60 protein-coding genes and 2 pseudogenes are annotated in these 52662 nt (G+C 36.1%); 24 read left to right on the forward strand and 38 right to left on the reverse strand.

The annotated features are described in order from the left end of the window. The first annotated feature begins 140 nt into the window (after positions 1 to 140). Genes BM084_RS07720 through BM084_RS07730 form a run of 3 tightly spaced genes read left to right on the forward strand, consistent with a single transcriptional unit; the run spans position 141 to position 7404 of the window. Complete coding sequence (locus BM084_RS07720; protein WP_093304123.1) at positions 141 to 3143, forward strand: SusC/RagA family TonB-linked outer membrane protein; 3003 nt, start codon at positions 141 to 143, stop codon at positions 3141 to 3143. An 8-nt stretch (positions 3144 to 3151) separates the two neighbouring features. Next, a complete protein-coding gene (locus tag BM084_RS07725) occupies positions 3152 to 4540 on the forward strand; it encodes a RagB/SusD family nutrient uptake outer membrane protein (RefSeq protein ID WP_093304126.1) in 1389 nt (462 codons plus the stop codon). A gap of 23 nt (positions 4541 to 4563) precedes the next feature. After that, on the forward strand, positions 4564 to 7404 hold the full coding sequence (locus BM084_RS07730) for a M16 family metallopeptidase (protein WP_093304129.1): 2841 nt from the start codon (positions 4564 to 4566) through the stop codon (positions 7402 to 7404). Between the two features lie 64 nt (positions 7405 to 7468). Here the strand turns inward: BM084_RS07730 and BM084_RS07735 are convergent, their stop codons facing one another. The 9 genes from BM084_RS07735 to BM084_RS07775 form a co-directional block, all read right to left on the reverse strand. Continuing rightward, positions 7469 to 7786, reverse strand: coding sequence for a DUF6520 family protein (locus tag BM084_RS07735; RefSeq protein ID WP_093304132.1), 318 nt, complete (start codon positions 7784 to 7786; stop codon positions 7469 to 7471). A gap of 243 nt (positions 7787 to 8029) precedes the next feature. Next, the gene (locus BM084_RS07740) at positions 8030 to 8905 is read right to left on the reverse strand and encodes a helix-turn-helix transcriptional regulator (RefSeq protein WP_177195677.1); all 876 of its coding nucleotides are present in this window, start codon (positions 8903 to 8905) and stop codon (positions 8030 to 8032) included. 77 nt (positions 8906 to 8982) lie between these two features. Beyond that, a complete protein-coding gene (locus BM084_RS07745) occupies positions 8983 to 9351 on the reverse strand; it encodes a DUF7793 family protein (protein WP_093304137.1) in 369 nt (122 codons plus the stop codon). A gap of 251 nt (positions 9352 to 9602) precedes the next feature. Then, positions 9603 to 10076, reverse strand: coding sequence for a transcription termination/antitermination protein NusG (gene nusG / locus BM084_RS07750; protein ID WP_093304139.1), 474 nt, complete (start codon positions 10074 to 10076; stop codon positions 9603 to 9605). Positions 10077 to 10330: 254 nt separating this feature from the next. Continuing rightward, positions 10331 to 10696, reverse strand: a complete 366-nt coding sequence (locus BM084_RS07755; RefSeq protein ID WP_093304142.1) for a DUF2200 domain-containing protein — start codon at positions 10694 to 10696, stop codon at positions 10331 to 10333. Positions 10697 to 10822: 126 nt separating this feature from the next. After that, entirely contained in the window at positions 10823 to 11884 is a 1062-nt protein-coding gene (locus tag BM084_RS07760) for a glycoside hydrolase family 43 protein (protein WP_093304144.1), read from the reverse strand. Between the two features lie 102 nt (positions 11885 to 11986). Continuing rightward, the gene (locus BM084_RS07765; RefSeq protein ID WP_093304147.1) at positions 11987 to 12457 is read right to left on the reverse strand and encodes an OsmC family protein; all 471 of its coding nucleotides are present in this window, start codon (positions 12455 to 12457) and stop codon (positions 11987 to 11989) included. Between the two features lie 44 nt (positions 12458 to 12501). Next, positions 12502 to 12945 carry a methyltransferase family protein gene (locus BM084_RS07770; protein ID WP_093304150.1) on the reverse strand — a complete coding sequence of 148 codons (444 nt, stop codon included), beginning with the start codon at positions 12943 to 12945 and terminating at the stop codon, positions 12502 to 12504. Positions 12946 to 13101: 156 nt separating this feature from the next. Continuing rightward, positions 13102 to 13677, reverse strand: coding sequence for a Crp/Fnr family transcriptional regulator (locus tag BM084_RS07775; RefSeq protein WP_093304153.1), 576 nt, complete (start codon positions 13675 to 13677; stop codon positions 13102 to 13104). Between the two features lie 415 nt (positions 13678 to 14092). Between BM084_RS07775 and BM084_RS07780 the strand changes: the two genes are divergently transcribed. The 3 genes from BM084_RS07780 (at position 14093) to BM084_RS07790 (ending at position 15924) form a co-directional block, all read left to right on the forward strand. Further along, the gene (locus tag BM084_RS07780; protein ID WP_143083630.1) at positions 14093 to 14584 is read left to right on the forward strand and encodes a hypothetical protein; all 492 of its coding nucleotides are present in this window, start codon (positions 14093 to 14095) and stop codon (positions 14582 to 14584) included. Positions 14585 to 14588: 4 nt separating this feature from the next. Further along, positions 14589 to 15386, forward strand: a complete 798-nt coding sequence (locus BM084_RS07785) for a tetratricopeptide repeat protein (RefSeq protein WP_093304159.1) — start codon at positions 14589 to 14591, stop codon at positions 15384 to 15386. A 64-nt stretch (positions 15387 to 15450) separates the two neighbouring features. After that, positions 15451 to 15924: a hypothetical protein gene (locus tag BM084_RS07790; RefSeq protein ID WP_075324737.1), complete on the forward strand. Its 474-nt coding sequence runs from the start codon at positions 15451 to 15453 to the stop codon at positions 15922 to 15924. 200 nt (positions 15925 to 16124) lie between these two features. Here the strand turns inward: BM084_RS07790 and BM084_RS07795 are convergent, their stop codons facing one another. The 3 genes from BM084_RS07795 to BM084_RS07805 all read right to left on the reverse strand — a co-directional run bounded on the left by BM084_RS07795 (position 16125) and on the right by BM084_RS07805 (position 19349). Then, positions 16125 to 17597: a glycosyltransferase family 2 protein gene (locus tag BM084_RS07795; RefSeq protein ID WP_093304161.1), complete on the reverse strand. Its 1473-nt coding sequence runs from the start codon at positions 17595 to 17597 to the stop codon at positions 16125 to 16127. Between the two features lie 448 nt (positions 17598 to 18045). Beyond that, the gene (locus tag BM084_RS07800) at positions 18046 to 18957 is read right to left on the reverse strand and encodes a helix-turn-helix domain-containing protein (protein WP_093304164.1); all 912 of its coding nucleotides are present in this window, start codon (positions 18955 to 18957) and stop codon (positions 18046 to 18048) included. 11 nt (positions 18958 to 18968) lie between these two features. Further along, positions 18969 to 19349: a DUF7793 family protein gene (locus BM084_RS07805; RefSeq protein WP_093304166.1), complete on the reverse strand. Its 381-nt coding sequence runs from the start codon at positions 19347 to 19349 to the stop codon at positions 18969 to 18971. Between the two features lie 287 nt (positions 19350 to 19636). Here BM084_RS07805 and BM084_RS07810 point away from each other — a divergent pair, with 287 nt between their 5' ends. Together BM084_RS07810 and BM084_RS07815 are read left to right on the forward strand one after the other, a co-directional pair. Continuing rightward, on the forward strand, positions 19637 to 20470 hold the full coding sequence (locus BM084_RS07810) for an RteC domain-containing protein (protein ID WP_093304216.1): 834 nt from the start codon (positions 19637 to 19639) through the stop codon (positions 20468 to 20470). Between the two features lie 252 nt (positions 20471 to 20722). Next, positions 20723 to 21001: a helix-turn-helix domain-containing protein gene (locus BM084_RS07815; RefSeq protein ID WP_394333650.1), complete on the forward strand. Its 279-nt coding sequence runs from the start codon at positions 20723 to 20725 to the stop codon at positions 20999 to 21001. Between the two features lie 58 nt (positions 21002 to 21059). On the opposite strand, the gene BM084_RS07820 is transcribed toward BM084_RS07815, so the two are convergent. The 9 genes and pseudogenes from BM084_RS07820 to BM084_RS07860 form a co-directional block, all read right to left on the reverse strand. Further along, entirely contained in the window at positions 21060 to 22034 is a 975-nt protein-coding gene (locus BM084_RS07820; protein ID WP_075324742.1) for an alpha/beta fold hydrolase, read from the reverse strand. Positions 22035 to 22604: 570 nt separating this feature from the next. Further along, positions 22605 to 22937, reverse strand: a complete 333-nt coding sequence (locus BM084_RS07830; protein WP_075324743.1) for a helix-turn-helix domain-containing protein — start codon at positions 22935 to 22937, stop codon at positions 22605 to 22607. 12 nt (positions 22938 to 22949) lie between these two features. Beyond that, positions 22950 to 23281 (reverse strand): annotated as a pseudogene (locus BM084_RS07835) (type II toxin-antitoxin system RelE/ParE family toxin). A gap of 362 nt (positions 23282 to 23643) precedes the next feature. Continuing rightward, positions 23644 to 24072 (reverse strand): DUF1801 domain-containing protein, encoded by a 429-nt coding sequence (locus BM084_RS07840; protein WP_075324744.1) that lies wholly within the window; start codon positions 24070 to 24072, stop codon positions 23644 to 23646. 297 nt (positions 24073 to 24369) lie between these two features. Further along, a complete protein-coding gene (locus BM084_RS07845) occupies positions 24370 to 24597 on the reverse strand; it encodes a hypothetical protein (protein WP_075324745.1) in 228 nt (75 codons plus the stop codon). Positions 24598 to 24819: 222 nt separating this feature from the next. Then, positions 24820 to 24993, reverse strand: coding sequence for a nucleotidyl transferase AbiEii/AbiGii toxin family protein (locus BM084_RS19020; protein WP_143083631.1), 174 nt, complete (start codon positions 24991 to 24993; stop codon positions 24820 to 24822). Beyond that, positions 24990 to 25277 (reverse strand): DUF6922 domain-containing protein, encoded by a 288-nt coding sequence (locus tag BM084_RS07850; RefSeq protein WP_075324746.1) that lies wholly within the window; start codon positions 25275 to 25277, stop codon positions 24990 to 24992. Before BM084_RS07850 ends, BM084_RS19020 begins: the two co-directional genes overlap by 4 nt. Next, positions 25256 to 25471 (reverse strand): XRE family transcriptional regulator, encoded by a 216-nt coding sequence (locus tag BM084_RS07855; protein WP_177195678.1) that lies wholly within the window; start codon positions 25469 to 25471, stop codon positions 25256 to 25258. The genes BM084_RS07850 and BM084_RS07855 overlap by 22 nt, the downstream gene beginning before the upstream one ends. After that, a complete protein-coding gene (locus BM084_RS07860) occupies positions 25468 to 26127 on the reverse strand; it encodes a transposase (protein ID WP_075324747.1) in 660 nt (219 codons plus the stop codon). Before BM084_RS07860 ends, BM084_RS07855 begins: the two co-directional genes overlap by 4 nt. 99 nt (positions 26128 to 26226) lie before the next feature. Here BM084_RS07860 and BM084_RS19410 point away from each other — a divergent pair. Then, positions 26227 to 26412, forward strand: a pseudogene (locus BM084_RS19410) (hypothetical protein); the annotation flags it as partial. 304 nt (positions 26413 to 26716) lie between these two features. Here the strand turns inward: BM084_RS19410 and BM084_RS07870 are convergent. The 7 genes from BM084_RS07870 to BM084_RS07900 form a co-directional block, all read right to left on the reverse strand. Continuing rightward, the gene (locus BM084_RS07870) at positions 26717 to 27427 is read right to left on the reverse strand and encodes a nucleotidyl transferase AbiEii/AbiGii toxin family protein (protein ID WP_083634108.1); all 711 of its coding nucleotides are present in this window, start codon (positions 27425 to 27427) and stop codon (positions 26717 to 26719) included. Further along, on the reverse strand, positions 27424 to 27714 hold the full coding sequence (locus BM084_RS19515) for a nucleotidyl transferase AbiEii/AbiGii toxin family protein (protein WP_083634109.1): 291 nt from the start codon (positions 27712 to 27714) through the stop codon (positions 27424 to 27426). The genes BM084_RS07870 and BM084_RS19515 overlap by 4 nt, the downstream gene beginning before the upstream one ends. After that, the gene (locus BM084_RS07880; protein WP_075324748.1) at positions 27715 to 28326 is read right to left on the reverse strand and encodes a DUF6088 family protein; all 612 of its coding nucleotides are present in this window, start codon (positions 28324 to 28326) and stop codon (positions 27715 to 27717) included. A gap of 95 nt (positions 28327 to 28421) precedes the next feature. Beyond that, the gene (gene tnpB, locus BM084_RS19610) at positions 28422 to 28607 is read right to left on the reverse strand and encodes an IS66 family insertion sequence element accessory protein TnpB (protein WP_093304172.1); all 186 of its coding nucleotides are present in this window, start codon (positions 28605 to 28607) and stop codon (positions 28422 to 28424) included. 4 nt (positions 28608 to 28611) lie between these two features. Beyond that, the gene (tnpA, locus tag BM084_RS07890; RefSeq protein WP_093304175.1) at positions 28612 to 28896 is read right to left on the reverse strand and encodes an IS66 family insertion sequence element accessory protein TnpA; all 285 of its coding nucleotides are present in this window, start codon (positions 28894 to 28896) and stop codon (positions 28612 to 28614) included. An 81-nt stretch (positions 28897 to 28977) separates the two neighbouring features. Continuing rightward, positions 28978 to 29400, reverse strand: a complete 423-nt coding sequence (locus tag BM084_RS07895) for a type II toxin-antitoxin system VapC family toxin (RefSeq protein WP_075324751.1) — start codon at positions 29398 to 29400, stop codon at positions 28978 to 28980. Then, positions 29400 to 29651, reverse strand: coding sequence for a DUF6364 family protein (locus BM084_RS07900; RefSeq protein ID WP_029035055.1), 252 nt, complete (start codon positions 29649 to 29651; stop codon positions 29400 to 29402). The genes BM084_RS07895 and BM084_RS07900 overlap by 1 nt, the downstream gene beginning before the upstream one ends. Positions 29652 to 30848: 1197 nt before the next feature. On the opposite strand from BM084_RS07900, the gene BM084_RS07905 reads away from it, so the two are divergent. From BM084_RS07905 to BM084_RS07940, 8 genes are read left to right on the forward strand one after another with little or no spacing between them, the layout of a single operon-like run. Beyond that, a complete protein-coding gene (locus BM084_RS07905) occupies positions 30849 to 31136 on the forward strand; it encodes a hypothetical protein (RefSeq protein WP_075324752.1) in 288 nt (95 codons plus the stop codon). A 13-nt stretch (positions 31137 to 31149) separates the two neighbouring features. Continuing rightward, positions 31150 to 31434: a hypothetical protein gene (locus BM084_RS07910; RefSeq protein WP_075327835.1), complete on the forward strand. Its 285-nt coding sequence runs from the start codon at positions 31150 to 31152 to the stop codon at positions 31432 to 31434. Continuing rightward, positions 31421 to 33844, forward strand: a complete 2424-nt coding sequence (locus BM084_RS07915) for a TraG family conjugative transposon ATPase (protein WP_093304179.1) — start codon at positions 31421 to 31423, stop codon at positions 33842 to 33844. The genes BM084_RS07910 and BM084_RS07915 overlap by 14 nt, the downstream gene beginning before the upstream one ends. Next, positions 33831 to 34424: a conjugal transfer protein gene (locus BM084_RS07920; protein WP_177195681.1), complete on the forward strand. Its 594-nt coding sequence runs from the start codon at positions 33831 to 33833 to the stop codon at positions 34422 to 34424. The genes BM084_RS07915 and BM084_RS07920 overlap by 14 nt, the downstream gene beginning before the upstream one ends. Positions 34425 to 34426: 2 nt before the next feature. Continuing rightward, the gene (locus BM084_RS07925) at positions 34427 to 35269 is read left to right on the forward strand and encodes a hypothetical protein (RefSeq protein WP_093304182.1); all 843 of its coding nucleotides are present in this window, start codon (positions 34427 to 34429) and stop codon (positions 35267 to 35269) included. Between the two features lie 10 nt (positions 35270 to 35279). Continuing rightward, positions 35280 to 35888 (forward strand): conjugal transfer protein TraK, encoded by a 609-nt coding sequence (locus BM084_RS07930; RefSeq protein WP_093304185.1) that lies wholly within the window; start codon positions 35280 to 35282, stop codon positions 35886 to 35888. Positions 35889 to 35906: 18 nt separating this feature from the next. Beyond that, on the forward strand, positions 35907 to 36866 hold the full coding sequence (traM, locus tag BM084_RS07935; protein WP_093304187.1) for a conjugative transposon protein TraM: 960 nt from the start codon (positions 35907 to 35909) through the stop codon (positions 36864 to 36866). 11 nt (positions 36867 to 36877) lie between these two features. Further along, positions 36878 to 37711, forward strand: a complete 834-nt coding sequence (locus BM084_RS07940) for a DUF4138 domain-containing protein (protein WP_093304190.1) — start codon at positions 36878 to 36880, stop codon at positions 37709 to 37711. 124 nt (positions 37712 to 37835) lie between these two features. On the opposite strand, the gene BM084_RS07945 is transcribed toward BM084_RS07940, so the two are convergent. The 9 genes from BM084_RS07945 to BM084_RS07980 form a co-directional block, all read right to left on the reverse strand. Next, positions 37836 to 39089: a type II toxin-antitoxin system HipA family toxin gene (locus tag BM084_RS07945; protein ID WP_093304193.1), complete on the reverse strand. Its 1254-nt coding sequence runs from the start codon at positions 39087 to 39089 to the stop codon at positions 37836 to 37838. A gap of 5 nt (positions 39090 to 39094) precedes the next feature. After that, positions 39095 to 39394 carry a helix-turn-helix transcriptional regulator gene (locus BM084_RS07950; RefSeq protein WP_232228874.1) on the reverse strand — a complete coding sequence of 100 codons (300 nt, stop codon included), beginning with the start codon at positions 39392 to 39394 and terminating at the stop codon, positions 39095 to 39097. 189 nt (positions 39395 to 39583) lie between these two features. Further along, a complete protein-coding gene (locus tag BM084_RS07955; protein WP_093304195.1) occupies positions 39584 to 41212 on the reverse strand; it encodes a dihydroxyacetone kinase subunit DhaK in 1629 nt (542 codons plus the stop codon). A gap of 173 nt (positions 41213 to 41385) precedes the next feature. Beyond that, the gene (locus BM084_RS07960; protein ID WP_093304198.1) at positions 41386 to 42969 is read right to left on the reverse strand and encodes a type IV secretory system conjugative DNA transfer family protein; all 1584 of its coding nucleotides are present in this window, start codon (positions 42967 to 42969) and stop codon (positions 41386 to 41388) included. Positions 42970 to 42978: 9 nt separating this feature from the next. Continuing rightward, positions 42979 to 44007 carry a MobB family relaxase gene (gene mobB / locus BM084_RS07965; RefSeq protein ID WP_075324761.1) on the reverse strand — a complete coding sequence of 343 codons (1029 nt, stop codon included), beginning with the start codon at positions 44005 to 44007 and terminating at the stop codon, positions 42979 to 42981. A 17-nt stretch (positions 44008 to 44024) separates the two neighbouring features. Next, the gene (locus tag BM084_RS07970) at positions 44025 to 44399 is read right to left on the reverse strand and encodes a BfmA/BtgA family mobilization protein (RefSeq protein ID WP_075324762.1); all 375 of its coding nucleotides are present in this window, start codon (positions 44397 to 44399) and stop codon (positions 44025 to 44027) included. Between the two features lie 710 nt (positions 44400 to 45109). After that, positions 45110 to 45301, reverse strand: coding sequence for a PAS domain-containing protein (locus BM084_RS07975; RefSeq protein WP_075324763.1), 192 nt, complete (start codon positions 45299 to 45301; stop codon positions 45110 to 45112). An 18-nt stretch (positions 45302 to 45319) separates the two neighbouring features. Further along, the gene (locus BM084_RS19520; RefSeq protein ID WP_262506671.1) at positions 45320 to 45448 is read right to left on the reverse strand and encodes a hypothetical protein; all 129 of its coding nucleotides are present in this window, start codon (positions 45446 to 45448) and stop codon (positions 45320 to 45322) included. A gap of 65 nt (positions 45449 to 45513) precedes the next feature. Next, positions 45514 to 45927, reverse strand: coding sequence for a response regulator (locus tag BM084_RS07980; protein ID WP_083634110.1), 414 nt, complete (start codon positions 45925 to 45927; stop codon positions 45514 to 45516). Positions 45928 to 45981: 54 nt separating this feature from the next. Here BM084_RS07980 and BM084_RS07985 point away from each other — a divergent pair, with 54 nt between their 5' ends. Further along, entirely contained in the window at positions 45982 to 46413 is a 432-nt protein-coding gene (locus BM084_RS07985; protein WP_177195682.1) for an outer membrane beta-barrel protein, read from the forward strand. Positions 46414 to 46593: 180 nt separating this feature from the next. Beyond that, positions 46594 to 46908 carry a hypothetical protein gene (locus BM084_RS07990; RefSeq protein ID WP_143083632.1) on the forward strand — a complete coding sequence of 105 codons (315 nt, stop codon included), beginning with the start codon at positions 46594 to 46596 and terminating at the stop codon, positions 46906 to 46908. Between the two features lie 883 nt (positions 46909 to 47791). On the opposite strand, the gene BM084_RS07995 is transcribed toward BM084_RS07990, so the two are convergent. Then, positions 47792 to 48118, reverse strand: coding sequence for a YegP family protein (locus BM084_RS07995; protein WP_093304200.1), 327 nt, complete (start codon positions 48116 to 48118; stop codon positions 47792 to 47794). A gap of 703 nt (positions 48119 to 48821) precedes the next feature. On the opposite strand from BM084_RS07995, the gene BM084_RS08000 reads away from it, so the two are divergent. The 5 genes from BM084_RS08000 to BM084_RS08020 all read left to right on the forward strand — a co-directional run. Beyond that, positions 48822 to 49166 carry a single-stranded DNA-binding protein gene (locus BM084_RS08000; RefSeq protein ID WP_075327761.1) on the forward strand — a complete coding sequence of 115 codons (345 nt, stop codon included), beginning with the start codon at positions 48822 to 48824 and terminating at the stop codon, positions 49164 to 49166. Between the two features lie 73 nt (positions 49167 to 49239). Continuing rightward, complete coding sequence (locus tag BM084_RS08005; RefSeq protein ID WP_093304203.1) at positions 49240 to 49689, forward strand: JAB domain-containing protein; 450 nt, start codon at positions 49240 to 49242, stop codon at positions 49687 to 49689. A gap of 382 nt (positions 49690 to 50071) precedes the next feature. Then, positions 50072 to 50446 (forward strand): BfmA/BtgA family mobilization protein, encoded by a 375-nt coding sequence (locus BM084_RS08010; protein ID WP_093304206.1) that lies wholly within the window; start codon positions 50072 to 50074, stop codon positions 50444 to 50446. Positions 50447 to 50453: 7 nt separating this feature from the next. Continuing rightward, the gene (gene mobB / locus BM084_RS08015) at positions 50454 to 51491 is read left to right on the forward strand and encodes a MobB family relaxase (RefSeq protein ID WP_093304210.1); all 1038 of its coding nucleotides are present in this window, start codon (positions 50454 to 50456) and stop codon (positions 51489 to 51491) included. An 11-nt stretch (positions 51492 to 51502) separates the two neighbouring features. Next, the coding region (locus BM084_RS08020; RefSeq protein WP_143083633.1) for a type IV secretory system conjugative DNA transfer family protein at positions 51503 to 52662 on the forward strand (1160 nt) is incomplete at its 3' end.

Genomic DNA, 52662 nt, shown 5'->3' on the forward strand with positions numbered 1-52662 from the left:
AAAAAGAAATTGTTTATGAAAAGAAAAGTGAATTAGCCTTTAAGGCATTAAGCCAAAAAGCCTTCCCCTAAGATTGGAGTCAGACGGGGAAGGCCTAAGCTTAAATAAAACAATGTTTCATTCAAAACACACGTAAAATTATGAAAAATAATTACTCGCGCCTTAAATGGGTGGCGCTAATTATTCTTGGCGGGATACTTATGTTCCTGTCAATGGTTGCAACTGCCGCAACTACTCCTCCTCCATTCTTGCAACAGCAAGAGGTATCGGGTATAGTAAAAGACCAAAATGGGCTTCCTATTCCAGGAGTTACAATTGCACTAAAAAATACCAACCGTGGTACCGTCACCAACCTAGATGGGGAATATAATATTACAGCTCCTGCAAATGGAGTTTTAGTATTCTCTTTTATAGGCTATACTACCGTCGAAATAGAAATAGATGGTCGGAAAGAAATAAATATCCAACTAGAGGAAGACATTGCCGCTCTTGGTGAAGTTCAAATTAATGCTGGGTATTATAACACTACAGACAGAGAAAGAACGGGTAGTATTTCCCGAGTAACAAGTGAAGATATTGAGCAACAGCCAGTAGTAAGTCCGCTTGAAGCATTACAAGGAAGGATGGCTGGTGTAGAAGTAGAACAACCTAACGGAGTTCGTGGAGCAGCTTCCTCTATCCGAATCCGCGGACGGAACAGTCTAAGACTAGGAGGTGACCAACCTTTGTTTATAATAGACGGGGTGCCAATTAATGCCAATTCCATAAATAGTATAAGTCCATTTACCCAAAATAGCGGTATGGACCCCTTAAGTACTTTAAACTTGTCAAACATAGAAAGTATTGAGGTTTTAAAAGATGCCGATGCCACAGCTATTTATGGTTCAAGAGGGGCTAATGGAGTCGTACTTATTAGTACCAAAAGAAATAAAGGCGGCGATACCCAGATGGAGGCTAAATTATACACCGGCTTTTCAAAGGTTTCCAATCGGATGGATTTAATGAACACTGCAGAATATTTGGAAGTCCGCCGAACAGCATTTGAAAATGACGGAGCAACTACTAATGAGTATAATGGTAGAGACCTACTTCGTTGGGATCAAAATCAGGAAACGGATTGGCAGGAGGAACTTTTGGGAGGAACTTCTCCAATAACTGACCTAAATTTAGCAGTATCGGGCGGCAATGAACAAACATCATTTAGACTTGGAGGTTCATACAGGAAAGAAGGATCGGTTTTCCCTGGAACTTTTGAATATAATAAAGTAACCGCAAATCTTAGTTTACATCACCGATCAAAAGACAATAAATTTGCGTTGGACCTTTCAGCAAATTATGGTGTAGACAATAACGAACTATTCTTCGGTTCCGATTTTGTAAGAATGGCAGTCACACTACCTCCAAATGCCCCTGAATTATACAATGAAGATGGCACCTTAAATTGGGCAGAAAACAGCTGGATAAATCCACTAAACGGCTTATTCAAACCTCAAAATATAGAAACCAATAGTCTGTTAAGCAATCTTAGCTTAAAATACAACTTTGGAAAAGGTCTGGAATTTAAAACTAATTTTGGTTACTCTAATTTGCAAAGCGGAGAGGTTACAAAAAACCTAATTAATGCTTTTAATCCTGTTACCTGGGGTTATATAAGTCTTTTCTCCTATCATACCGATACCCGTAGAAATTCCTGGATAATAGAACCTCAAATCTCTTATAATAAGCAATTCGGTGATTTTAATATAAATGCAATCACCGGACTAACTTTTCAGGAAAACCAAAATAATTTTTTAACTATGGACGGTACTGGTTATGGTGATGATAGTCTAGTCGGAAACCTTAGTGCGGCGGATGAGGTGAGGGCAACTTCGGATCAAGAAATAAATTACCGCTATGCTGCTATATTTGGTCGTTTGGGCCTGGACTGGAAGGATAAATATTATTTAAATATTACTGGGCGAAAAGATGGTTCCTCTAGGTTTGGACCAAATAAACGTATCGCAAATTTCGGAGCCGTAGGTGCAGCCTGGATCTTTTCGGAAGAAGCTTTTATTCAGAGAAATTTACCCATTTTAAGTTTTGGAAAACTTAGGGGTAGTTACGGAACTACTGGAAGTGATCAGATTCCGGATTATGGTTTTATGGATACTTACGAAGCTACGGATGGCCCTGGCGGTTTATATCCCACTAAACTTTATAATCCGAACTTTTCTTGGGAAATCAATAAAAAGTTAGAAGCCGCTTTACAACTCGGTCTTTTAGACGATCGGATAAACTTAGAAATTAACTGGTATAGAAACAGGTCTTCCAATCAGTTAACCGGCTATCCTTTACCAGCCATAACAGGATTTAGTTCAGTACAAGCCAATCTTCCCGCCACCATTGAAAATTCCGGTTGGGAAATAGCCTTAAATACAACAAATATTCAAAATGAAGAATTTTCTTGGAGGACTTCTTTAAATTTCACACTCCCTAAAAATAAATTGGTAGAGTTTGATAATTTGGATCTTACTCCTTATAGACAAACCTATAGGGTTGGAGAGCCTTTAAGTATAGCCTTGGTCTATAGATATGAAGGTATTAATCCTGAAACAGGACGCTATGAGGTACAGGATGTAAATGATGATGGTAGACTGGATTTTAGTGACAGAACAGGTACAGCTTTCGTAGGCAGAAAGTATTATGGAGGAGTTCAGAATACAATTAGAATAAAGAATTTCAACCTCGGTTTTCTTTTTGAATATATAAACCAGAATCGACGTAGTTATCTTTCTGAAATAGCAAATTCTCCGGGTACCTACGGTAATAATTCTACACAAATTTTGGATGCATGGACCCAGCCGGGAGACCAAACAAACATTCAACAGCTATCCACATCTACCTCTTCTTCCGCTGCATTTTCTAATGCAATGCTATCGGATGAAATGATAACAGACGCATCTTTTTTACGTTTAAAAACACTTTCGCTTAGTTACCAATTCTCGGAGTCTTTTGTAGAACGTATAGGATTGAAAGAACTGGACCTTTATATACACGGTCAAAATTTATTTACACTGACAGATTACCTTGGCCTGGATCCTCAAGGAGGCATGGCAGTTCCTCCTATGCGTACCATTACTTCCGGTCTGAGATTAACCCTTTAAAAATAAATATGATGAAATATATTAAAATTCTGGTACTGGCTCTGGCCATCGTCCTACAACTTTCCTGTGAAGGTTTTGTTGAAATTGAAATTCCTGATGATAGGATAATCAATGAAAATGTTTTTAGCAGGGAGAAAACTGCTAATAGTGCAGTAAAAGGTATTTATAATGAACTATACCAAGCAAAATTTTCCAGTGGTTTTCAGACATCAATTACTGTTCTTTCTGCCCTATCGGCTGATAATCTGAAGGCCACGGTAACAACCGAAAATCTACTTGAGTTCGAAGAAAATGAAATTTTTATTAAAAACAGCTATAACCTAGGCATTTGGTCAAGCGCCTATAATATTATATATATGTCCAATGCAGTGATAGCAGGTCTAACTGGAAACAACAATATATCTCCGGAACTAAATGAAAAGCTTACAGGAGAAGCTCGTTTTATTCGAGCCTTCACCTATTACTACCTGGTTAATTTGTATGGAGATGTGCCTTTAATACTTAGAACCGGTTTTGAAGAAAATTCAAAAAAAATTAGAACTAGTACAGATGAAGTTTACCACCAGATAATTGAGGATTTAGAAATTGCCACCCAACAATTAGGGAACACCTACGAGAATGGCGAGCGATTGCGTGCTAACCGTTTTACGGCTATGGCACTGCTGGCAAGGGTATATCTAAATTTAGGAGAATGGGAACTGGCGGAGAGTTATAGTACGGAAATAATTGATGCATCAGAAACTTTTGAACTATTACCACATGAAGAAGTGTTCCTGGCTAACAGCAAAGAGGCTATCTGGCAAATATCTCCCCTGGAAGGAGGATCTTCCAGAAGCAATACCCAAGAAGGTGCATTGTTTATTTTGCTCGATGATCCCGGACGTGTTGCTCTAACCGAGGACCTTATAGAATCATTTGAGAGCAATGACGCCCGACTGGATCAATGGATCGGACTATTAGAAACCGAAAATGAGAGCTATTATTTCCCTTATAAATATAAGGTTAAAAATACCACAGATGGAAATTTAGAATACTCTATGGTAATGCGCCTTGGAGAACAATATTTAATCAGGGCTGAAGCTCGTGCTGAGATGGGTAAATTGGCCGAGAGCATTAGTGATTTGAATGAAATAAGGCAGCGGTCAGATCTAAACCCGCTAGACCTAGATGATCAAAGTATCACTTCAGATAAAGTTATAAACCTCATCCTTGAAGAACGCAGAAAAGAATTATTTACAGAATGGGGTCACCGATGGCTAGACCTAAAACGCAAAGGGGAAGCGGGGCCTGTTTTATCTTCAAAAAAACCACTCTGGGATAATACGGATATTTTTTATCCCATCCCAGAAGATGAGATATTAAAAAACCCTAACCTAACGCAAAATCCAGGTTATTAATAATACCGTAATCCTTAGACAACATGAAAATTAGTATAAAAAAAAGAATATTTCTTTTGCTTATTACCAACCTCATAGTAAATATTTCGTTGGCTAATACGAATATTCCCAATGATAGTGTACCACTTGATGCCAGTATTAGGTATGGAATATTGCCTAATGGGCTGACTTACTATATTAAACCCATTGATAATCCCGGTGCCGGGTTAAATTTAAGACTGGTGGTTAAAGCGGGTATTAAACAAGAAAAAAAGGGGGAGTTAGACTTTGCTCATATTACAGAACATTTGGGCTTTGTCGCTGGAAAGAATATTTCAAGAAAAAAAACCCCTCATCTTTTTGATGAAGCAGGGGTTAGTTTGGCACAACTCAATGGCTTTACTGCCGGAAATTATACAGATTATTTTGTTCAGCTTTCTGACAATAATGAAAAAGGTATTTCCCTAGCTTTAAATTTTTTCAAAGATATTCTATGGAATTTAGAACTGAGCGAAAAGAATATAGGACTGGAAAGAATAACTGTTTTTGATGAAACAAACGGTGGGGTTTTTAACTTGGGAATCCATTCATTTCATTTGGAACAGCAAATTACAGGCTGGGGTGCCGAAATCCCCGAAGATTTCGAAAAACATATAAAAACATTTGATCATGAAAAATTAATTGAGTTCTATAAAAGATGGTATCGTCCCGATTTAATGGCTATTGTCATAGTTGGAAATATAGACAATATTGATAAGGTGGAAAAAGAGATTAATGAAAAATTTGATAAAAAAAAGGAGCCGGGTAATCCTGTCGATCCTACTGTTGATCAAATGAATTACCTTGATAAAACACCTCAATTCTACAAAAAAGAACTGCAAGGTGATAATGACTATTTAATATATAAACCCATACATTTAAATTTTTACTTCCGTCAAAATAACAATATTAAGGATCAAAGTAAAAATGGGTTAAAGGATCAATTGATAAGGAATTTATTTATCGAACTATTGAACAAAAAGTACTTACAAGTACTACAACAGTACAACACTTTTGGCGCAATTCGAGCTGAATTTCTGACCCCCCCTGCCGCTTTGAAACTCGAAATTGTTCCAATGGAAGGATTAAAAAAGGATTATATTGATACTGCACTCAAAACCTTGAAAGGAATAAAGCAATACGGGTTTTCTACCGAAGATTTCAATCTTGGCAAAGCAGAATATCTTAATTCAATTAGGCAATCCGACACCTTAAGCCTGTCTTATTGGAAAAATCAAATCATTAATCATTTTGTCTACGGAGAGGCTTTACCCGAAAACAAGGAACAGCTTCAGGAAAGGATTTTACAAAACCTGGAAAAGGAAGAATTTCATAATGCTATAAAAAATTACATTAAGGATAAACCAGAAGATATAAGTATTGTGGCATATAAAGGTGATCCTGCGTTAGAGAATCCCGAAAAAAAGATAAAAAATTGGATAAATGAAATAAGCAATGAAACGGTGGAAAAACCTGATCGCCCTGAAAAGAAGTTAATTTTAATGGATACTGTGCAAACTAACGCACTGGAGAAAACATCGGTAAAAGTTTTAGAGACTGAAATCACTGGAGCTAAAAGCTATCAATTGAAAAATGGGCTACGCATTATATTAAAAGATTCACAAAACCATTCTTCAGGTAAGGGTGCAGATGAGAAAAAAATAGTATTTCAGGGTTTTTCGCAACATGGGATAAAATGCTTTCCACAGGAAGATTATTTTTCTGCTTTAAACTCAACGGAAATAACGAGGAATTCGGGAGTGGGGAAACTTAATAAATTTGAATTAGAGCGATATTTAGACCGCTACAGTTTTAAAGGTTTTGTATCCCCTTATATTGAATATGATGCAGCAGGAATTAAGGCTAATATTGCTTTAAAAGATATAGAAACTGCTTTGCAATTAGTATACTTGTATTTTACCTCTCCCAATTTTAATACGACGGCCTTTGAAGATTGGAAGACTTATCAAAAAATTTATATAGCATATCAAAATTATCCCGTAGAAAACTTCGAAAGTAACATCCGGGAATTTTTACCTGACAATGATTTTAAGCCAAAAGGCAGGAAATTTATTGAAGGGTTGGCCTATACAGATTTAAATAGGGCCAAGGAAATCTTTAATCAAATCTTCAATGATGCGGAAAATTTCACCTTTTTATTTTCAGGCGATTTTAATGAGGAAGAAGTTTTAAATCTTTGCCGAAAATATCTTGGTAATCTCCCTGTCACATCGGAATATTCAAGGTGTATAAGTAAAAGTGAAGAATCATTAGTTCTACCGGTTGAATCAAAGACTTTTCATTCAGTAGCACCTTTGAATTCCACGATGGTTAAAATGGTTTATGTGAAGGAATCGAATATTTCCTCTATAGACTGGCAGGAAGAAATCAAGTTGATTCTCTTAAACCATATTATGAAAGAATCGTTAATGCGTCGATTACGATTTAAATCCGAAGAAGGAGGCACTTATGAGGTGACGCCTGGTTTAAATATTGTTAACTCCCATAATTATATTGAAATTCCTATTGGTTTTAATTCAGACCCTAAAGATGTTGAACGATTAATTGGAGAAGTTCAAAACTTTATTGAGGAGCTGAGGAGCTCACCTGTAGAAATTTCATTTTTTGAAAAATTAAAAAAAACACAATTAAATAATAAAATAAGCTATGGCCTTGCTTTAGCCAAAATGCTAAGGCATTCGAAGGATAATTATCCTTGGTTGGATAAAGAAGAAAGAAATGCATTTATTAATTCCTTACATCCAAATGATCTACAAGAAACAGCCAATAATTATTTAAGCAATAAACCGATAATTTTTAAAATGCTTCCAAAAGAAAATAAATAATAGCAAATTAGGCATGCGAATGAAAAAGTGTACAGCCAAATTAGGCTGTACACTAATCATTTAATTAATCAGTAGGAGGAAAACCTTCAAGGCTCTTGATACCTCCTACTCCTATTGCAGGATCACCCAGATCTTCCGAATTGTATACCTTATAGGAAGCTCCAGGAGACGGGTCTTCTTCAAATGATACACGGCACTCCGCATCCCCTATTCCACATTCAACCTCAATTGGATACCAGTTGTTTCCAATATTTACATACATGGTTGCATAGCTATCACTTTCTGATAATTCGAGTTTCGGTTCTGAATCTACAGTAGCAAAAGTCAATCCTATGGCAAATATAAATGCCATCATCGGTAATATTAATTTTCTAAATTTCATAATATTTAAATTTAATTGTTAATAAATATGCCGTTGTAAAACAGGTATTCGGCCTCACCTGCATCATCGCGCAATAATATTTTTAGAACTATTCTCTTCTTCTTAATTCAATTAGAATATTGAGTTTAAAAAGAATATAAATCCAGAATAGTTTTTTCTTTTTCTAGAAGTATAAAGGTCTGCAATAATCATATTCCAGATGAACCAGGGAATGTTCTGGGAAGGTATTTTTCGGTTCCTGGCCTAATTATGCCTATTAAAGAAGACCTTCTTTCGGAATTGTAAAGGCGATATTCCATATTTTTTCCGAAAGCGATTGCAATAGTGAGAAGATGTTTTGAAGCCATAATTAGTAGCCACGTCCTTTATTTTAATATCGCTTTTCTCTAGTAAAAAAGTACTGGCCTCAAGGCGCTTTTCCATATCGTATTTTAAGACTGCCATACCGTACCGATCTTTGAAAGCTTTCTGCATAGCACTTATACTGGCTCCTGCTTCCCCAGCAATAAACTCTAATGAAGGAATGAAAGAGGTTTGGTATTTAAGAAGTACATCATGTACGTTTTGGGCCAGTAAAAAATCCCCAATTGTCTTGGAGTTGTTTTTAGCTTTTTTACCGGGAAAAGTTTGTAAAGTATCTTGTTCCGGTGCGGCTATGGGAGGAACCGGTTGCTGAGGATCAAAACCTATAATAATATACCAGGAATCCTCTAACAATGCACTGGTTTGTATTACTTGTATATGTAAGGGAATTAATAATTCAGTCTCTCCCTTAAAATCCAGGATCCCCATATCATAACAGCCTAAGGATTTTTTATCCCATTCATTCCAGTGTTTTAAAAATTTTCTTTTTCCGTCTCTAGTTAGCAGGTCACTAATTGTTTTTGGTATTAATTCCTTTGAGATAATTTCATGATTCACATCGGTATGAGTCAGCAATTCTTTCTTTGAATTTGTTAGAAGAATAATTTGAGGACGTGTAAAAACCTGGGTTTTCTTGATTTCATTAAACATCCAATTCAGACGGAAATTGGTATTGTTAATTAACATGCCAAGGGTGTCTTTCCAGTCCATGGCATCTGAAATCGGAATTCTGTGTGAAAGATTGCCTGAAGCCATTTTAAGCAAAGTCTTTACTAATTGGTTAAACCTCTGATCGTATATCTGATGTGGTGCGAGCATATCAAAAGGAATTATTACTTATACTTTTGGAGAAAATCCAGAGCTTGCTGGTTATTATTGAAAATTTGAGTAGGTTTTCCTGGATGGTGAAATTTTAGAAAGATTTCTGCCAAAATTCTATGATAATACAAAGTGCAGAGCACTGAGATGGCCGGGATCAGAGTGCCACCCTCCCTGCCCAGGTATTCGGCGGCCTCTTCACTTACAACCTTAAGGTTATGAATGTTGCATAAAACTGGATAGGGAGTATTATTCTGAAACTTAAATCTACTGGCGACAAGTAGTTCCGCCTTTTTCAGATCTAGTTCAGCTATAGGTTTAAATGTGAAAAAAAGAATTCCCTCACTAACCCACATCGTGGCATATTCAGATTCTTCCTGCATATTAATTTGTTTCCAGGTGAAATCTATCGGGTAGGGCTCAAGAATTATTGGGCAATATAAATATAATAAGTTTTTTGTTTACTCAGGAAATTGCCTGGTAAGCCTAAAAAGTGTTCTCTAAAGTTTTATTTTGAGTAAAGGAAGGTGAATCAACCACCTTTAGGCTAAATAAGTTTTTGGGGAAATAACAAAATTTCGAAAGAAACCTGTTTAAAAAGAATTATGATGGGTATCGATTTCTAATTTTCTATCTAAATAATCTCTTTGGTTTGAACTTCTAAAGTAAATCCAAGTTCGGGAAGTACAAGGCGCATTTTTCTCTTTCCAATATCGCGAATTATGGCTTCCTGCTGTTTGAAGGCACCGTTTTTAATGGTTATTTTATCTCCTTCATTTAGATGCTCTACTTTTGCGCCATCCACTTTATCTTCTTCAAGCCATTCGCGTATTACTTTAATCTCCTTATCTCTTACAATAGCCGGTTTGCCTAACCAAAATAAATACCGAATCACGCCGGGGACCTCAAAAACTCTGTTGCGATTTTTTTCCTCCATCTTTATAAAAACATAAGATTTAAAGAGAGGCGTTTTGATTTTCTTCTTTCTATCGCTCCATTGTTTTATCTCTGTGATAAAAGGGCAATAGACCTCAACGCCCATTTGCTGCAAACCGTTGGCTACTCTTTTTTCCATCCTGGGTTTGGTATATAAAACGTACCACGACATAGCTAAGATTTTTTTATCATCTCTTCGTAGTAGGGTAATTTGAAGAAATTTTAGATTGAATTGTTAGTTAGTAGCATCAAAATTACAAAGATTTTGAGTAGAAATAAGGCCTGGCGCCCGTTGAAATTAGAATCAATCTTTGAAACACTCAGGCATAGTTAGTTATTTTTAATAATAACAGGAAAAGAATGGATAGTAATATAACGAGAAGGAGCCGCTAATTTAATAATGGAATATTTATACTGAAACTAATCTCAATTACTTCTCAAAATTTTCTCCATAGGTTTAGCCTTCGCAAGTTCGTCTACCAACTTGTCTAAATACCTTACTTTTTGAGTTAGGGGATTATCGATTTCCTCTACGCGGTAACCACAAATTACCCCGGTAATAAGGTGTGCATTCCGATTTAAATTTGCGCACTCAAAAAATGTTTCGAAGCTTACTTTTTCGTCAATGAGTTCCTTCTGCTTTTTTTTATCAAAACCGGTTAACCACTCAATCACCTTTTCAAGTTCTTCTTCTGTCCGTCCTTTCTTCTCCACCTTGGTAAGATAATGTGGATATACCGAAGCAAAGGTCATTTTTGCCATTCGCTCGTTGTGTTTGGGTGTTGTTTTCATAACCTAATATTTATTATCTGCTAATTGCTAATATTTTCAACTCAAAACAGGTTTAAGTTATAAAATTATTGGTTGTTTTACGACCTTTAAAAATATCCCAGATTATAATTTTCTAGATCCTTCATTCTATTTAAGATTTTTCATACTCATTTCTTTATCACTTAACTCCTGGCCAAAAAAGGGCATTCCGTCTTTCCACTTTAATACTCTTGCCCGGGTGTGCCTATTTGGGTCGTAAAGAGGTTCGCCATCAATTTCTTTATAATTACGGGCGTGATAAATCATTATGTCGGTTTCTCCATCTTCAGCTTTCGTGAAGCTATTATGGCCGGGACCAAAACGCTTCAGAGCAGGGTTACTATAAAATACCGGTTCTGGTAATTTATGCCAGGAATTTGGATCAAGAAGATCGGCATCCGCATCTGCCCACATCAATCCTATGGAGTAATTAGCATCGGTAGCACTGGCAGAAAATGTTACAAAAACTTTATTATGACGCACGAGTACCGCAGGAGCTTCATTCACCCTGTGCCCCTGAATTTCCCAATTATGCGTAGGTTGTGAAATCACCACTTGATGATCTGCCAAGGTAGTTGGGCTAGTCATTTCAGCAATATACAGGCCGGTATTCATTATGGTATCTGAAGCCCTATCTGTCCAGATCATATACCGCTGATCGTTTAATTCAAAGGTAGTCGCATCCAGGGAAAAATCGTCCCGCTTACTAACTACCTGGCCTTCCTCTTTCCATTCCCCTTTGGTAGGATCGGCGGAAGGATTAGACAATGCATACATTCTTATTTTCCATTTTTCTTCTGCTGAACCGGCTGCGAAATACACATACCATTTCCCATCTATTCGGTGCAGTTCGGGAGCCCAGATGTGATTCCCCATAACCCCTTTATCGTGTTTGCGCCATATTATTACGGGTTCGGCCTCTTTTATGCCATTGATGGTTTTTGATTTACGAATTTCAATTCGATCATATTCGGGAACGGTTGCTATAAAATAATAGTTGCCATCTTCAGCTTTAGTCACAAACGGATCTGCTCTTTGTTCGGCTAAGGGATTATCAAATTGCAAGCTTTTTACTTCCCCTTTTCCGGTTTTTGAAGAACCACAGGAAAACAGAATTAAAAGAAGACTGACAACTCCAAGAACTTTTACTATACCAACAGAATTTCGCATTTTAATCAGGTTTTAATTTTTCTCAATTTAATAAAACTATTTTAATTGTGTATTTTACACTTAAAATAGTAAGAGTTAATTCTGTTCAAGGTTTATTTGCTTTTAATTTATGCTTGTGGTGGGGTTATATTCAATATAAAAATTACAGGAATTGGCAATAAAACACATTTTACCTGCTTCCTGGTGCAAGTCATTTGCCTTTTGAATCATACTTTCTTTTGCTACTTTCACTTGAGGATTTAGCATGACTTTGGTAAACTTTCCGCTTCCATTAGGAGCTTCTTCCATTACACCCGTGGCATTATCCAAATAGGCTATTACTATAATTTTGTGACTGGAACATAGATGTAAAAACCAAAGCATATGACAGGCCGCTATTGAAGATAAAAATAAATCTTCGGGATTATATTTGGTTTTATCGCCCAGGAAAGCCGGATCTGCCGAACCCATAATTTCAGCATATTTTCCTTCAGCTGAAATACTATGATCACGACTGTAAGACCTGTAATTCAGCGTTCCCTTACCTTGGTTCCCGGTCCATTCCACGCTTAGTTCGTATTGATGTCTTTTCATTTAAAATAATTGACTTATTATTTATACAAAGAAGTTAGGTCTTATTAAATCCACCGATTTACTCGAGACTTATATTTTCTATATTCTGCACCAAACTGTTTTTCCATTTCATTTTCTTCATAGGAAATATACCAGTAATTGGTGAACAAAATAAATAGTAAACAGCCAAGTATTGGGATCAATGTTCCTAATAAGACCCAAACTCCAAGTAAACTTATTAAAAAACCTAGATAAATTGGATTTCTGCTGAATTTAAAAAGTCCGTTTGTAACCAGTTTTCGTGGTTTCTTGAAGGTGTGGATTTCGGTTTCTATTTTATTGAATAGTTTTCTAACTTTTATAGTCATAACTATTCCCAGCAGGAGTAAGATGATCCCAAGGTAATTATAAGGCTGTGGAATAATTTTCTCAATTACGATTACATTTCTAATCAAGACCATAAGGATGATACAAATTAGAAAAAGAAATGGTGGAATTAATTTTTTCATACCCCGGATGTTTAGTATTTGTAAACTACCTCGAAGCAAGCTCACGAAACATTCATTAAGAACATTGTTTAATTTTCGAGGCAAACCTCGGAGTATTTAAATCTCGATTATCGAGTAAAGGTATACCGCAAAAAAAACGATTACATTAACATAGGTTTATGCGCCCATATTTTTTCTAATTCGGCTTAAGGCAATGGGCGTGATACCCAAATAAGAGGCGATCATATGTTGTTTTACCCTTTTTTCCAGGTCTGGGTATTCTTCCAGAAATATGCGGTATCTACTTTCAGCATCCAGTAACAGAAATTCCCGTTCCCGCTTTTCTTTTACCGAATATCCTTTCTCTAATAATTTAACCAGCAGTAAATTCCACCTGGGATTTTGTGCTTTTAATTTTTGCCAGTTATTATAAGAAATGATTAAAACCTCTGATTCTTCCAGGGCTTCAATAAAGAAATGAGAAGTTGTTTTTGAGATCATTGCCGAATAGGAACTAATAAAACTCCCTTCAGGCATAAAGACTTTTGTAAATTCTTTGCCCTCTTGCGAAATATAAACATAACGGAACAAGCCGGTCACTACAATACCAAATTTAACGGGAATTTGACCTGCTCTTATAAAATGAGATTTTGGATCGAAGTTTTCAATTTTGGATATTTCGGTAAACTCAGAAATTTCCTGTTCGCTTAAGTCGGTGAATTTTCTAATCGATTTTATAATTTCTGCTAACATCTCTGAATTACTTCCACGAATTATTATAAACACTAAAATAATCAAATTCAGCAATTTAACTTAACAGATGCTTTCTATCAGCAGAAACATAACACCCGCCAATCAAAACTGTAACAAATTCTGAAATATTCTACTAATAAGCTATAACATGAAATCATCTTATGAAAAATACTACCCAGGCTCTTGTTGCCAGGCTCAAAAAATCGGATGAAAGAACTAAGATTCTATGCTTGATCACAGCAGGGTGCATCCTTTCTCTTATAGTTTTACAGATGGGCTATTTATTTGGAAAAGCATTTTATCATTTTACTCATAATTAAGAGCATCAATTTCCGGCTAAGCTTCAATTATAATTTGTCCCGTTCAATACTATCTTCTGTATGTCATTTTTCATAATATACTTTAAACTTTACTATTGAAGAATAAAACCAACCTTTTCTTATTCACAAGTTTAGTAGTCTCATTTATGCTAACCGGCTGGCTGTTTTATCTTTCAGGTAAGCGAGTTGGAGATCTTTCCGTAAATGAACAGCAGGATGGTGATTTTCAGGTTTGCAATGAGGATAGAATATTTCAGTATTACAACCTGGATACCGATTATAAAGGAGGTAAAAAAGCAATAAAACAAGAAATTCTCAGTAGGCTGGAAAGCTTGGATTTTAATAATCCGGGCTTAATAACAGCTCGTTTTATCGTGAATTGTAATGGGGATACAGGCAGGTTTCGCTATAAATCAACTGATTTAGATTTAAAAGAAATAAAAGTTAATAGCGAAAATATTAAAAAAATAAAATCTGCGGTATTATTACTACAGCACTGGAACTCTCCGGAAGAAAATAGGGTCTTCGATAGTTATTATGTTTTAAATTTCAAAATCAGGAATAATAAGATCTTAGATATATTTTAAGCGGATGAAAAGATTTTTTAAAATTCTCAAATTGGTTGTCGCCTCCCTGCTTACACTTTATTCTGTGATAATTATTTATTTCCTGTTGTTTTCCCCGGCGGAGAAACGCTATAATATCGCCGCTGATTTACAGGGAAGTTTTCTATCCCAAAATCTATTCGAGATTTTAAAATTCCAGGATCCGGAAAATGATGAGATCTACTTTGAGCAGTCTGTAGCGTTTAATAAAAGGGGTGAATATAAAAAAGGATTTGAACTGCTAGACCAGGCTGTAGACCTAAACCCAAAGGTACACCTGGGTTACCGAGGTTATATGAAACTTCGGTTTTTAAGAGATTTTAAGGGTGCGTTAAAAGATTTCACTCGGCTGGACTCCTTAACCCCTAATTTTGTTGATGCGCCCTGGGGTGAAGACATTAATTTTTTGAGGGGAGAATCGTATTTCGGCTTAAAAGATTATAAAAAAGCAAAAGCTTATTTCGAAAAAAGTATAGAAACTCAAGGGACAGATTGGGTAGATATACAGGCATACGTGTATGCAGGAATTTGTGAATATAAAATGAATAAACCGGCTGAGGCTATCGTTTTTTATCAAAAAGCCATTGAGCAATCAAAATATACGGTTGAAGCACACTTAGGATTAGCAAATATATACCTGGAAAAAAAAGATATAAAGAACGCTGAAATACATGCAGATTTAGCGCAGAAATATTACAGCTATAAAAGGAATGATGGCTATAATGAATATTTAAACGAGGTATATAAAAAAGATATTGAACTACTAAAAAAACGATTCAAATAAACTCACAGAAAAATCACTCTAAAAATTAATCACTCTAAAAATTAATCAATCTAAATACTGCAAAATGAAAATACTTAGTTTATTAGTTTTCTTACTTATAGGAATAACTTCAGTTTCCGCCCAGGAGATTGAAGCTGAAAAAGTTTTTCTGGGTTATAAGTTTACCATGAACAATAAGACCCTGGATTTTAAAGGAATGCAAAAACTTATGATCGCCGATGAACAGGCCACACGTTTAATTAAGAAAGCACGAAAAAACAATACCATTTCCACTATCCTGGGAAGTATAGGCGGGAGTTTTGTAGGAATTCCAATAGGTGCAGCGGTGGCTGGCGGAGATGCCCCCTGGGTTTTAGCAGGAGTTGGAGCAGCTTTTATTGGTGTGGCCATACCCATTTCTATCAGAGCCAATAATCAGGCGCATCAGGCCGCAGAAAGAATTAATCAGGTAAATTCATCACAACCTAATCCTTTAGTACCGGTCACCTTTAAATTCATAGGAAATCAGCAAGGGCTTGGACTGGCTTTATCATTTTAAATGACAGAGAAACCGATTCTTTTCTCTGGAAATATTCTCAAGCTTTTGCCTTAAGTTGAAGCTCCCTTCATAAGGTTACAAAAACAAAAAGCTGTTTGAAAATTCAAAACCTTTTCTCGAAGCCCGAAATTTCAGGTGAGATGAGATTATGCGTTTTCAAACAGCTTCTTAATTCCTAACAAATTAAAGTTAGGCCTCCTTTATTTCTTTTGCGGTAATTCACGGGTCAACCAACCTCTTTTACTGGCAGTTGCCATAGCGTAAGGTGTAATCCAGAACAAGCCAAACGTATAGAAAATACTATAGGAGTAGATCCAGAAAGATTCAGCTATATTATATTTTTTAGCATAGAAAAATGCCGGTAGACTAGAGAATATAAGGATACTCAATAGTGTTGAAGTAAGAAAAAGAACCGGATGCGCTATAAGCAGAATAAACATAATTATAATAGCAGGATAGGTTGTAAGCATATTCATCCACTGGTTTAATAATAGCAAACGTGGACCGGATTTTGAACCTGTTCTAAAGGTTTTAAATGCAAATTTAGACATCATCAGGTTTTCACGCACGTTACTTCTTTCCCAACGTGTAAACATTTTATGTAAACTGCTGAATTTTTCAGGGATATTGGTAAGCACATACGCATTCCGCTGGAATAAAACGTGGAAACCCTGTGATAAGATCATATTGGTCATGGCACGGTCTTCTCCAATATCGGTAGGTTTACCCATAAAGGTTTGGTTAATCCATTGAGGCAGACAGTTTTTTACTGCAGTGGCACGGTATGCTGCTAAGGCTCCAGGGGTACACAATACCGAACCCAGTACGCTTTGGGCGGAACGAATAAATTCAAAACTAAAGACAAAACTCACATTAAGCATTCTAGGAATAATCGCTTTTTGATTGTTTAAAACACGAACATTCCCTGCAACAGCGCCACAGTTTTTATTGGTTACAAAGGGTGAAACCAGGTTACGTAATGTATCGGTTTCTACAATAGAATCACTATCCACCGTTACGAAAACCTCGCCAGTGCCCAGGTTGAATCCTCGGTAAAGTGCATGTCTCTTTCCCTGGTTATGGGGTTGCTGATAGATGGATACCCGGGTTCCAAGTTCTTCTTTTGCCAATTTCATCCAGTACCAGGTATCATCTTTACTCCCATCATCAATAGCGATTATTTGTAATTTTTCAGCAGGAAAATCACTGTTCACAAGACTTTTTAAGGTTTCATAAACCTGTTTTCCCTCGTTATAAGCTGGGACGATTATAGTAGAAAAAGGTAATTGGGCATCTGGGACTGAATTTATAGGTTTGTATTTAAAAAATAGTCTCGCCAGGTAGGTTAGAAAACCGAGCCTAAATAACAACAGAAGCCCTGCGATTATTAGCAGTACACTACCCCCGAGAGTATTTCTCCTACTTAGGTTAATCTCCCGGAAATCGGCATGAAAAAAATAAAAAGATAAAGCTGCCGCTATAAATAATAAGAATGTTCCTGCAATGATGAACAGGTGTCTTTTTGTAAAGCTTGCTTTTTTATAATCGGATGTATTGGTATTATTCTCTCTTACAGTCTTTGCTTTTTGATGCAACGCCTTTTTGGAGTTCGTCTTCTTCTGATCTTTAAAAACCTTTGGTTGAGCGGGGGATAAATCAACATTAGATATCATACTGTTTCTGTTTTTTATTTAACTTTCAGCCTATTAGTTTCTTTTAGCACCTAAACCATAATAGTCCTGTAGTATTTTTTTAGATCAAAGCAAGATCTATACCCGGACAATAACTGCTGAAAATGAACCAATTACCAAATACCTATGGTGAATAAAATGGGGTGAATATGGGAATGTTGGGGAGAAAATCTACATCAAAACAAAATCTTTTAAGAAAATCACCCTGCCAATTATTCAAAGTTTGCAGCTGGTTCAATTAAATAATTAATTACAATCGCCTTATTCCTGGCTTCTTGGCTTGGAGTCCGATATAACCAGTTTTAATAGTACACTGATTTTGACCTTGAGAACAGAACCTCTAAGGCTTACTTAATCTAGATTCTATTAGCCGCTAAGAGATATTTCTAAACGACCCAGAGTGTCGGATCGGTATAAATCCAGATATATTTTATGTGTTACGAGTGATTTTTTTATAGAATCTAGGAGTTAATTGAGTGAACTTTTTAAAACTCTTCGAAAAATGGGGATAGGAACTAAAACCCATCTTATTTGAAATTTCAGTTAAGGAAAGATCTGTATTTTCTATGAGTATTTTACATTTCCGAATGCGCTGCTTGTTGTAGTACTGAGTGGGAGTACAACCAAAAACTTCTTTGAAACCGTTTTTTATTTTATATTTATTGGTATTAAAGAGGCCTGCTAACTGATCTAACGTTTTTGGAGGCTCTTCCAAATGGTGCATAATATAGATATGGATTTCGTGAAATAGTTTTTGATCCCATCTTGAATAGGTTTTTATTTCAGAATTCTCGGGAAGTTCTGAGAAAAAATCCTCGGTGGTATCCATAAGGTAAGAAGTTACAGTATATTTTTCATCCCTCATACCGGTTAGCCTGGAGATTACAGTATGTAAATCAATTTTCAAAAGTTCATCAAAATGATATTCCAGGGTAATATTAAAAGATTGTTCATTTCCTTCTAAGAATTCCGTTATTTTTTTGGTCCATCTATCTTGAGATTTTTTGATTAACAATTCATAAAATGGTTTGTCAATAATAGTATTGGGATCAATTACAATATTATCAGGATGTGTATAACTATAATCCACCACCTTTAGATTTTCATCTAATAAAAAGGTAGCTGTACGAATCATCATAATTTGGGTTTGCCGGTTAAGCAACAAAAATTGATGTCGTTTCCTGCGTAGTTCTTCTGCCGTTTGATTTACATAAGCATTGAGCCCTTCGAGCTCATCCCTGTGGTGAGTTCTTTTTATTTGATAAGCAAAATTACCTTTTGCCATTTCAGTAAGCATACGGTATATACCACGTAAATTTACCCTATTAAATACACGTTCCATAATTGTAGGTTTTAATTAATACTTCTTTGGCTGTATGGCTTTAGAAATTGTATTGCCTGGTTTCTATCGTTGAATACTTGAATGGGTATTTGGTGATTTAGAGTTTGAATATAGAATTCGGTAAGGCGGAGCGCCACTGGAGAGGTTACATAAAATGCTAAAGCTTTTATAAAAAGAGCACCTTCCTGAGCAAGGTAGTGCCTGGCATCTGACTGAGAATCAATCCGACCGGAAAGCTTACAACAAACGGGATATTCCTTGTTATGCTGAAATCCCATTCGCTCTTGCACAATCCTTTTTGCTACTTTTAAAGTGAAAATTAGATCCTCCTTATAATCTACGAATAGAATGCCATCAACAATACAATATTTACCATACTTACCTTCAAACATCAACGGGGGGATTTTCGTTTAAGTAGGGTTTTTTAAGCGAATACCTGGAAAAACCAGCTTATTCAACTCAAATATAAAAGATAAAGGTCAGAAATACTTATACATTTCAACAGTGAACTTGTGAATTTCATTAATTTTTGACTTTTTTTTATTTTTTTGAATAGCTAACTGATATAATTTGAGTTAATTTAATGACAGATGAGGATTTACCCTGTACCAATTCCTTAAACAAACCAAACTTGAAAATAGCCCAACAACGATTTTATTTATTTTCATTTACTACCAGTATGTTTGAAAAGGACATGGAGACATTTAGTGAAAACATCGAACGCTTAATTCATTCGGGGAAAACCGAGCTGAAAATGGCTGATGACGGGATAAGGTTGTGCATCCAAACCTTATCAAAACTTCAAAAACAGGTTGATAAAGAAGACTTTGAGGATACCCAGACGGAGATTGAGTTTTTCAAAAATATCAAACCCATACCCATGAGTTACCTGATTTATTTCACGGAAGTTCGATCCTGTGAACTAATGTTGCCCAAGGCTGGTGATTCTCATAAGGTTCGGTATTTAGAAAAAGAAATTAAAAAAATTAATAAGTTCTTTTCCGCCAACAATCGTTTTGTGAATTATATGGAACAAAACAAAAATTACCTCGACTTCGAATTTTTTAGCCGGGAAGGGAGGAGAGATTTTTCCTTTAGTCCCGTTATAAATTATTATCAGAATCCCGAGTTTTCGACTACTCATGATATGTTATGGTCCAAGGTGCAAGCCCTTTACCGCTATATCCATTATATTAGGGAGAAACTAGAATTGATTCAACCCGGTAGCAACAGTAATTTTCGAAAACGTCAACCCAATTTACTGGTATGGTCGGGCTGTAAAATTTCACTGGCAGAAGTAATTTATGCCCTATACCATGCAGGAGACATTAACCATGGAACTGCAGATCTCAAGACCTTATTCTCTGTCTTTGAAGATGTCTTTAATATCAAATTTGATAATTTTTATAAAACCTACGGGGAAATGAAAGCCCGAAAAGATCCGCGGGCAAAATACCTCCTTGAAATTGCTACTAACCTGGAAGCCAAAATGCGCAGAGAGGATGACAAATAATTTTCGAAGTATCTTCTTACTACAAAAAACCAGTAAAGCATTATTTCTTATTGCATCTTAAGGCTAATTTCATAACACCTGATCTTTAATTTCAACATTTCTTATTGAATGTGGTTAAATGTTAAAGTTTTTCGTACTACGAAGAATATGGGGAATTATTTCCCTGAAACATTCTCATTTTTATAGAACAATTATTATTAAACCGGGCCAGGAATTATAATTGCTATTCCCAGCCATAAAAAGTGTTCTATTATGTCAACACCAATTACCAGAGATGATCTTCAGGATTTTAAAATGGAGCTACTCAGAGACATTAAACAGCTGCTTAACCAACAGAAATCAACTAAATTAAAAAAGTACTTAAGATCGTCAGAAGTTATGGACTATTTACAAATCAGTCCAGGGACACTTCAGAATTTACGGTTAAACGGTACACTTCCCTATATCAAAATTGGCCGTATCATTTATTACGAACCAGCGGAAGTCCAAAAAGTAATGGAGAAGAATCGTATACTAAATTTAGGCCTATAAAAAGTTTTATTCTTATTAGCCTGCAAGCTGCCTAATGAATGGAACACTGAGTAAACCTTCAACTTCGGTTTTCCTGTCTAAGTGTTTCTGCCATTGAAAGTAATTTCTCATTAATAATTTCGGCATTTTCTTTTTTTGTAATTATGGAACCGTGATTTGCATCCATATAAAATTGTTTTCCCCTAGTCGATAGTTCTTTCAGTTCTTTTTGCATCTTGAACCATATCTTAGGATCACCATACTGTTTATTCGCTGTAAAAACCAAGACAGGTAAGGAATCTAAATTCTTTGCTCTACCTGCTCGTAAAAGAATATCATCATTTATCTTATTTTCTTTTACATACCTACGATAAATATCCCCTGAATATGAAGTCAGATCCAGTTTACGATCCTTGGCATCTTTTGGTAGGTGTTTATCTATAGATTTTGGATTAGTTATTTCATAATATGCTCCCGTTATTCCCATATCAGAAAGTATTGCAACAGATTTTATTAAGAATACTTGATTTTCATCAAACATTTCATTTGCTGCCAATCGTTCCCATTGTTCGGGATGACTCGAATCCAGGAAAACCATTCCTTTTACTTCATTTGGGTACAGGTCTCGGAATATTAGATTATAAGGACCACCCATAGAGTGACCTGCCAAAATATATGGTGGTTTTTCACCATTTTTTTCTAGTAATTTATGTAATTGGCGCGCATAAAATTCCGGGGTAATACTGTCTTTACTCGATTCGCTAAACCATTTTCCTTCTCTGTCATAGCGCACAACTCTCATATCCTTTTTCAATCCTTCTGCAACCCAATGAAATATATCTGTATCACCACCTGCACCTGATTCAAGGACAAGGGTTGGTAAATCATTCTTTTCACCCTCTGCTCTTATATGAAGTTTTGTTCCATCAACATCAACTAATTTCCCTGGTGGAAGTGGTTTTGAACTAAATAAACGGAAAGCTAATCCTGATATCAATAACAGTATTAGAAGTCCTGCTAAAATATTACCAGTCCATTTTAAAATTTTCTTCATCGAAAGCTTTCTTTAAAATTTTTCAAGGTTTGCGTTTTGCAAGTTATTAAAATAGGGAATTGGATTTGGCGAATTAGCAGTTTATATTACTGATTTCGAAAATTACATTTTTTCCACAATTGCCATATTGCGATAAATATTTGTTATAGAAATCTTTTTCATATTTTTTCTTTTCCAATGTATTTCAGCCAAGGCTGTAACCATTAGCTGGTGCTGCAAGAAATTGAATATTTAGATCTTTAAATTCTTTTGAGCCTTCTTTGTCTGTATTTGTTACAATAGGGTTGTCTTTAATGTCAATTTACCCATTGGATTAAATTTTATACCTACATTGAAATCTACTTCTGCATAAGAAAGATTTTATGCTCTTTCTCCGAAAATCTCAAAATCGACATCATAGGTTCTGTCTAATTCCATTTCAAATATTTTCGACCATTGATTTAAGTATAAACCTTGTAATTTGTGGGATGAGCAGAAAAACTGTCCGTCAATTTCTATTTTTAATGGTAGTCAAGTATGTTTTTTAAATAAATATTCCGCAATTCACGTTTTCATTGCTACCTCTAGTGCCTATGCTACTTTAAAATCTCCATCTTTCATTTCAACACTAAATTTGATATTAGCTTTTAATGCTCGGAAGATTTTTAAAATCGTCTCAATAGTTACATTTTTTGCATTCCGTTCTAGTTTGGAAATTTGTGATTTCTGAACTCCGACCAATTCTCCAAGCTGCTCTTGGGTCAATTGTCTTTCCTTTCTGGCAGATCTTATCATTTCTCCTAAAACTTCCAATTTTAGGTCAAATTCATATTTGTCGCGCTCCTTTGTTCCAACTTCTCCAATGTGTTTGTCTTTCATTTGGTCGAGCGTCATCATTTTCAATTTTTTCTTTTTGATTTCCATAACATTTGATTTTTATTGATCAAAATATTCGTTTTTTATCTGTTTTGCTTTTTCAATTTCGGATTTTGGCACTTTGTCGACTTTTTTGATAATTCCGTGTGTTGAAATTACAAGTGTTTCAGTTTTTTCCGTTTTATCCCAGAAGGCAAATAATCTATATTGAAGTCCGCTAAATTTGGTTCTGAACTCCCAAATATCCTCCGTAAGTTTCTTGAATAATTTCGGGTCGTTTACAAGTTTCTCTTTATCTAAATTGTAGTAGATTTTTTTCTCGTTTTTTGGTCTAGATTTTCAAGAAAGTCAATGGCCTGTTCTAGAAATACCACTTCAAATTTTTTCTCCATTGAGATTCATTTGTAATTCTTAAACAACAAAGGTAATACAAAGTTGCAATATATGGAAACTTTTTTTACTGATGTGGTTGCCTTACAGGTAAGGTTCCATGTCGAGGAGTAAAGGGAGTTCTCGAGTCACCGGATATGATATAGAGAAGTTAGCCAGCAAGTTACCTAACATATTAAGCACTTTCCCACCCCATCACCGAACCTCTCGTGCTATTACGATGTCAAAAGGCTCTAATCTAAAATTTTCATTATCGAACCGCCGCCGCATACGAGACCTTTAAGTACGGTATTGTAGAGGCGATGTCCGCCAGTTTCTGGTGGAGCCATCTATTCGATTGGTCACTGGCTTTTTTTATTCAACTTCAAATTCCCAACGTAATTTGTTCTTTTACCTTATGATAGATCAAGGAAGCCTTAATACATTCTTTTAACTCTAATTCTGGAATTTTCTGGTTTAAGTGAAAGACAATTGCTCGTTTTCCCTCGTATTGAAATTTGTGATCAAAAACTAACCTGAAAGTATCAACCAATCTACTCGTACATTGGAAATACATTGCATATTGGTCAGGTGTTTTTTCTTTCCAATCCATTCGCAAAGTACTGCCGTTTTTAGTAACAAAGCTGGGTTCTCCCCATTTCAATGTTTCTTCTAAAACGGTTATACCTTCGGTTTCTTCTGCTGTTTCAATTACCAATTCACGCAGATATTGCATTTTATCGCGAACAATGTCGGGATAACTCGCAAAAACTGTCTCTACCTTTGGGTCTGTCTTTAATGTTAATTTACCCATTTGATTGAATTTTTTATACCTTTATAGAAATCTACTTCCCTATGCAATATGTTGTATTTACTTATTCACAAGGGATCAGGGTGCTTATGCGGTACGAGTGTTGTACAAACTTTAAGAATTAAAGAAAATCAAAGTCTTTAAAAACAAAATACAGATTCCCTCTCTATCGTATTTTATACTTTGGGAATTCAATATTTAAATATCTACATAATTCTCTTAAGCGCATTCTAAATTGGAGTTTTGCTATTTGCCAAGTAACCGCATTATTCATTTTTAAAATATTATCATGCGAATGCATCATCTTGTCTTACTTACCTTGTAACTGCTATCAAACAATAATAATAGTAAGGGATTATCTATTACCGATTCTTCAGTATCAATATCAAAGATGTTTTGGTCTTCTTTATTGTTGAATTGCTTGTATTTTTCCAGTAAATCTTTATACAGCTTGATAAGTGATATTTCTTCCGTGGTATAATATAAATCGTAAATATCTTTTTTGGCCGGACGACTGGAAGCACTCATTAACTTAAATAAACCAATATCCCTTACAGAAAACAAAAGTAAACCTTCTATTGTTTATACAGGGTCTAAAGCTTTCATATTTTGAATAAGATCTACCTTAATGGTCACTTCGTCTTTCTGAATAAAGAAACGTAAAAAAGTAAACTGATCACTTAACTTCATTGGATCCATAAAGTTAATAGCCCTATTCTCAAAATGGTTTTCTACTTCTTGTTGAATTTCTTAAAAACCTTTAAACCCAATAATTTCTGTACAAAATAAATCGATGTCTATCGATTCTCGATGATCGTAGCGAACAGCTAAGTTTGTTCCTCCTGCCAAGGCAAAAGACTGTAAACTTTTTAAGCTTTGTAATTCTTTTATGCTTTGATAAAGTACCGGACTTACGGCTTTCATAGCGAGTAACGGATAAAAGGTTTTGCGTTATAACGTTTGGTTACCAACTCACATATCTCATTGCTAATACGCTCTTTGGTATTTCTAAGAATACTAATAATCTCTTTTTTAGAATAGATTTCTTCTAATCGTTGAATATCATTCTCAAACGTAGCTTGCGTTGTGGCAAATAAAGCCCTGGGAATGATAATAGCTTTATCTTCTTTAACCGATAATCTACTGGCATCCAAATCCCAAAATAAGTGCTTAGGGAACTTTTTTGCTATGTTAACTTGTTTGTGCAAGCTTTTAATTTGTTACAAAGATACAAAATAGTAGAGTAATGTTCTTCCGCTCGTTCATAATCTGCCACTAAATCTGATGACAGGTTTAATTCTATATAGTCAGGAGCTTCCGTGTTTTCGATATTATCTGGGTTTTGCAAAAGCTTTTCAATACGATGAAGTATGGCTTTATACTCTTTTTCTGTCTGTATCATATCAAATATTTTTTATGTCTGGCTTTGACTTCCTGTAAAAAATCCGTGATACCGTTGGAAGTAAAGGCTGAACCGGTCCTGAACCAACTGTGGTAGAGCATTTTTAATTCGCTTACAAAAATCAAGAGTGGATGATAGCTCCTGGAACCTTTCTTTATAGGATTATATCCTTTGGCGGCCCCTGTCTGATTGCCGCAAACTGTTTTGACGGTCGAATCGGCATCCAAAGTTATGCTGGCCAATTTGCTCTTTTTCAACCAAGCTGCATTTTTGCCAAGTAACAGCTCCTGTAACTTGCGTGCACCACCTTGTTCCATTTTTTTTAAGGTGGCCGATATTGCATTCTGGTTTATACCTTTGTCAAGTTTCAATAAGGTCTTAATCAGTCCATCATTACTGAAGTTGGAGATTTTTTTGATCCGACTGACTCCGCTTATGGAGGCCATTACAATAACTAATAAAATCTGATCTTTACCGAATTTTGTGGCGTTTTGCCAGTGGGTGGGGAAGGAACTACTGAACATTTGCACCAAGCCCTGTTTGTTCATAAATCGGAGGATAGGGTTGAGACCTGCGTATTTAGTAAGACGATTCCCTGAGAATGAATGCTTTACAACTTTCGCTTTTCCGTTTAGTTTATTCTTTGTACTTTTCACCTTCAAAGTGATGTTTGTTTTATTTTATATTTTGTGTTAACAACTTAAATATAAGTAAAATACATCACTTTTTTTTATTTCCATTTTACGATTTTAGGTAGTAGAAAATTAATTGATTTTTGCATTAAGCACCAGGCGGGTACGCTAATTTTATTAAATCAAGAAGATAAAATTGAGATTGCTAAACAGGAAGAATTTGTACTGCGAAACTGGAGCTATTATGAATTAATGACTAAAATAAAATACAAGGCCGAAAAAGCCGGTATTGAACTTATCACAGATTGACAAATTTACGAGGGTGCTTGTACACCCGCAAGGTTGAAAACTACACTCACTAAATGCGTTTAGCATATACAACGGCGTGGGCTTTCTTATATTAATTAACTGAATGAGATTCAGCTAACTTTAATAGTCCAAAAGATTTTAGACTGAAAATAAGATAATTTAGAAGAATAAAATTTTGTGTTTATAACCAGTAAGGTGAGATTTTTAATTAGCTTCTCTAAATGCATCAGCCATATACGTAACATAGGCTTTGTTAATTAGATAAAAACTAATCCGAAAAACGATTGCTATTTCATATAATTCACTAGGTAATTTTATTTATGCGTTTATTTAATTGATTTAACTTATCAATTAAATCCTCGAATGGTTCAGTTTTACCATAGAACATACTTTCCTCCATTGCAGAATAATCCCTTTTGTATTCTTCCATAATATTTTCTGGTGGTAAGTATTTTAAGGTATCATAGTTATGTTTGGAATAATCTAGCCAAGAAATTTTAGTGAGCTTACTTCGGTGATCAACAATTGTAGCATACAAATCTTTGTCTTCTAAAGCTTGATCTAAGTATCTTGTTTCCATTAATTTAGAAATATCATATAAATGCCTTGTCATACGAGCACTTCTAATTTTTCGATCTTTTGGTTTTTGAAATTCTTCGTGAAGCAAGAACATTTTTTCTAATAGCGTTCGAGATGGAAGAACCGTAGGAATTTCGATTTTATCACCACTAAATTTTTGATCTGGATAAACCATACTAATTAAAGATTTTAATTCTCTCAACTGATAAGGTTCGATCAAGGATCTTGAACTAATTTCGATTAATATTCTGGGATGAAGGTATTCCTGCTTTTCTACTAGCGACTTATACCGTAATTCAATTGCTAGCGGATCAGTATCTGACTCTTCGAATTCTGTAATGCTTATTTCAAATTCTTTCACACCCTGTTTTGATAGGGCTTCATTCAATTGTTCTTCAAACTTTTCGCTTACATATTTACAGGATGCTTTTCTTATTTTTTTACTTGAGTTCTACTTAAATCTCCTTCAAAACCAAAAAATGATCTATCGATTGCTAAATCAATATCTTCTGAAAACCTTTCAATTATACTCCACGCCTTGCTTAATGAAGTTCCACCTTTAAAAACCAAATAGTCTTTTAATTCAGTGCTAAAAACTGCTTTCAAAGCAATCATTACCCATAGATCTTTTTCGATAGCCACAGGGAGTAAACCTTTTTTCGAACTAACTTGATCTATAATTAATTTTCGATCCTTTTCACTTAGATTAAACCATTCTTCCATTTATTCATCGCTATTTTCAACAGACTCCTTAATTATCTGATTGATCCATACGGGCACTAATTGAATGTCTTTTTGGATCACCTCAGGGTCAACTTGTTTTAGTACTTCTTTTATTTTTTGTCTGACTTTAGGTGTAATGTTTTCCTTACCTAATTGTTTCAATGCCTGTATTATAAGAATGATCTTATCGCTTTTTACTGAAAATATTTTGGGAGAAGCTGTTTTAAATTTAATACTACCATTATTAATCTTGATTGATCGGGAAGAGCCATCGGTTAAATAGACTATATTCATAGGTACTTGAGTTGAAAGACCGAGTTTATTAAGGGATTGATTTCCTGTAGGAATTATCCGAGCCTTATCTCTTTTTGCAATAGCTAATGCAATCTCTTCTGTTGTAGGTATTAATTCACCTAAAATAGGATGTTCTTTAGGATATAAATAAATTCCGTGAGCTAGTCTTGTCAAAAACCCATCTTCTTCTAATCTATTTAAGGCTTGTCTAATAGCTGTAGAGGAACCTAATTTAGTAAAGTCAGACGGGAAAAAAATTTTTCCTCTCTTATAATTACTAATCTTATTTTTTACTCTATTTTCAATAGATTCAGGCATTTTTTATTTAAAATTCTGTCACAAATATCCTAAAAATTTGTGACAAAATAACTATTACAGATGAGTAAATTAAATTGAAGAAATGTAAAGGGCAGTTAAAATTCCCAGTGCAGAAGTTTGATATGAGTAGCCCGGCGGTTGATGAATATAAAAACATCGCCACTGATGGGATCCTTTCCCATCTGAGCGGTAACCAATCCCGATAGGCCATGGAAACCCTTTCTCATATCGCAGGCCTGGTTATAAAGGTAATATCGGTTGGAGGAACTTAAACTGAACATGGGACTACAAGTTTACCAGGGCTGCTAGTTGATTCAAACCAATACCACTGACTTCTAGCTGTACTCCATTGGGATATCGCAGGCGATACTGCGAATGAAAAATAGCTGCTTTATCAGGAGTGATATCTACAAATCCATCCGGAGCTTCCGGTTTCCTGTTCTTCCATTTTTTAATCCAGTAGTAAAAATTACTACGGGTTATCCCATGATGGTGACAAAAATCTTTTTTACTTAGACCGCTAACTTCCCATTTCTCGATTAACTCATACATATAGACTTGCTTATCCATTTCTTTTTTGTGGGCAAGCTAGAATTTATCTTAAGTTTACAAAAGATGTACTTAGCCAACTGGATACGTTTTTATATGCTGTTAGCTACTGGCGGTCCCCCGCAAATATGTTTCAGGAGTCATTACTGCTATCTCACTCTTTTTATAATCTTTAATATTTCTGGTTAAAACAATACTTATTTTACCATTTTTAACTGCTGAATAATTTTGCAGCGCATCTTCAAAATCTTTGAAATCTGAGTTTAATGAATCAAGCACTACTTCTTTATCAATTTGTAAAACATCAACTATTGTCAAAAGTTGTTTTATTTTTTCAATTACGATATTGTGTTTAGCAGTTTTTCTAAGTAAATAATATGTATTACAAATAATTACTGGAGTTGTAAACCCTTTTAATTTATTTTCCTCACATAAGTTTAATATTTCTGTTGCAAACTCTGCAAATGGTTCTCTGTCAAAGAAGAAATCTAAAATAACATCAGTATCAATAAGGACGTTTTCCATTATTTATATTTTTCTTCTAAACGATTTCTCAGTTCTTTTTTGTAGTCCATATCTTTGGGCATTTTGAAAGATCCTTTTAGAGATTTCACTATAGGATTCAGTTTTCTATCCTTTTGTTTTTGTTCTTCTTTGGTGAGCATTTTTAAATAGTTTTCAATGATGTCTGAAAGACTACGATTTTTTTCTTTAGCGTAATCTTTTGCCCTTTTTATGATTTCTTGCTCTATTGTTAATGTGAGTTTAGTATTCATGACCTTTTTATTAAAAGTTATAAATGCAAATATAAAGAAGAATAATGCTTACACGTGTTGTTTTATAAAAATTAACACACTTTTCAATCCGCTTGTAGCTAACGTTGATCTAACTGCTGTAGTCGCTTTTCCGCGGCTATTGCAGTTAGATGGTGTTGTATGCTGTTTATCTTATCTGCCAGGATCAGGTTAACAGGGACTGTTGATTGCAGCGCAAAAATAAAAAGACTTCTTTTAAGGTCCGTGCCCCGGTTACATTGTGTTTTGAAGTAGATCTAAACATCCGTGGAATAAGGGACGGGCTACTCCAATTGTCCGTACAGCTAAGGGAAAAAATTAAGGGAGTTGACCCATAGACTATTTCCAAAACTTCAACTACCTTAATTTTTTCCTTTAGCTGTAGCTCCGAAAATCAGCCCAGGATCCTCAAAAGATGACCATTCGCTGCCAGCAATAGTATACAACATAGCGATAAATGCAATATTACATTTATTTGCAAATAAACCTGTTGTGACATTTTTTTTAATTCTATTGAGATTCTCCTCCTTCTCTGTAATCTATCCTGAACCTGAAATTTTAAAATTTCTACCCTATGCTCAGCAGATATAAAATGAGAAATTCTGTTTTGAATAAGCCCATAAATTCTAAGCAAATTATCCATATATGACTCTATTTGAAAGATGGAACAGCAGCTGGTTTGTAGTCTCCCATCCGTTTAATGAAAGAGTATTGATTCCTGTATCGTCAAAATAAAGACTAATCCGGTCACTAAGGATTACTCCAGTACACCAGCATTGACATCTGCTAAAACCCAGTTCCAAAAGAATCCAAGAACAATGATTCAACATCTTGCGAAATTCTGGAAAATTGAAACTTCACACCTACAATAGCAAACTATTGCTTATCGATGGTATCCTTTAAGTGAAAAATCGCGGTTCTTATCCAGGAAAAAAATAATTTTCAAGCAGTAAAAATTACAAAATTGACGTTTTTGCTCTCTTCCTCCATTCCCATATTTAAAGTTATTAACAGCCCTCTTCCAAATTTTCATAGAATTTAATATCAAATAACAACATTTAAAATCATTAGACATCAAAGAATATTTTATTAACAAATATCTTATTTACAGATACTTAACTACTTAAATTCCTAATTTTCTCATAACGAAAACGAGTCAATAATTTAAAACTATCCGTTATGAAAAAATCAACCTTCCTGGCAACTTCTTTCTTGTTGCTCTCAACAAACCTTTTTGCGCAGATCGGTGGGATCGAAGATTCCGTAGCAGAAATTTCAGATACGATCAGGAATATCTTCCCCATTGTACTGGGAATAATCTTTTTGGTTGGCTTCCTGTTTAACATTGGTCATTTCTTCGGTGAAAATTCCGATATGAAAAAAGGATTGACCCGGGTACTCATTTTTGTACTGATCTCTGGAACAGTAGTGGGCATCTTCTCCTACTTAATCACCATAGTTGTATAAACCTGAAAGTAATATGAAAAAATACGAACCTTATAGGAACATTCGAAAAGGCGCCGTGATCTTTGGACTAAGCCTTCCCCTATTTGCACTGATGATGATGTGCGTAATTGCCAGCTTACTGGTAATTATTTTCTCATTTAGTTTAGGGGTCATTCTAAGTGGGCTGGTTTTTAATGTGGCCCTATATATCGGGTTGCTTCGCTTAAGCAGACTCATAGAGTTTTTCCAAATGACCGGAGTCTTTTCCAAAATCATCAGTAACAAAAGAAATTCAAATATCAATTATGAACAAGATTAAACTTTCCTCCCACTGGCCTATTGGGGATATCCAGGACAACAGCATTTTTGCCAATAATGGTAACGTGGTGATGTGTTATGAGATGATCCTACCCGAAATCTACTCGTTATCCGAAAAAGATTTCGAAGACCTGCACACAGTCTGGTACCAGGCTCTCAAATCACTACCGGTAGGTACGGTGGTACACAAGCAGGATATTTATACAAAACAAGCTTATAATAGTGAAGCCTTACCCAGGGACACTTTTCTGGAAAAAACTACTCACGATTATTTTAAAGGAAGGCAATATTTAGAGCATCGCTCCTACCTATTCTTTAGCCTCACGAAAAACAAAGCTTTAAACCATGTAAAATATGTCAATCCCTTCAGAAAAATTTCCAGCAGTGCCCTCCGGGAGTGCGATGCTAACCTGCAAGGTTTTATGCAATCGGTACGTGATTCTGTTTCCTTTCTGGACAATAGCCGTAGGTTTTCGCTTAAGAAATTAAGCGCCGCAGGAATTATCAAACTGACCCAAAACTATTTCAATGGTTTTAATGAAGGTTTCGATACGGATATATTACTGGAAAATAAAAATGTAACTATTGGCGGTAATCATTTTGATGCCCTGGCCATCAACAGTGAACTGTGCTTTGGCGAAAGAGTACAAAGTAGCAAGACCAATGAGAAATTCACTTCAGACGATTTTGTATTTCACCAGGGGTTTATTGATGGCATAGGGCTTACGCTAAATGAAAACCATATTGTCAACCAGGTGCTGTATTTGGATGATAAACACAAATGGCGCAAACTCCTCGATAAAAAAATAGAGGAACTCAGCAAGAGCTCCAATTTTGGATCCCAGAACAAGGTGGTTCTGGGTAAGATCCAGGAGATTTTGGAAAAGATCAATAAAGATGATAATGCCCGGATCATACGAGGCCATCTCAATATTATCTATTGGGGCAAGGAGCTTTCGAACTTAGAAGGTATTCGATCTAAAATCAAATCTGAATTTAAAGAGCTTGATATCACACCATATTATCCCAGGGGCGAGGAACGCAAAAACTATATTCTCAATAGTTATTGCTGCTTTTCTTCGAATTTTTCCAACGAGGATCTTTATGTAACCGACCTGAAACACGGATTATGCCTGCTGATCAATAACACGAATTATAAATCAGACAATACCGGGATTATTTTTAATGACCGGGAGCATAATATCCCGGTAGTAAAGGATGTTTGGGATGAGCATAAAAAGCGCATCAAGGCACGGAATTTTGCCATCTTCGCTCCCACCGGGGAAGGAAAATCCTTTTTAGCCAACAATATCCTGCGACAGTATTTTGAAAGTGGGGTTCGCCTGGTCATTATCGACCTGGGAGGATCTTATACTAAACTTGCTAAACTCTACCCGCAGGCATATACCGTACTGCGATATGAGAGTGGTAAAAATTTAGGGATCAACCCATTTTACAGCTCCAATTCCGAAGAATTAAGCCCAGAACACCTGGAAGATCTTTCCGTGTTTTTATTTGAACTGCTGGCTTCTGATTTAAAAATTAGTAAGGTACAATCCGTTTCTATAAAGAAGATCCTGCGGTATTATTATAAACGTAAGGCTGAAAATCACTCCCTGGAGAGTTTCTACAATTTTATCGAGCAACATCAGAAGACTTTGCTCGACACCCTTAAAATCCATCCCGACTACTTCAATATCACAAATTTCCTGCACGTGTTATCGGAGTATGTCGGAGATGGTCTATATAGTTCCCTCTTCGAAGGAGACCAGGACCAAAGCTTTAAGATCGAAGACAAACGCCTTATAATTTTCGAACTCGATGAAGTAAAAGATAATAAAGAAATTCTTTCAGTGATGCTCAAGCTCATCAAATCGGCTATCCAGCGTAGCATTTGGAAAAACCGGGCCGAGAAAGGCATAATCCTCTTCGATGAGTTTGCCAAACAATTAAAATTTGAAAATGTCCTGGAGAGTGTGGAGTTTTACTACCAGGCCATTCGTAAACAAAACGGGGCCATAGGAATCATCCTCCAATCCATAAATCAACTTCCCGGAAACACCACTTCGGCCAGTATCCTGGAAAACACCCAGGTCATCTATAGTCTTAATAATGAAAAAGGATATGATGAGCTAGTTCGAAGGCTACATCTTTCCAGTCACGATCTCAACCAATTAAAATCGATTAAGAACAAGCTTTCCGGACAGCGAAAATACACCGAGATATTTATCAAAATCGGCAAAGAAAGCAACATTTTCAGATTGGAAGTACCACCGGAAGTCTATGCTGCCTACCTCACTGACGGGGCGGAAAATGCCGTCATTATGGACAATTTTAAACTGAGCGGAGATATGGAAGAGGCTATCAAAGGATTTGTAAACGCTAAAATGAAACAAGATGCAACCAATTAGAATAATCAGACACAGAACCTTGATCATTACTACGGCCTTAGCTTTATTATGGCCTGCAGGCGCTGCCTGCCAGGGGATGCCGGTTTATGATAATACCAACTTTGTAAGCCTTGTAAAATCTTTGGTAGAATCAGCCAAACAAACCGCTAACCTGGTCAAGACCGTTAATTTTCTAAAAGCTCAAAAAGAAAATATTGAGAAGGTCAATAGTGTGGTCCGCGACCTGCAAGCCGTTCGCGAGATTGGCCGTAATAATGAGCGGCTCATCGCAGTTATGCAAAATGACCTTCGGGATATTTTAGACTCTCCCTATATCAAACCAGGTGAAGTCACTAAAGTCACCGAATCATTTAATAGCGTGGTAGAAAACTCCCTGGTAACTCTCGATTTTATCGATGAGATCTTATCGAGTGACCACTTAAAAATGAGCGATGCCGAAAGGGCTGAAGTCTTAAAACAAAAAGAACTGGAGTCCAAAGAGATGGTCACCGATGTACGCCTGAAGACAAAACGATACCGGGAAATCATTTCCTTTCGGAAAATGCAGGATAAGATCAATAACCGGGAAACCACTTATTAAAGATGAATGCTACAATTATTTTAGCCCTCGGCCTGGAGTATATGGATAGTGTCTTTCAAACTATTCAGAATAGCGAGTTTTCCCGCTACACCATTGTGGGAATAAAAGCCCTCGCGGTGCTATTCTTCCTGGTGAACATCCTCAAAAAATATAACGAGGGCGTTGCGGACCGGGACGGATATACCTGGGGCTTATCTCCGGGGGAGCTGGCTAAAAATTTTGTGGTAGTAATTTTAGTGATTTGTTCAACCCAGATCCTGGGCTTTTTCGATGGCGTACTGGTGGCCATTGAGAACCAATACCGCGAAACCGCTCCTATGCTCCTACCCTTGCAAATGCAAGAAATCCCCATTGAAGAAGAAGTTTCTGCAATGGACGCCATGCGTAAAGCCATGGCTCTGCTTTATGAAGCTCTGGTCACCCCCTTGTATGGATTAAAAACACTTGCGTTTTTGATCAGCTTGTTCCTATGGATGCTGGATTTGTTCATCTACCCACTTTTCCTTGCAGAACGTTATTTTCTATTGGGCATTATGCAGGCTTTCTTTCCATTGTTACTAAGCCTTGCTGTTTTTGAAAAATTCCGGTCGATGGCCTATAGCTTTTTTAGGCTCTATGCCGCAGTTTATATGCTTGTTCCGGCATTCTTCCTGGTCAATGTTTTTATCAACGCGATCTATACCGAGATAAATACCAATTTCTGGCAGAACCTCTTTGGGACAGAATATGGCAGCAGCTTTTTTGCACCCGTGGTAGAGTTGGGTTCCATAGCATTTATTGTTTTTCTAAAATTCAAATTATACCGGCGTGCAATCACTTTTACTTTAAGATTATTCACCAACTAAAAACCATTTTATGGAAACACCATATCAAAATATTTATAAGGTTCTAAAACTGAACAGGTTTATTGTACTTAGCGTGGTTATTTGCAGCTTTCTTACCAGTACTCTTGCACTATGGACTGCATTTTCCACCAGCCGGAAAGCTTTAAATTCTGCTTTTGCCATTAATACCGATGGTAGTATCATTCCCTTAACACTGGTTACCCAAAAAGAAAATTTCCGGGTAGAAGCCCTTGCACATTTGGAATTGTTCCATTCTTATTTCTATGATATTGATGCCAGTAATTATGAGAAAAATCTGGAAAAAGCCCTCTGGCTGGGAAATAGCTCCGTAGACAACTTGTATCGACAGAAAAAGGCTGATGGAGTGTATAACCGCCTGCTTCAATATTCCCTGGTACAAGAAGTTCTGGAAATTGATTCGAAGCTGGAAGAACAGGAGGATGTATACTATTTCCGGACCAAAGTAATTTTTGAGCTCAACAGGGGAAGCATTATCGATACTTATGAGCTTATTAGCACTGGTAAACTCTTACCGGTAGACCGTCATTTTCCCAACAACCCTCACGGGCTTTTGATCACGGATTATTTTGAAAACAGTCTAAGAAAACTCGCGAAATAACTTTTAAAATTAATGAAGATGAAAATAGAGAAAAGTAAAATCGTATTTGTCAGCGTATTGGTTGTGATTATGACTTTCCTTATCACCTATACGATAATGATAACCGGAGATGGCCCGGAAAACCACTTTCTCAAAGAAACGGAAGTACCCGAGTTAGAAGAAGATGATCAAAGAGTATATGAATCTAAACTGGATGCTATAAATGATTTAAAAGAGGTCCGCGAAAAAAGTGCTCCCAGTATCTACGAAGAGAAATTAATCGACTCCTTAGGCTATTACGACCCTAATTTACCGGAAAAAGAAAAAGAGCGCCTTATCGATAGTATTTATTTACTGGGACAATCCAGGCAAGAACAAATCAGGGCGGCCACCAAACCCATCGAAATACCTGAAACAATCAAAGAAAAAGCTTTGGTCACTACTGATACTCCCGAAGATGAAAAGATCAAAGTCAAAGAAATGGGATTGGAGCATCAATTATTCTTTGCTTCTGCCCCTAAGAAGCCCGAGCCGGATATAATAAGTATTACCGCTAAGCAGATCAATGTAATGGTTGATGGCAACCAGGTAGTCAAGGCTAACTCCCGGCTGCGAATGCGGCTTTTAGAACCTAGTCTAATTAGTGGTATACCTATTCCAAAGAACACCCCAATTTTCGGGTTTATCAGCTTTCAGCCAAACCGGGTTTTAATCGAGATCGAAAATATCATGCATCATCCTACAAGCTTAAAAGCTTTTGACCTCCAGGACGGTAGTGAAGGGATCTATTTAGAAAATAATTTCCGGTCGGAGGTTACCACGGAAGTCCTGGATGATATAATCAGTGATATCAATATCCCAAGCGTTCCCCAGGTAAGTGGCATCAGCAAAGTATTCCGGCGCAACAACCGAAACGTAAAAGCAACCATCCTTAATAATTACAGATTGATTTTAAAACCCGATAAACCTGAACCAAAATGGGAAATTGACAACCAATAAAAACAAACATTATGAAAAATTATATTTTAACCACGGCTGCTCTACTTGCATTTCTTTTCACCTGTGCACAAACAGAGGAAAAGCTGGATACTATTTTTGCCAATGAACTAAAGAATGTTGCTTTATTCTTTCCGAGTCCAATTAGCCAGGGAATTACCGGGAACGACAATTTTGTTTTCACTTACAATAGGGAAAAACAACAGCATTTCGGGCTATTGCAGGCAAGACCCGGAGAAGAAAGTAATTTGCTCGTTATAGATGCAGCTGGCTCGGTTTATTCCTATATTATAAAATATAAAAAAGCACTGAGCAGGTTAAATTATTTTATCGGTAAGTCTGAAAGCATAGGTCCTGAAAAGGCTACTGCTATTGATACAGTAAAATCCGTTAAGTCAGAAAAAGAATTAAGAAATAATAGTCATTATTATCAAAGCTATAGTAGATATTTATTAAGTAAAAAAGAGCGGATTGGCAAGATTAGTAAAAAACAGCAGGGGATCGAGCTAAGCCTTGAGAACATTGGATTTAATAGAAAGGAATTGTATTTCGTAATCTTAATTGAAAACAAATCCAGCCTGAATTATGATTTGAATTACTTAAACCTATCGATCCACACCAGGCAGAAGGGAAAGAAAAAATCTTCACAGCGAATTTTGAAAGAACCTATATTTCAATTTGAAGTCCCGGCTAAAATAAGAAAAGGACGGGCCACCAAATTGGTTTATGTATTCCCGAAATTTTCCTTATCCAGGGATCGAAGGGCCGTATTGGAGCTAAAGGAAAAGGATGGAGAACGTGATTTAAAACTGAAAATATCGCACCGATTTATTAATAATCCTAATTGATAGATAAAGTTTCACTTGTAACAAGAAATGAATACCCATATTATATTTCACATTTTCCTTTATTCGATATGATTTTTTATCACTTTTAGGTAAATTGGAAATGATAATTTCAATGACTTTTTTATCAGAGATATCTAAAGGCGGGACTCATAATCTCTATTTCCTTATTTGCAATTCCTAGTTTACTTGCCATAGATTTCCAGTCTTTAACCACGGTCAAAACTTCCTTTAGAATTGTTTCCATCCCCTCCTCATCCAATCTGCAAAACTTCCCTATACTTCTTGCCAAATCGAAGTCCAAAGCATTATCCTCCATATCAATGTTCAAGGATAGGCCGTCTTTCTCAACGGATGGATTTAAATCATAGGCCGGCGACAATATCCAACCTTTTTCTTTTAATATAAAACCGTGATTCCTTAAATGGTCATCCGTATTTGAAACCGCAATATTAAACACAATTCGCCGCCATAATTGATGTAGGTTAGTTTCTACATCCACACCATAATTTTCAATGAATTCGATAATTTCCAAATAACTGGGTGAATCATCTTTGATTATTTCTTCCGTATTTCCTGTCATAGTCATTGCTGAAGCAAAATGAATGCGATTTCCATTATCCCTATCGAATCGTTTGGTCAAAAAAGTATGATATTGACCAGTTATTTTCTCTATTTTAGATTTTGCCATTTCAATACCTGATGCAAGGGCAAGTTTATAAGCTAAAAATTCCCAGGCAGCCTTATCAATTGTATCTGTCTTTGATGGAAATTTTGCAATCCATAGATTTTGCTGAGCATCTAATATATTGGCCTTTGGACGTGCACCCCCTAATGAAGAACCAGAAGCAATAAGTACAGCAATCCATCTTCTAATAGCATCACTTTGGTCGTCATTCTCTAATTGATTTACCGCTTCTTGAAGTTCACCAAGTGAGGACCAGGGTGGTGTTGGATTTTGGTTATCATTATTCAGAAAGGGACCATCAAAATCAGTTTTAAATCGTAACGCTCCCATTCTGCTTTCATCATACACCCCCAGAAGATAATCTATCTCATAGAGTTTCTTTATTTTTTCATCCTTAGCTCGCGCATTCTGGACTGTTCGCCGTTTCATTAGGGTTTTACCCCAGCTATCCGGCATACTATCTAAAAAGATTCCGAAATTTTCTTTGTTTGGTGGGTATTGCGGTCCGGAATAAAATGCTATATCAGGGTCTAACAATCGGTGCGCATCTGTTTTTAACCAATTCTTGTCATACTCAAAACTAAAAGCCTTTTTACCTTTTGCAAAGTGAGCAGAAAGTATTCCAATCAATGTTGGTTTCTTCAATGCTATCCAGTCTGCAAATACATATATATCAGATTTTTCTCCTGCCATAGCACTTATAATAAATCTAAATCTTGCAATTTTCTTCCGAACTCATCATCTACTGCGAGTTTTAAAAAATCATCTTGCAAATTAAACACTCTAAACACATTAAAATACAATCCTATGGCAACTCCGGGATCCCCTTTTTCAATGCGGTATAGGGTTGCCCTATGGATTCCTGCCCGCTCAGATACTTGCGCTGTAGTAAGTTTTCGTCTCTTTCTGGCAAGCTTTATGTTTTCTCCAATTTGCTCAAATATTTTTCGATGTTTAGGGAGGAGAATAGTTTTTTTTGAAATCATAATGTCGCTCATTTACAACAAATTTATATTTTTTGTTGTTAATGAGCAACATTATAGAGTGAACAATTACGTTTTTAGAATATACTCACCTTCTATCTCCCTGCTTTTCGGTAATTTCTGAATAAGGATCATCCCGAATAATCAAAAGAATTTCTTTGTCAATGAAATAAAAAGAAGGATATTAAAAATACCATCGCCAATTTAAAGGGACGCCAATTTTTCAAAAACTATGGCGACAGCTTCTGCTCCAGGATCTGGAATGCCCTTTAAGCTTTCTTCAGACAAATAAGAAGATCTGCCGAATTTTGTACTGCTAATTTCTTTAGTGCTATCTGCTCCCTGACGGGCTTTTTTAGCCACTACATCAATTTTTTTACCGTTTTCCAAAGCGGAAAAGGCAGGCTGTAAAGCGTCTATCATGGTCCGATCCCCCTCTTTGGCTCCTCCGTAGTCTTTCATTTTCTGCAATCCACTCATTAAGGCTTTACCAATATTTGATTCTTCTTTGTAGGAGTTTCCAGCACCTGTAAACATAATAGATAGTAAAACTCCGCTAGAACCTCCAATTTCCCTTGCTAGAATTCTTCCTATAGTAATGAGGAGCTCTGCTGTGTTCGCATAGGGTAATTTATCTGCTACCTCCAGTAATTTTTTACCCGCAGTAGCAAATGTAGATCCTGCATCTCCATCTCCCACTTTTTCATCTATGGCATTCAAATCATTTTCTAAACTAATCAATTCTTCAGCAACGGCTTTTATAGCGTTTTTGAACTGCATATTTTCAGAGGGTTTGAAAGGCATCGTATCAGGTAAATCTGGACTTTCTATAGAAGAATTCCCTCCAAATTTTCTGATAAACCAAGAGACTGGTTCCACCTCTGAAGTTAATGAATCCCTCAATCCTTCATTCAATTTGAGCAATGAAATGGAGAAACCGCTCATGTTGAGAGAGGTCATCAATTGTGAGGGACCGATGATATATTCTACCTGCCTGGCAATTTCTAATTTTTGAAATGAATTGAGGAGTATGTTCATTTCTATTGGGGTTACCCTTCCCAAGTTGTTCATTAGCAAGACAAACTTTTCATTATTTTTTTTTGGGAGGTATTCTTTTAACTTTTCAACAGCTTTAGACATCAAATCATCGGCCTTTTCCATATCAATAGTTTTAACGCCTGGTTCCCCATGAATACCCAGTCCCAGTTCTGCCTCAGAACTAGACAACCTTGAGCTTTCGGGATTTTGAAACTTCTTTCCTTCTTCCAGCGATAATCCTATTGAAAAAATATTATTGGCCACTTTTTGAGCTGTTTTTGCGATCTCATCCAATGATTTTCCTTTTTCAGCTAAATGCCCAGCTACTTTGTGTACAAATAAAGTTCCAGCCAAACCACGTTGTTCTACTTCTTGCCCCAGGGCAATATCATCACCCACTATAACGGTTTCAACTTTATATCCTAATTCGCGTGCTTGTTCTGCTGCCAGTCCAAAATTTAATCGGTCTCCGGTATAGTTTTTAATAATTAGCAGGCAGCCTTTTTCTCCTGCTGTGGCAATAATTGCTGAGAGTACGGCATCTACCGATGGAGAAGCAAAAATATCACCACATACGGCGGCTGTCAGCATACCTTTACCCACAAATCCCGCATGAGCTGGTTCATGACCAGAACCTCCGCCTGAAATAACCGCTACTTTATTTTTATCTAACTCTTTTTGGAGAACTACTTTTACTTCTGGAAAATTATCTAATCTGGTAAGATTTGGATCGGTGAGTAAGCCATCTATGCCTTCATTGACTACATCCTGAGCATCATTAATAAAAAATTTCATAGGTTTTTGTTTTTCTAAATATACTGAAAACCGATTTTTGATTTTTTAAAGAAACGTTAAGCTTAGGAACTAAAGCCACAGAAACTTCATTAGCCTTAATATTTATTTTTAGTTTTTATCTTTTGCCGAATTTAAATCGACAGATAATTATAGGGTTCATCTAAAATATCCCCTTATTGTCCAAAAATGGATTTTGCCTCTTCATAGATCCTCTTAAAATTAGCTTCTAAATCGGCCTGAGAATATTGCTCCTGTTCCAGGGGGAGGTGCCTTGAAATCTTTTGTAATTTAAACTGCAACCTTTTATCTATTCCGTCAGCATAGGTAATAAACTCTCCTTGTTTCAACCTAAAGAAAACATCGGAACGTAATTTGGGAATTTCTTTCTCACCGGTGGTCACCCGTGTATCAAAATTAAGACTGTAACTACTATTGACACTTTTGGTAGGCTTTTTTACGATTTCAAAAAAACGTTCATAGTATTTAGCGGTATCCGGGTCATTTACCTTTCCAAAGAACTGGTAAGACAGATTACTCAATATTGCCCTACTTGCTTTGTCTCCATACATCATATCATTCTGGATCTTGTCTTGCATCACGTAAACGGTAGCGATATTATAGCTTCGCATGGTAGCAGGGATCCGGTGCATATTGAGCAATCGAAGGGTGGGTGCCTCCTCCATCAGCAGGAACGAAGCTTTAGAGTTGCGAACGCTCATTTGTTTGGTAATGGTATGAATAATTGTGGCAATTACCGGGGAATAGGAAGATTCATATTTGGGGTTGTTTACTACTGAAATAACAGCAGGGTTTTCTTCACTATTAATATTGAGGGGAACCTCATCAGCAGATAGGGCCATAAATATGCGGCGGGTGCTGATCCGTTTTAAAGCATTGGCCAGGGTACTTTTTACCCCGGCGGTTTGCCGTTCCGCATCCTTTCCACTGATAAAGGCATCGGCCAGAGCCCGGGAGGTTGTATTGGTCTTTAGAAATTCAATAAGACTATTGGTATCCAGGTATTGGTAAATAGCAATAAGGTGTGGAAGGCTGCAGTATTCCGGGTAGCTTGTTTTTAGCTTCCAGATAAGTCCTCCAATCAGCCCCTCGGCCGCATCATTAAAAAATTTAGAGGTACCAAGGTTGCCGGATTCCCGTAGCTCCAGAAGATTTTCTACCAGCACCCGGGAGACCTCGTTGACGCTCTCCTCATTTTCCAAATAACGTGGCGCGATGGGATTGACCCGGTGGATAATGGAATCAAAGGAAACGATCTTAAATGGAATTTCTTTTTCTTTAAAAATCGGGTAAGCCATTTCGGTGAGCTCAAAGTCCTTGTAATCATGAATAATACCGCAAAAACTTTTCTTTTCGAAATGTTTGAGAAAACCATAAACTACACTTTCGGTTTTCCCGCTTCCTGCGGAACCAATTACGGATGCTCCACGTTTGATATTATCCAGTTTAAAATCACCTGAAGTGGTAGCAAAATGAACAGTGTATTGGGGATTTTTAGGTCTGCCCTGGTCCGGGTCGTGCATAAATACGTAGCCTACAATATTGATAAGCATCAGTGGACATCCCAGGATCAAAACCAGAAGAACCAGGCTATAACCACTGGAAAGAAAATATAAAATCAATCCCAATAAAAACAAATTTAGTAAAAAAGCATACCGGGTTATTCGGTATAGCCCGTATCCTACCATACTGCACAGAACCACTATTAAGAGTATGATATAAAGTTTGTCTGGTTCCATAGCAAAAAATTAGATTTCAATAGAACTTGATTTTCGGGCTATATCCACCCCCTTACGAAGCCCCTTAAAAATCTTTAGGGCAAGCTGGGCTTTATTAGTTGGAATACTGGGCACAGAAAAGCCCGTTTCCTTTATCATTTTAAAAGCTAAAACTCTTTCAGGGGTAGGAAGTTTGTTCAGGCTGGTAAAATAAGCTTTGGGATCTTTAATAAACTCTTTCCGCCCTTTATAGGTATGCACGAAGTTACGCTGGTAGCCAAAGGTTTTATCAAAGGTCTTTTCAGCGTTCTCAAAGAATTGATCCCTATTAAAACCTCGTTTAACCAGTTTACCATTCATCGTCACTTCCGAAGCTTTATATTTACTTCCGGGAGAAAGGCTAAACGAATTGGAGGCATCTTTTCGGCTTACGATAATATGGATATGGCTTTGATTACCTGCTTTAGGCATCCCCTGGACGATTCGCTTTCCGTTCTGCTGATGTGGAACCTGCTTTTCCAGTTGAGCAATTTGCTCTTTTTTACGGTCTATACGGCCTTGTATGTGACCCCGCTCAATATTTCGGATTTCATTTTTTAAGTTTAAAATTTTGGTAGCATAGGGCTGGTTTTCCTTGACCTGCCAATCGGTCCCTTTATAGGTTCGCTTATGTTCGATTTTTGCATAGTATTTTAAATCGTCAATATTTACGGGACGACCGTTGATTTCCCGGTTAAAGGATCTCACATAATCTTTCATCAATTCCCTGGTATACTTTTTCAGATCTTCACTGTTATTTTGTAATTTATTTAATTCGTATTTCGAAGGACTTACCGTAATCGAGTAAAATTTTGGTTCTGTCTTTTTGAGTTTTGCGGTATTTATATCGATTTCTCTGACCACTTCATTTGCTGGTATCCCATCGTGATATTGATTAAAAAAATGCTCCATCTTCTCCTCGGTCTTAGCTTCATTTTCTTTCTCGAGGTAACCAACAAAATCAGCAGCACTTTGCGAGTAGTTCTTTCCTAGTTTTTGAGGTGTGATCGTGATATACATAGCTCAAAAAATTAGATTTAGTTTTGAGAATTTGTTTTTTCCCGTAAACCCACTCTTTCCTTTTCTTCCACAAGTTTCTTTTCCAGAATTAAAGGCTTCTTTTGTGGTTCTTCCATTTCAAACAAGGACTGGATCATAACCACCGTTGGTTTGGTTTGGGTCTTTTCTATTTCCCGCATAACAGCCATGACCGCGTTGATTCTTTTTTTCAGGCTGGCTTCAATGGTTCTTCCCGTCGGTCCCAGTCTCTCCTGAGGAGAAATTTCGTTATAGTAGAAAAAGTCGAGCATAGCGCTCATAGTTTCCGTGTGGGATTTGAAGTGTTCTTTGGAAAACTTTTGAAAACGTTGGGCGGTTTTCTTTTTGAGTCTAATGCTAATAAATGATTCCATAATTCGCCGATTTGTCGCAAATATTCCCCTAAAACCACAGGCTTTGAAAGCAATTATCACAAATTGTAGAAATAAAGGATTCCATTATTCCTTTCCTCCCGCACTGCGGGACAAAACCTCATACAATTTGGCTTAAAAGCCATTGCCAAAAGCTGGGAAAAATTTCCAGTTATGTTAGTATTCTGATGTGCAGGGCAATCGGCGAAAGTCAAAAAATGGATGCTCCTACTTAAAATTTAAATGCTGAAGTTCAGCTTTTTAAAGATACATGTTTTTTAGAAATTGAAAAAATAGTACGATAAAAATACTATTTTATTTTACCTCTATGTTATAAAAATAAAATCAATCGGTGAATTTGATTGGATAGCAGGTCAAAATCTGAATGACCCAATTTCTCAGGAGTAGCTAGGGAGGCTGCAGATCTTCTTTCGTGCTCTCTACCTGTTTTAACAGCGCAATAAGCCCTTTCAGGATATTGTTATTTAGAGGGGATTTAAGGTCGTGCGTGCAGAATAAACAAAATTATCTCGTTCAAGGTTTATTCAACTTGATTCTAAGTGCTTCTTTAGTTCTTTCCCGTTCTTCTAAGATTTCTTTTTGCTCCTGAATATCGATACACATGCCAAATCATTTTAAAATTTTACCATTCTTATCATCTTTTAATGGATAGGCACAGGCTAGGAAACTGGTGTAAGTCCCATCAAAACTTCTCAAGCTATTTCGTAAGGATTGACGCTATCCAGCGAATGTTGCCATATTTCCCAGTCACAATCATAATCGTCTGGATGAAGAACCAGAGACCAGCCTTTATCTTCAGTCTCTTCATAAGTTAAATCGATAAAATCATACCAGCGTTGGTTATAAAGGGTTTGATAACCATCTGGTTTAGTTGCCCAAACCATTTAGCGGCATAAGATCTATTACAAATTTAAATTCCGGGCATTTTGCTCTATAGACATTTTTGAGATATTACTCTCAGAATCGGTGATATTATACGCCATTATATAGGTTAAGATTTGGGTACTAGAACTACCAAGTAGGTTTCTCATAATTTAACAACAAGTAATTACTCAAAGAAGTAATTTTAAAAGTTTAACTATGAAAATATAAATATTCAACAGGTTGACGAGTTCAATGGGCCGTTTTTAATCTCTTCAAGCTTATTCATTTTTAAAGGTTTGGAAATAAATCCCTTTATGGCTGAATAAATTTCTGCTTCCTCCTTGAAATCTTCAATGGAGGATGAAAGCATATAGATATTAAATTGATTCCTCACACCTTCATTAAATTTTAAAAATTCATCTAGGAATTCCCAACCACTCATAGTAGGCATATTAATATCAAGAAATAGAATAGTTGGCTGCTTCCTGTTTTCTAGTTTATATTCTTGTGCTATAAAACTAAGTGCTTCTTCAGGTACCGAAAAAATTTTGATATTTCCTTCTTTATCAAAACGTTTAATAGTAAACTCACATATCATATTATTGGTAGAATCGTCGTCTACTACCATATAGCGCTGATTATCCATATTCAGAAATATACTATCAATAGTTCAGGTTTTAGCTATGATGAAGTCTTTGGAATGATGGGCCGAAGTGCCGGTAGAGCAGTTTTTGGAGGAGGCGGAGCATATGATATTAATCCCGATAGGAATGAAGATTTCCTTAACCATCGTATTGGTTTTGAAGCAACAACTTACTGGCCCGAAAATGTAGTTTTTGGTAATGATATTTCTTATAATTACTTCGTAAATGTCTCTCCCGGGTTCGATAATACTTCTCTTCTATGGAATACGAGTTTGGGTTACCAATTTTTAGATGATGATGCTACTATTAAAATAAAGGTTTATGATATGTTGAATCAAAATATTGACACCCGTCGAACTATTGGAGATGATTTTATCCAGGATACCAGTAATCTAATCCTAACTCAGTATGCTATGCTTAGTTTTACTTATAAATTAGATAAATTTGGTGGTGCAAATCCTAATGAGCGAAGAAGAAATAGAAGATAATTATAAGCGTTGAATGTTAAGCCTTAAACGTATAGCCACGTAAGAGAGATATCTATTTTCCATTGTGATTTAAACATTGTTCTTTAAAAAATCTTAATTCTCTTTCTATTCCTTCCTAAATGTTCATAGATAGTTATAGATTCAAATAAACCTAAAGGGTCACTTGAATTAGCAAGAGTGATGATGAATGCCGAACTTGTAAAGGCAGGACAGACCAGAATTATGATCCATACCGTTTACAGGGATGATTACTTAGGGGCTTTGAGACGATTGACTAGACAATCAGATTCAAAAGTATATACATATATTAGGATGTTACAAAGAGCACAGCTCTTTTATAGTACCCTAACAGCGCATTCTATAGATGTTATGGAGAACCAACTGGAAAGGAGCAATGCTTTTAAAGAACACGATGAAGCTCAGTTCCTATTCTTACCAAATAGACTATGGATTTTAATCACTTTAATAAGTTTTATTCTTTTTTATACTTTTTGAGAGAGTGACAAATTAAAAAAATTGGCAAAAATGCATACTATTCAGTTGAAATATACATCTTAAGGTTCAGTCCTTCCCCAGGTGTGAAACCTGTGCAGTTTATGCACCTCGTTAACTGTAAGTACTATAACGTCAGCTGATCACTCACAGTAAATCTTGTTCCCACCATAGATTCATACTCTGTTTCGTCTATGTCTATGAGATATCACGCGGTAAGACGTATCACTTTCATTCCATATATCCGCATCATTTACCCCCTGTTTTCCATATAGCTTTCGGACTTTGCTTTGTATGGAAAGCTCATCCAGATCAGATATGCCTTATATAATGTTCGTGTTCCTCGGACTGGAACTTTGCAGCCGGCTTCCTTCAGATTCCACCTCACGGTGGACACCTTACCATTAACTAATGATAGGTGACTACAAACTCTCATAACGGACTTGTACAGACAAGTGATACGACCTTGCGGAGCAGCATTAAAAAAACCGCACGAATCAAAAGATTTGTGCGGTTTTATTGCTAATGATTAATAGCTTAAGTGACCCCGGCAGGATTCAAACCTAACTTGCGCATCTTAGAACTAGAAAGGATTACGTTGAATTATAGCTTCAAGGTCACCTTTTAGGTATCTTTAATTTTAAACTAATTTGTGGTAATTTGACTTCAATTTTCTAAAAATACAAAATTATTGGCTTTGGCGATAAAAAATGAAATTATAATTAAAGGCTGTAACACCCTACCTTCAAAAAGTAAAATGCATTAGTTATCTCCATTAGCATAACGTTCTAGAAGCTCTCATCCAAACTTTTATTTGAAGTCAAAAAAATAGTGCTACCAGGATAATTTAAGCAGCACTACCTATAATTAATCCAAAAACTAAGACCTAAGAATTATCGTCTATTCCTGCATCGGGTGCATTCTTTTTCACTGAAGTAATTCCATTTTCCATAGCATTTAGGGTAGTGTAAACTTCGCTTGTGCCGATAACCTGACCGTTGGTTGACTTCAGATTGAATCTATGACCAGTAGCCGTTTCTTTACGTTCAAAAAGTTCATCCAACTGAGAATTTTTCCGAACAGACTCTATCCCATTCATACAAGAAGGCTTTGCTTTGTAGCCTTCACTGCTTAAAATCACTTGACCATTTCTGGCCTTTAGGTTAAAACGGAATTCTCCTGCTTTATCTTTTTTAATCTCAAATTTACCCATAGTAATAATTGGTTTTTAATGTTCTTTTTAAAGATAAGAAAATTGAGTCAAATAAAAATCTTTAACAATTCCTTCGCTATCAGCCTAAATTTCACATAGCAATTAATACTGTTAGAATTGGTAATTACAAATACGCAGAACAGAGAATTAATATTATATAATCATTCAGCACATTAGCCTTCCGTACCTTCAGGCTAAAGAGCTTCATTCACAAGCACCGGACACAAGCGAAAAACCACCAACTTCCATTTCGCTTATTCCGCACAAAATGCGGAAATGCTTCATTCTCGGTTCTGGTTTTCCACTTAAGTCCTCTAATTGGATTTCATAATTAATTTAATTCCGTTTCCTGCTCCTTCCCTACTCTTCCTTTTTTCTATCTGAAGTACACCCGTCCCTCACTGCCCCTACCTTTTTCTGTAATGCAAAATACCAAGATTTAGAAGTTAGTCCGTACTGCATAAAGCCGGTCCCTGCGCTCCCTTTTTATAAGTCCTCCCTAATTCTAAATCTTGAAAATGTATCAGCATCAAAAAAAGGTAACAGTGAAGGCGCTACAGGAAGTAAATCTAAAAATGGAAAAATGAAATCATACAAAATCCACAAAAAGGAAGCGGAATTAAAAAATCAAAAAAGGAAAACGCTCAGGATACAATAAGTAAATCAGTTAAAAATCAATTATAAACCTTTAAATCTTTTAGTTATGAAAACGCTTAGAAACACAGTACAGTTAATTGGAAACGTAGGGGAAGATCCTAAATCTCACAGGTTTGAAAACGGGATGTTGGTTTGCCGATTCTCTCTGGCCACCAATGAACAATTTTTAAAAGACGGAGAGAAAGTCCAGGAAACACAATGGCACCAGCTAGTAGCCTGGAGTAGACAGGCAGAACTTGCCAGTAAGTATATCGTTAAGGGGAAGGAAATTGCTATTAAAGGCAAATTAACCTATCGCTCGTATAACAATGAAGCTGGAGAGAAACAGTACATCACCGAAATTCTAGTAGATGAGATCCTTTTATTGGGTAACTCCGCAAAGGATAGTTAAATCAAAAAACAAAGAGGGCGTCATCGTCGAAAAGTGCGCCCTCTTTCATTATCTAACTTTAAACAAATCAATAATGGAAACCAAAGTTAATGAAATTGCAATAAGTTACAGCGGAAGTATTAAAACAAAATTGCTTCCCAAAATATCTTCTTCCCGTGATGCCGCCAACCTTTTTTTTGAGCATTGGGATAAACAAAATATTGAACTTTTTGAAAGTTTTAAAATGTTACTACTTAATAATTCAAACAAGGTAAAAGGTATTTATACACTTTCTACAGGTGGTATCACCGGAACTTTAGTAGATATAAGAATTGTTTTCGCGGTAGTTTTAAAGTCCGTTACGACCTCTATAATTTTAGCACATAACCATCCCTCAGGAACGCTGCAACCCAGCCTACCTGATAAATCACTAACGGAAAAGATCAAAAAAGCAGGGGAACTTTTTGATATTAAGGTACTGGATCATTTAATACTAACTCCCGATGGGGATTACTTCAGCTTTGCCGATGAAGGCATTTTATAACAGGAAATAATTAGTTTCTAAAACGGGATATGATTTTCATAATCCCGTTTTTCATTTTACAGAATTCTCAATTATTCTTCCAATTCTCTACAGTTAATTTTAAAGATTTTCTTTTTCAATCATAAAAAATGGGATTCAGTTTCTCACTAATTAAAGCGCTCTTAAATTCAATTTGATAGTTGAAATTTTTGTCCCTGCGGGACGAAAAGGTAGAGCAAGAGGGTAACGGGCAGAGCCACGTTAAGAATTACCTTTTAAAATATAAACAACTGTTTAACAGCTATTTAAATAATTTTATCCAATGGTAAAAATTAAAAAGAGGCTGTTTTATTACTAAAAAACCTTGAAACCCATTGAAAAATGGTAGAAATTTTACTAAAAAATGGATGAAGAATATAAAAAAGAGAAGTTCGAGACTCTAAAGATCAAGACTTCCGTAGCCAAAAAATTTAGAAGGTTCAGCCGGGCTTTATCTAAATCTCAATCAATGACACTATTATCGATGGTAGATTTTTTTGAAATGAATAGTATTTCCCCCAATGAAATGATGGGTCCAAAAATGCAGACTCTGGAAAACCTTGTCAAAAAAAGAATAAATGCAGTAATCGCAATTTTGAAAGATATAGAGAAGAATAAAGTAAATCCCACTTTAGGCATTTTGGAATCTCTAATGGAAGCTGCAGATCCCAAAAATAACTACGAAAATCGAATAAGGGACTATGAGGAAGACGATACTCATCCTGATTTTTATAAATAAACTTATTATGTATATCACTATCACACCTCAGAAACTGGGCGCAAATTATTCTCAAAGTGCCGCAGATTATGTCGATTACCTGGAAAAAGAGAATCAGCTTCCTGGTATAGAAGAAAAGGAACAGGAGCTTTTTTTCAATCAGGAGGAGGATGGAATTTCTCCGGAAATGGTTGTAAAGGAAATAGATGCCAATACTGCCAAACTGGAAAAGATGGAACCGAAATTTTATTCTATTACTGTAAACCCTTCACAATATGAGTTGAAAAAACTACAAAACAGTTCTGAAGCTTTAAAACAATATACCAGAGCAATTATGAAAGATTATTCCTCCAGTTTTAATCGAGAGATTAATGGTAGACCAATTAATGTAAACGACATTAAATATTTCGCAAAGATAGAACACCACAGAGCATTTAAAGGCACCGATTACCAAGTAAGGGAAAATCAGCCTTATGCCACAAAAATACTGGAACTTAAAAATGAAATTCGGAAAATAGAACGTGGTGAAATGCAAGGCAGCATAAGATCCAGGGAACAGCAGATTATTAATTTGGAAAGGGAAGCTCCCCACCAGCAAAACGGTCAACGTATTGCCCAGGGAATGCTTAAGGATGGAAAACAGAGCCATATTCATATTATTGTAAGCCGAAAGGATGTTTCCAATTCCCATAGCCTATCGCCTGGTAGTAAATACAAAGTTTCTGAGGTTGAACTGAATGGTAAACTGGTGAAAAGAGGATTTAACAGGGATGATTTTTTCAAAAAAGCAGAAAAGACATTTGATAAACAATTTCAATATCAACGTAATTTTGTAGAAACTTACCAGGCCAGGAAAGATTTTATAAAGAGTCCGAAAGCATATTTTTCTGCTATTATGGGATTGCCCGCATCTGAAAAAGCCCTGGCAATAAAAATGCTTAGAGAAACCGGTATCCCCTTGCCGCCTGTAATTCCTCTTTCTAAAGCCCAGCTAAGCGTGAAACTGATAAAAACAATTCAGAAAGGCATCCTAACAGCTTCAAGATCTGCATCAATAGGAATTTAAATCAACCAGCTATGGAAGTCAATTTTCTAAATATTATCTTATGCATTGCAATCGGGAGCGGGATTTTCTTGCGAATGTATAAAATCACCTCTTTTGCATTTCCTAAGAATCTACTTGTATGTGGTTTGTTCCTTTGGGCACTTTTACCGAATGATCCTTCATTAAAGGAAATAGCTAACATAGCCCTTTACTTGGGATGTCCTCTTATTTTAAGCAATACGGTTCTTTATGTTTTTATACCCAAGAAAGAAATATCAAATACCGAAACTAAATACCAGGTTCAATTTAAGACTGAGAGGGGTGCCTTTAAAATCAATAATATTAAGCGCGGAGTTTCTGTAATTGGCGCTGCAGGTAGTGGTAAAACAGAAAGTGTTGTTTATAACCTTTTGCAACATTTCAGCCGAAATTCTTTCTGCGGACTTATACACGACTATAAAGATTTTGAGATTACCGAAATGGCCTATCCCCTATTTAAAAATCGAAATCTGGAGTTCTATATACTTTCCTTTGATAAAATAATTCATCGGGTAAATCCTATTGCACCGCGGTATATGGAGAATGAAGAAGATATTAATGAGGTTTCTCGTGTCTTGATTGAGAACCTATTGGAACAAAAAGAATCGGGTGCGGTAGGCGTAGGAAAATTTTTTAATGATGCTGCGCAAGGACTAATCTCCGGTTTAATTTGGAAACTAAAGGTTTCATTTCCGAAATTTTGTACCCTCCCTCACCTCATTGCGATTTATCAATATTTGGACACCGATGAGCTTATTGGTTTTTTAAAATCAAACCAAACTTCACGGGCATTTGCAGATGCTTTTATAAGCGGTAAAGATTCCGAAAAACAAACTGCGGGGGTAAAGAGTACCCTTTCAACAGCTTTGATGAAAATTAGCAGTAAACGGATTTTTATGGCGTTGGCTGCAGATGATATTCCGCTAAATATTAATAATAAAGATAACCCGGTGGTAATCTCGCTTGTAAATAATCCCAAATACGATTCCTCCTATTCCCCGGTGATCGCTACGGTAATGCATACTATTGTAAAACAAATGAGCGTGAGGCATTCCAAATCATCTTTCCTACTTATTGAAGAAGCGCCAACTATAAGGTTATTAAATATGCATCGTATTCCAGCCACTCTTAGAAGCTATGATATAGCAACCGT

The organism is Salegentibacter agarivorans (genome assembly GCF_900113135.1).
In the GTDB taxonomy this organism is placed as follows: domain Bacteria; phylum Bacteroidota; class Bacteroidia; order Flavobacteriales; family Flavobacteriaceae; genus Salegentibacter; species Salegentibacter agarivorans.

Coding starts and splice junctions, on each gene's coding strand:
- BM084_RS07720 (WP_093304123.1), top strand. CDS start 141: ATGAAAAATAATTACTCGCGCCTTAAATGGGTGGCGCTAATTATTCTT.
- BM084_RS07725 (WP_093304126.1), top strand. CDS start 3,152: ATGATGAAATATATTAAAATTCTGGTACTGGCTCTGGCCATCGTCCTA.
- BM084_RS07730 (WP_093304129.1), top strand. CDS start 4,564: ATGAAAATTAGTATAAAAAAAAGAATATTTCTTTTGCTTATTACCAAC.
- BM084_RS07735 (WP_093304132.1), bottom strand. CDS start 7,786: ATGAAATTTAGAAAATTAATATTACCGATGATGGCATTTATATTTGCC.
- BM084_RS07740 (WP_177195677.1), bottom strand. CDS start 8,905: ATGGCTTCAGGCAATCTTTCACACAGAATTCCGATTTCAGATGCCATG.
- BM084_RS07745 (WP_093304137.1), bottom strand. CDS start 9,351: ATGCAGGAAGAATCTGAATATGCCACGATGTGGGTTAGTGAGGGAATT.
- nusG (WP_093304139.1), bottom strand. CDS start 10,076: ATGTCGTGGTACGTTTTATATACCAAACCCAGGATGGAAAAAAGAGTA.
- BM084_RS07755 (WP_093304142.1), bottom strand. CDS start 10,696: ATGAAAACAACACCCAAACACAACGAGCGAATGGCAAAAATGACCTTT.
- BM084_RS07760 (WP_093304144.1), bottom strand. CDS start 11,884: ATGCGAAATTCTGTTGGTATAGTAAAAGTTCTTGGAGTTGTCAGTCTT.
- BM084_RS07765 (WP_093304147.1), bottom strand. CDS start 12,457: ATGAAAAGACATCAATACGAACTAAGCGTGGAATGGACCGGGAACCAA.
- BM084_RS07770 (WP_093304150.1), bottom strand. CDS start 12,945: ATGAAAAAATTAATTCCACCATTTCTTTTTCTAATTTGTATCATCCTT.
- BM084_RS07775 (WP_093304153.1), bottom strand. CDS start 13,677: ATGTTAGCAGAAATTATAAAATCGATTAGAAAATTCACCGACTTAAGC.
- BM084_RS07785 (WP_093304159.1), top strand. CDS start 14,589: ATGAAAAGATTTTTTAAAATTCTCAAATTGGTTGTCGCCTCCCTGCTT.
- BM084_RS07790 (WP_075324737.1), top strand. CDS start 15,451: ATGAAAATACTTAGTTTATTAGTTTTCTTACTTATAGGAATAACTTCA.
- BM084_RS07795 (WP_093304161.1), bottom strand. CDS start 17,597: ATGATATCTAATGTTGATTTATCCCCCGCTCAACCAAAGGTTTTTAAA.
- BM084_RS07800 (WP_093304164.1), bottom strand. CDS start 18,957: ATGGAACGTGTATTTAATAGGGTAAATTTACGTGGTATATACCGTATG.
- BM084_RS07805 (WP_093304166.1), bottom strand. CDS start 19,349: ATGTTTGAAGGTAAGTATGGTAAATATTGTATTGTTGATGGCATTCTA.
- BM084_RS07810 (WP_093304216.1), top strand. CDS start 19,637: ATGTTTGAAAAGGACATGGAGACATTTAGTGAAAACATCGAACGCTTA.
- BM084_RS07815 (WP_394333650.1), top strand. CDS start 20,723: ATGTCAACACCAATTACCAGAGATGATCTTCAGGATTTTAAAATGGAG.
- BM084_RS07820 (WP_075324742.1), bottom strand. CDS start 22,034: ATGAAGAAAATTTTAAAATGGACTGGTAATATTTTAGCAGGACTTCTA.
- BM084_RS07830 (WP_075324743.1), bottom strand. CDS start 22,937: ATGGAAATCAAAAAGAAAAAATTGAAAATGATGACGCTCGACCAAATG.
- BM084_RS07840 (WP_075324744.1), bottom strand. CDS start 24,072: ATGGGTAAATTAACATTAAAGACAGACCCAAAGGTAGAGACAGTTTTT.
- BM084_RS07845 (WP_075324745.1), bottom strand. CDS start 24,597: ATGAGTGCTTCCAGTCGTCCGGCCAAAAAAGATATTTACGATTTATAT.
- BM084_RS19020 (WP_143083631.1), bottom strand. CDS start 24,993: ATGAAAGCCGTAAGTCCGGTACTTTATCAAAGCATAAAAGAATTACAA.
- BM084_RS07855 (WP_177195678.1), bottom strand. CDS start 25,471: ATGATACAGACAGAAAAAGAGTATAAAGCCATACTTCATCGTATTGAA.
- BM084_RS19515 (WP_083634109.1), bottom strand. CDS start 27,714: ATGGAAGAATGGTTTAATCTAAGTGAAAAGGATCGAAAATTAATTATA.
- BM084_RS07880 (WP_075324748.1), bottom strand. CDS start 28,326: ATGCCTGAATCTATTGAAAATAGAGTAAAAAATAAGATTAGTAATTAT.
- tnpB (WP_093304172.1), bottom strand. CDS start 28,607: ATGTTCAGTTTAAGTTCCTCCAACCGATATTACCTTTATAACCAGGCC.
- tnpA (WP_093304175.1), bottom strand. CDS start 28,896: ATGGATAAGCAAGTCTATATGTATGAGTTAATCGAGAAATGGGAAGTT.
- BM084_RS07895 (WP_075324751.1), bottom strand. CDS start 29,400: ATGGAAAACGTCCTTATTGATACTGATGTTATTTTAGATTTCTTCTTT.
- BM084_RS07900 (WP_029035055.1), bottom strand. CDS start 29,651: ATGAATACTAAACTCACATTAACAATAGAGCAAGAAATCATAAAAAGG.
- BM084_RS07905 (WP_075324752.1), top strand. CDS start 30,849: ATGAAAAAATCAACCTTCCTGGCAACTTCTTTCTTGTTGCTCTCAACA.
- BM084_RS07910 (WP_075327835.1), top strand. CDS start 31,150: ATGAAAAAATACGAACCTTATAGGAACATTCGAAAAGGCGCCGTGATC.
- BM084_RS07915 (WP_093304179.1), top strand. CDS start 31,421: ATGAACAAGATTAAACTTTCCTCCCACTGGCCTATTGGGGATATCCAG.
- BM084_RS07920 (WP_177195681.1), top strand. CDS start 33,831: ATGCAACCAATTAGAATAATCAGACACAGAACCTTGATCATTACTACG.
- BM084_RS07925 (WP_093304182.1), top strand. CDS start 34,427: ATGAATGCTACAATTATTTTAGCCCTCGGCCTGGAGTATATGGATAGT.
- BM084_RS07930 (WP_093304185.1), top strand. CDS start 35,280: ATGGAAACACCATATCAAAATATTTATAAGGTTCTAAAACTGAACAGG.
- traM (WP_093304187.1), top strand. CDS start 35,907: ATGAAAATAGAGAAAAGTAAAATCGTATTTGTCAGCGTATTGGTTGTG.
- BM084_RS07940 (WP_093304190.1), top strand. CDS start 36,878: ATGAAAAATTATATTTTAACCACGGCTGCTCTACTTGCATTTCTTTTC.
- BM084_RS07945 (WP_093304193.1), bottom strand. CDS start 39,089: ATGGCAGGAGAAAAATCTGATATATATGTATTTGCAGACTGGATAGCA.
- BM084_RS07950 (WP_232228874.1), bottom strand. CDS start 39,394: ATGAGCGACATTATGATTTCAAAAAAAACTATTCTCCTCCCTAAACAT.
- BM084_RS07955 (WP_093304195.1), bottom strand. CDS start 41,212: ATGAAATTTTTTATTAATGATGCTCAGGATGTAGTCAATGAAGGCATA.
- BM084_RS07960 (WP_093304198.1), bottom strand. CDS start 42,969: ATGGAACCAGACAAACTTTATATCATACTCTTAATAGTGGTTCTGTGC.
- mobB (WP_075324761.1), bottom strand. CDS start 44,007: ATGTATATCACGATCACACCTCAAAAACTAGGAAAGAACTACTCGCAA.
- BM084_RS07970 (WP_075324762.1), bottom strand. CDS start 44,399: ATGGAATCATTTATTAGCATTAGACTCAAAAAGAAAACCGCCCAACGT.
- BM084_RS07975 (WP_075324763.1), bottom strand. CDS start 45,301: ATGGTTTGGGCAACTAAACCAGATGGTTATCAAACCCTTTATAACCAA.
- BM084_RS19520 (WP_262506671.1), bottom strand. CDS start 45,448: ATGAGAAACCTACTTGGTAGTTCTAGTACCCAAATCTTAACCTATATA.
- BM084_RS07980 (WP_083634110.1), bottom strand. CDS start 45,927: ATGGATAATCAGCGCTATATGGTAGTAGACGACGATTCTACCAATAAT.
- BM084_RS07985 (WP_177195682.1), top strand. CDS start 45,982: ATGATGGGCCGAAGTGCCGGTAGAGCAGTTTTTGGAGGAGGCGGAGCA.
- BM084_RS07990 (WP_143083632.1), top strand. CDS start 46,594: ATGATGAATGCCGAACTTGTAAAGGCAGGACAGACCAGAATTATGATC.
- BM084_RS07995 (WP_093304200.1), bottom strand. CDS start 48,118: ATGGGTAAATTTGAGATTAAAAAAGATAAAGCAGGAGAATTCCGTTTT.
- BM084_RS08000 (WP_075327761.1), top strand. CDS start 48,822: ATGAAAACGCTTAGAAACACAGTACAGTTAATTGGAAACGTAGGGGAA.
- BM084_RS08005 (WP_093304203.1), top strand. CDS start 49,240: ATGGAAACCAAAGTTAATGAAATTGCAATAAGTTACAGCGGAAGTATT.
- BM084_RS08010 (WP_093304206.1), top strand. CDS start 50,072: ATGGATGAAGAATATAAAAAAGAGAAGTTCGAGACTCTAAAGATCAAG.
- mobB (WP_093304210.1), top strand. CDS start 50,454: ATGTATATCACTATCACACCTCAGAAACTGGGCGCAAATTATTCTCAA.